Here is a 57671-nt window from a genome sequence, read left to right on the forward strand (position 1 = left end):
TGGAAATTAATTCTAATAAAAAAACCGCCTCAAATTTTAATATTGAGACGGCTTCTTTTTTATACAAAACTGTTATTTTTAAATATGTCTTGATTTATCTGATCAATGTAGTTCAACACCTCATCTTTACCAAATTCACTTTCAGACGATGTTATAAAAAATGGTGGCACTTCTTCCCAACCATTGGCATGTAATGCTTTAGTATAAGCTGCCGTATGTTTTTGAATACTTCCTTTACTTATTTTGTCCACTTTTGTAAAGATAATTCCAAACGGAATGCCGCTTTCGCCTAAATAAGTAATAAACTCCAAATCAATTTTTTGTGCTTCGTGACGAATATCAACCAAAACAAAAGCACTTACCAATTGTTCGCGTTTTTCAAAGTATTCGGTAATGAATTTCTGAAAGATCGCTTTTGTTGATTTTGAAACTTTCGCATAACCGTATCCCGGTAAATCGACCAAAAACCAGTTGCTGTTAATTTTAAAATGATTTATTAACTGCGTCTTTCCTGGACGGCTTGATGTTTTTGCAAGACTTTTATTGTTGGTAAGCATATTAATCAGTGAAGATTTTCCAACGTTAGATCTTCCTATAAAAGCATATTCCGGAATAGGCTCTGTTGGACATTTCTTTACATCGGAATTACTTATGATAAATTCAGCAGTATTAATCTTCATAATTACTTAATATTTCGTTTTTCAAACCACTGGTCTAAAATCTCATTAAACTCGTTTGGTTTTTCCATCATTGCAGCATGCCCGCATTTATCAATCCAAAAAAGATCAGAATCTGGTAATAATTCGTTAAATTCTTCTGCAACATCTGGTGGTGTTACAATATCGTTTCTTCCCCAAATTATACAAGTACGCGTATTCATTTTAGGTAGATCTTTTGCCATATTATGACGAATGGCACTTTTTGCAATTGTAAGTGTCTTTATCAATTTAATACGATCGTTTACTGTTGCGTAAACATCATCGACAATTTCTTTGGTTGCAACCGCCGGATCGTAAAAAACATCTTCGGCTTTCTTTTTTATAAACTCGTAATCGCCACGACGCGGATAAGAGTCGCCCATGGCACTTTCGTACAACCCAGAACTACCAGTTATCACCAATGCTTCAACAAACTCTGGATGCATCTTTGTGTAATATAAGGCTATATGCCCACCTAAAGAATTACCTAGTAAAATTACTTTATCGTATTTTTTATGCTTTATAAATTCGTGTACAAATTTTGCAAAAGCTTTAATATTTGTTTTTAATATATTTAGGGTATAAATAGGTAATTCTGGCAGTACCACTTTATATCCTTTTTTAGGAAAGTAGTTGGCTACTCCATCAAAATTACTTAACCCGCCCATTAAACCGTGTAAAATAACAATTGGTGTTCCTTCACCAATTTCAATATATCTAAATTTTCCTTCTTCTATTATGTTTCGCTCCATATATGCGATTTCAATTCGTACAAATATACGATATTAATAAAAAATCGGGTAAAGTTAACGTACTTTAATTACTAAACAACTATTAAATCGCACAACTTTACACCAGCAGTTATTTAAAACATTAGTAATAATTTATACTAAATGCGTATTTATTTTGAAAGATACTTATATATTATTTAAGGTTGATTAAAATTCGTTAAAAAAAAATTCACTGCTTAAAATCAATAAGTTACCAAAGAATACACTATAAACAAAAACTTATCAACAAAGTGGTAAAAAGTGGTAGGAAGTGGTAAAATTTTACTTACTTTTGTTTTGTAATTAATCTAATGTAAAAATTTAATGCAACCAATAGTAGGTACATACGAATGTAAAATTGACACCAAAGGAAGGGTGTTGATACCTGCTGCATTAAAAAAACAACTGATTTCTGTTGGTGATGGTTTTATTCTAAAACGCTCTGTTTATGAGAAATGCGTTGAACTTTGGCCAATGAACGAATGGAACAAAATGTTAGAAAAATTAAACGAATTAAACCGTTTTAACCGCAAGGCAGACACCTTTATTCGCAAGTTTATGGCGGGCGTAAAGATAGTTGATATTGATGACGCCGGACGTTTGCAAATGAGTAAAGATTTGGTTGAATTCGCAAATATTTCTAAAGACGTGGTGTTTTCATCGAAAATTAACCTGATTGAAATCTGGGATAAAGATTTATACGAACAAATAGTAAACGATGAAGAAATTGACTTTGGCGATTTAGCCGAAGAAGTGATGGGAACAATAAATAATTATGGAGCATAACGAATACGAATATCACAACCCCGTACTTTTAAAAGAAACGGTTAACGGTTTAAACATAAAGCCAGACGGAGTTTATGTTGATGTTACTTTTGGCGGTGGCGGACATTCAAAAGAAATTATGCGCCACTTAGGACCAAACGGAAAATTGTTTGCTTTTGACCAAGATACCGATGCTTTGAAAAATGCGATTGACGATGAACGCTTTATATTGATAAATGAGAATTTCCGTTTCATAAAACGATTTTTACGTGTGTACGGCATTAAACAAGTCGATGGAATTTTGGGCGATTTTGGCGTATCATCTCATCAGTTTGATGTTGCCGAAAGAGGTTTTTCTACTCGTTTTGATGCCGAATTAGATATGCGAATGAATCAAAACAGCAGTCTTTCTGCCTACGAAGTAATCAATGATTATGACGAAGCCGCATTAAGCAAAATGTTTTTCTCTTACGGCGAATTAAACAATGCACGCGGTTTGGCTGCAGCAATTGTAACTGCTAGAAAAGAAGAGCCAATTAAAAATTCAGAACAATTAAAAAAAATATTCTCGCGTTTTTTACCGGCACATAAGAGCAATAAAATTTTAGCGCAGATTTATCAGGCAATTCGTATTGAAGTGAATCAAGAAATGGACGCTTTAAGAGAATTCTTGGAACAATCGTTAGAAATTCTGAAACCGGGCGGGCGTTTAAGCGTAATATCGTATCACTCTTTAGAAGACCGATTAGTAAAACGATTCATAAAAAACGGAATGTTTGAAGGCGAACCGGAACGCGACTTTTTCGGAAGATTTGAAGTTCCTTTTGAAACCATAGGAAAACTGATCGTTCCAACCGATGAAGAAATTAAACAAAATAACAGAGCACGAAGTGCCAAATTAAGAATAGCAGAAAAAAAATAGAATGGGATTAAACAATATAATAAAAGCAAAATTTTTGGTTGAAGGGCAATCGTTGAAAAATTGGCTTTTTATTATATACATTGTTTTCTGGACGTTGGTCTTGATTGCAAATAACCACTTTTACGAGCAAAAAATGATGAAAGTAAAAGATTTAACCGAACAGGTTAAAGAGCTTAGATCAGAATTTGTTGATAAAAGATCAGAATTAATGCAGTTGAGAATGGAATCGAATGTTTCAAAAGAAATGGAATTTTATCAGATTTTACCTTCTTCGGTTCCGCCAAAAAAAATAAAAGTTGTTATTGAAAAAGAAAAAAAGTGGTATGAGATATGGGACTAGCGAAGAAAACCGAAAATAACAGAATTTACTTTGTTTTCTTTGGAATGCTTGCCATTGGTATTGCCATTTTTTTTAAAATGAGCATTATTCAGTTTAAAGAAGGCGAGCAATGGCGCAGTAAAGCCGACAGTTTAACGATTAAAGACGAGATTATTCCTGCAAACCGCGGAAACATCTATTCGGCAGATGGTAGCTTATTGGCAACATCTATTCCAAAATACACGATTTATTTCGATCCTTATTCACCGTCAAACGAAAATTTCGAACAAAATATACGCGGTTTTTCAGATTCTTTAGCCAAGTTCATTCCAAAAAAATCGGCAGGCGAATACGAAGCTTATTTCCGCAAAGCACGTTCTAACAAAAAACGTTACATACATATTGCTACCAAGTTAAGTTATACGCAATATATGAAACTAAAATCGTTTCCGCTGTTTAATCTGGGCAAATTTAAAGGCGGAATGATTGTTAACCAGGTGCATGTACGCGAATATCCAATGGGAATGATCGCTAACAGAACAATAGGCTACGAACGTGTTAACGACGATAAAACCATTACAAGAAAAGGTATCGAGGCTGCTTTTACCGATTATTTAACGGGTAAAGAAGGCAAGCGCAAGGTGCAGAAAATGTCTAAAAACCTTTGGAAACCAATTCACGACGAAAACGAGATTGATCCCAAAGACGGTTACGACATTACCACAACTATAGATGTGTATGTTCAGGATATTGCGCACCATGCCTTATTAAGTTCTTTGGAATACTATGAAGCCGATCACGGAACGGTGATTGTCATGGAAACAAATACGGGACAAATTAAAGCAATATCAAACCTTGGAAAGATTGATGATGGATCGTACCGCGAAACAGTAAATTATGCTGTTTTAGAACGCCATGATCCGGGTTCTACCTTTAAACTGGCATCGTATTTAGCTTTGTTAGATGACGGAAAAGCCGATACTGCTACTATTTATGATACTCATGGTGGAATTGTAACTTTTTCGGGCAGACAGGTTCGCGATTCTAACCGTCGTGGTTACGGAAAAATTTCTTTAGGTCGCGCGTTTGAAGTTTCATCCAACACAGTTGTTACACAAGCGGTTAATCAGGCTTATAAAGACAATCCGAAAGAGTTTACAGATAAAATGAAAGATTTTGGGTTTAATGCCACTTTAGGTATGGATCTTAAAGGCGAACCAAAATCGTACATTCCTGTTCCTGGTGATAGAAATTGGAGTAAAATTGCCTTACCATGGATGGCTTACGGTTACGGAATTCTAGTTACACCAATGCAGACTTTAACCTTATACAACGCTGTTGCAAATAATGGCGAAATGGTAAAACCACAGTTTGTAAAGGAAATTCGCGATGTAAATCAGGTAATCAGAACTTTTGATAAAGAAGTGATCAACCCGCAGATCGTAAAACCAAAAGTGGTAAAAGAAATGCAGGCAATCATGAAAAACGTGGTTTTAAGAGGAACCGGAAAAGGTTTGCTTTCGCACGATTTTTCAATGGCTGGTAAAACAGGAACTGCGCAAATGAATTACGGAAACCGTGGGGGAATGTACTACGCATCGTCTTTTGTAGGATATTTTCCTGCCGATAATCCAAAGTATTCATGCATCGTAGTGATCCATAGACCAACAAAACACAGTTATTATGGTGGTGATGTTGCCGGACCAGTTTTTAAACGTATCGCACAAAAGATTTTTACAGATGTGCCTTCGTTAAAAGAAATCAAAAACATAGAAACTCCGTCACAAGTGGCGGTAAAAAGTTATAAAAATTATTACACAAACGTAAAACACTCGGGTTCTGCAATGCCTAATGTGGTTGGTTTACCTGCGATGGATGCGGTTGCCATATTAGAAAATTTAGGATTGAAAGTACAGGTTGTAGGCTTTGGAAAAGTAACAAAACAATCGGTTGCAAACGGAGAAAAAATTACAAAACAACAAACAATAACATTAGAATTAAGTTGAAAAAATTAAAAGACATACTATATAAAGTATCGATAGATGCTGTTAGAGGTTCTACAAGTATAGACATCTCTGATATTGTCTTTGATTCAAGAAAAATCACTCCGAACTGTGTGTTTATCGCACAAAAAGGAACTATTTCTAACGGACACGATTATATTGAAAAAGCCATAGAAAACGGCGCAACTGCAATTGTTTATGAAGATGATCCTGCAGTTTTTTCAGATCATGTAACTTATATAAAAGTTGCCGATGCCAATAAAGCATTAGCGTTTATCGCAGCTAATTTTTACGATAATCCGTCAGAAAAATTGTCTTTGGTTGGTGTTACCGGTACAAACGGCAAAACAACTATTGCTACCTTATTGCATCAGTTATTTACAAAAGCAGGTTATAAAGTTGGTTTATTATCAACCGTAAAAATAGTAATTGGTAACGATGCTTATACTGCAACGCATACCACACCCGATTCTATTTCAATAAACAACTACTTAAACCAAATGGTTCAGGCTGGTTGCAGTTATTGTTTTATGGAAGTTAGTTCGCATGGAATTGCTCAAAAACGTACTGATGCATTAGTGTTTAAAGGTGGAATTTTCACCAATCTTTCGCACGATCATTTAGATTATCACAAAACATTCGCAGAATATCGCAATGTAAAAAAATCGTTTTTTGATTCACTTCCAAAAACAGCTTTTGCTATTAGCAATGCCGATGATAAAAACGGAGCGTTCATGTTACAAAACTGTGACGCAAAGAAAACAATGTACAGCATACAGAATGTTGCCGATGTAAACGGAAAAATCATTGAAAGTCAGTTTAACGGCATGTTGCTAAACATCAATAATCAAGAAGTTTGGGTACAGCTAATCGGTAAATTCAACGCATCAAACCTATTGGCGATTTACGCAACAGCTCTAGAATTAGGCTTAAGCAAAGAAGAAGTTTTGGTGCATTTAAGCACGTTGCAAAGTGTATCAGGTAGATTTCAGTTCATCGTTTCAAAAACTAAAATCACCGCAATTGTAGATTACGCACATACACCAGACGCGTTGGAAAACGTACTGAAAACCATTGCTGAAATACGAACATTTAACGAGCAATTGTTTACGGTTGTTGGTTGTGGCGGAAATCGCGATAAAGAAAAACGCCCAGTAATGGCACGTATTGCAACAGAAAACAGCGATACGGTTATTCTAACGTCAGACAATCCACGCAACGAAGATCCTTTTGAAATTTTAAAGGAAATGGAAGCCGGTGTTGAAGCACAAAATACCAACAAGTATCTAACAATAGAAGACCGTCACCAAGCCATAAAAACAGCCTGCAAAATGGCGAAAGAAGGTGATATTATTTTAATTGCTGGCAAAGGTCACGAAGATTATCAGGAAATAAAAGGTGTGAAACATCACTTTAACGATTTAGAGGAAGTTATCAATTTTTTAAACGAATTCAATAAGTAAAATGTTATACTACTTATTAAAATATTTAGATGGTATGTTCGATTTTCCGGGATCGGCATTGTACCAGTTCATCACCTTTCGTTCGGGAATGGCGTTTATTTTATCACTTTTGGTATCAACCATTTTTGGTAAAAAAATCATCAGTTATTTGCGCAAACAGCAAATTGGCGAAACCGTACGCGAATTAGGCTTAGAAGGTCAGAACGAAAAAGCAGGAACGCCAACAATGGGTGGTATCATCATTATCATGGCAACGTTAATTCCGGTTTTGCTTTTGGCACGATTAGAAAACATCTATGTTTTGGTTTTGATTTTAACCACAATCTGGATGGGTGTTATTGGTTTTTTAGACGATTATATCAAGGTTTTTAAGAAAGATAAAGAAGGTTTAAAAGGAAAATTTAAAGTTGTAGGACAAATTGGTTTGGGACTTATTGTAGGAGCGATCTTCTACTTTCATCCGAATATTACCGTGCGCGATACTCCGAGTATTTTGTTGGAAACCGGCGTAACCAGTAAGTTCGATATTAAATCAACTACTACAACCATTCCGTTTTTTAAGGATAACGAATTTAATTACGGACAGTTGATTTCGTGGATGGGCGACGGATACGAGAATTACATCTGGTTAATTTTTATACCAATTGTAATTTTTATTGTAACGGCAGTTTCAAACGGAGCCAATTTAACCGATGGGATCGATGGTCTCGCCGCAGGAACATCCGCCATAACCGTTGTGGCTTTGGGGATTTTCGCATTTGTGTCGGGTAACTTTGTTTTTGCAAACTACCTCAACATTATGTACATACCCAATTCCGGTGAAATGACGGTTTTCATAGCCGCCTTTGTAGGCGCACTCGTCGGTTTTCTCTGGTACAACGCATTTCCAGCTCAGGTTTTTATGGGCGATACCGGAAGTTTAACCATTGGTGGTGTTATTGCCGTTTTAGCAATTGCGGTTCGTAAAGAAATGTTGATTCCTGTTTTGTGCGGAATTTTCCTTGCAGAGAACCTTTCGGTAGTTGTACAAGTAGCTTATTTTAAATATACCAAACGAAAATACGGAGAAGGCAGACGCATTTTATTAATGTCGCCATTGCATCATCATTATCAGAAAAAAGGATATCACGAAAGTAAAATTGTAACCCGTTTTTGGATTGTAGGTATCTTTTTAGCAATTTTCTGTGTTGTATCATTAAAATTAAGATAGCATGCGATTGGTAATTTTAGGTGCAGGAGAAAGCGGTGTTGGAACAGCACTTTTAGGAAAGAAAGAAGGTTACGACATATTTGTCTCTGATTTTGGCTCGATCAGTGAAAAATATCAGCAAATATTGAATAATGAAAAGATCGAATGGGAACAGCAGCAACACACCGAAAGCAAAATTTTAAATGCCGATGTTGTTGTAAAAAGTCCGGGAATTCCAGATAAAGCTCCCATCGTAAAAAAATTGCACGAAAAAGGCATCAAGGTAATATCCGAAATTGAATTTGTGTATCAGTTTGCAAAAAACACATCAATCGCAATTACGGGTAGCAACGGCAAAACCACCACCACCATGCTAACCTATCATTTGTTAAAGCAAGAAGGTTTAAATGTTGGTTTAGCAGGAAACATTGGTGAAAGTTATGGAAAGCAAGTTGTGTTGGATCCTGAAAAATTGTTTGTGTTAGAATTAAGCAGTTTTCAGCTAGACGGAAATATCAATTACAACCCGCACATTGCCATTATTACAAACATCAGTCCTGATCATTTAGATCGATACGATTATAAATACGAAAATTACATTGCATCTAAATTTCGTATCACAATGAATCAAACAAGCGAAGATTATTTGATTTACGATGCAGACGACGAAGCCATTAACAACTGGCTGAAAAATAACCAAACAAAAGCACAATTGGTTCCTTTTTCCCTGACAAAGAAATTTGAAAAAGGCGCTTATTTAGAAGATAACAACATTATAGCAATGATAAACAACGAAAAAATGACGGTTCCTGTAGCCGAAATTGCAATAGAAGGTAAACACAACGTAAAAAATGCCATGGCTGCTACATTAGTTGCGCAAATGATGCGCGTACGCAAACAAACAATTCGCGAAAGTTTATCTAATTTTCAAAATGCAGAACATCGTTTGGAAAAAGTTGCTAAAATAAATAAAGTACAATACATAAACGATTCTAAAGCAACAAATGTAAATGCTACGTATTTTGCATTAGAAAGTATGAATACACCGACTGTTTGGATTGTTGGTGGTGTTGACAAAGGAAACGATTACGACGAATTAATGAGCTTTGTAAACGAAAAAGTGAAAGCTATTATTTGTTTGGGTATTGATAACACAAAAATCATCAATGCGTTTTCGCCAATTGTTGATTTAATCGTGGAAGCATCTTCAATGGAAGAAGCTGTAAAACTGGCATCAAAAGCATCAGAAGAAGGTGATACTGTTTTACTTTCGCCAGCTTGTGCAAGTTTCGATCTGTTTACAAGTTACGAAGACCGCGGAACACAATTTAAAAACGAAGTACAAAAATTATAAACAAAATGAGAAAGTTATTATCCCAATTTCAAGGCGATAAAGCTATATGGGCGTATGTAATATTACTTGCCCTATTCTCGTTTATGCCTGTATTTAGCGCTAGTACCAACTTGGTGCACGTTGTTGGAACAGGTTCTATTATAGGTTTATTGTTTAAACACTTCGGTCATATTTTTGTAGGAATCGTGATCATCTTTTTTGTTCACCGCATTCCGTTCGATCGTTTAAAATATCTGGCTCCCGTTGCATGGATACCCGTTTCAGCCTTATTACTTATTACAGCTGCTCAAGGCATGATGATTGGTGGAGCAAATGCTAGTCGTTGGTTAAAAATACCTTTGCTTAACATTTCGTTTCAACCATCATCTTTAGGTTGGATTGCTTTAATTGCTTATATCGCGTGGTTTTTATGGCGTTTTGCCGATGAAAAATACACATTTGGTTGGTCTTTATTATGGTTAGGTGTACCAACTGCATTCATCATTGGTCCAGTATTACCATCGAATTTATCAACTGCAGCCATTATATTATTCACTATTGGTTTACTGTTGTTTGTTGGTAAATATCCAACCAAATACATGACCAAAATTATAACTGGTTGTGCCATTATGGTTGCTTTGGCAATTGGTATGTTTAAAGCATTTCCCGATATGGCTCCTTCGCGATACAAAACTTGGGAAGCTCGTTTTAGTCGATTTGGTTCTCAAGATAAAGATGAAGATCGATATCAGATCGAAAATGCTAAAATTGCCATTGCACAAGGACAAATGTTTGGTGTTGGTCCGGGTAAAAGTGTTCAAAAGAACTTTTTACCGCAATCATCATCCGATTTTATTTATGCGATCATTGTAGAAGAATTCGGTTTTTTAGGTGGAATATCCATATTAATCGTTTACATATTATTGCTCTTCCGGTTTTTAGTAGTGAGTAACAAAGCCCCAAATTTGTTCGGAAAATATCTCGCCTTTGGGTTAGGTTTTTCGATCATATTTCAGGCATTTATCAATATGGGCGTTGCAGTTGAAATTTTCCCGACAACAGGTCAGCCACTTCCGTTAGTTAGTTCTGGTGGAACATCAATATGGATGACATGCGTATCGTTAGGAATCATTTTAAGTATCTCTAGAAAAGAAGAACAGGTAAAAGAACAACTGGCGAATCAGGAAAAAAAACAGGAAGAATTTAAACGGATTTTAGAAGAACAACAAACTGAAAAAGATTTAAAGAATGAAAATGATTCGGACGACAATCCGATCTATGCAGTTTTAAACAAATAAATTATGAAACCAAATCCAAGATTCATTATTAGTGGCGGCGGTACAGGCGGACACATTTATCCGGCAATTGCCATTGCAAACGAAATTAAGGCACAGATTCCTGCTGCCGAAATTTTATTTGTAGGCGCACAAGATAAAATGGAAATGCAGAAAGTTCCTGCTGCGGGTTACGAAATCAAAGGATTGTGGATTGCTGGTATTCAAAGAAAAATTACGATTGATAATGCACTTTTCCCGGTTAAGTTTTTATCAAGCTTAATGAAATCACGTAAAATTATCAAAGAATTTAAGCCCGATGTGGTGATCGGAACCGGTGGTTTTGCAAGTGGTGCGGTTGTAAAAGTAGCACAGCAAATGAATATTCCAACGGTTATACAAGAACAAAATTCATATCCAGGAATTACAAATAAAATGCTGGCATCAAAAGCAAACGCAATTTGTGTGGCTTATGACGGATTATCGACTTATTTTAAATCGAACAAAATAATTAAAACAGGTAATCCCGTTCGTCAGGATTTATTAACAATTGATACCAAACGAAGCGAAGCTCAAGAGTTTTACGGATTAAATCCCAACAAAAAAACAGTCGTTATTTTGGGCGGAAGTTTGGGCGCTCGCAGAATCAATCAGTTGGTAGAAAAAGAATTGCCTTTTTTTAAAGAACAAAACGTTCAGGTAATTTGGCAGTGCGGTAAATTTTACATCAACGATTACAAAAAATACCACAACAACGAAGATGTTTTTGTGTACGATTTTATAGAACGAATGGATTTATTGTTCGCAGCTGCCGATATTATTGTTTCTCGTGCCGGCGCATCATCTGTTTCAGAATTGGCAATTGTAGGCAAACCGGTTATTTTTATTCCATCGCCAAACGTTGCAGAAGATCATCAAACCAAAAACGCCAAAAGCATTACAGATAAAAACGCAGCCGTTTTGTTGAAAGAAGCAGATTTAGATAATCAGTTTCAAGAACAAATGTTACGCTTGCTAACAAACGATCAGGTTGTAGAAGCATTATCAAAAAACATTAAAACATTAGCATTACCAAATGCTACAAAAGATATAGTAAACGAAATTTTTAAGTTGGTTAAGTAAATAAAGTAGAAAGTTAGAAAGTTAGAAAGTTGTAAAGTCAAACGAATTATAAGCTATTTTAAGTCAAGTCAAAAATGAACGAAATCGTATTATACACACCTGACGAACTTACGGAGCGTATCGAAGTAAGAATAAACGAGGAAACGGTTTGGCTTAATCGTCAGCAAATTGCTATGCTTTTTGGTAGAGATGTAAAAACGATTGGAAAGCACATCAATAATGTATTTTCTGAAGGAGAGTTAATAAAAGAAGTGGTTGTCGCAAATTTTGCGACAACCACTCAACACGGTGCTATTAAAGGGAAAACACAAACTTTAAAAGTAGAACACTATAATCTCGATGTAATTATTTCGGTAGGTTATAGAGTAAAATCTAAACAAGGAACGCAATTTCGTATTTGGGCTACAAATGTTTTGAGGGATTATTTATTGAAAGGTTATGCGTTGAATCAACGAATGAACAGAATAGAAAATAATCTGGAGAATCTTTCTGATGAAGTTCAGAAAATTTCTCTGCAAATCAATACACATCTTATTCCTACGCAGGGCGTATTTTTTGACGGACAAGTTTTTGATGCTTACGAATTGACATCAAAAATTATAAAAACAGCAAAGAAAAATATTGTGCTTATTGATAATTATATTGATGAAAACACTTTTATTCATTTATCAATGAAAAATAAAAATGTAAAAGTAGCTTTGTTTACCAAGCCTGCAACCAAACAACTGCTTTTAGATTTACAAAAAGCAAACGAACAATACGGAGGTTTTGAAGTAAAAAATTTCACACAAAGCCACGACAGGTTTTTGATAATTGACAGTAAAGAAGTTTATCATCTTGGAGCCTCGCTCAAAGATTTAGGCAAAAAATGGTTTGCTTTTTCCAAATTAGAAAAAACATCAGTACAAAGCATTTTAGAGAAAATTAATATTTAAGAAGAGAAATAATAGTAAACAGATTTTAAATTACAAAGTTGTAGGCAAAACGTCACTTCGAGTAGTAAAATATGAACATAAAAAAATACATATTATCATTTTTTATTCTTCTGTCAACAATGGTTTTCGGACAAGATATGATTGCCGATTCTTTAGAAATAAACAGATTTGATCATTTAGTAAATGAAATTAAAAATGATAGTTCATTGAAGATGATAAGCCTTGATGATGTTAAATTGTTAAACAGATTCAACAAAAAAACTTACCATTCATTATCTGTTCAATTAAAAAATGATAAAATAGTTTGTATTGACTTGTTCGACTATTCTGAAATTACAAGTACTAACGACCTTATTACTAAATTGATAAGAACAAAATATTTTATCAATAATGAAAATGTTTTAATTTATACTGAAGAATATTACGGTCACACAAGAAATAAATTATATTATAAAAATGCCGATATAATTAAAGCAGTTAATAATGATTTTGTAATTAATAGTGAAGATGAACTTAATTACGCTATTAAAAACAAAGAACAGATATATAAAAATTTTAAAAAAATATACAAAGTATCAAAAAGAAAAATCAAGAAATTACAAAATGAGCAACTATAAAAACATATTTTTTCTTGGAATCGGCGGTATTGGCATGAGTGCCATTGCTCGATACTTTAAGCGTATTGGTAAAAATGTTGCCGGTTACGACAAAACGCCTACGCAGTTAACACACGAGTTAGAAGCCGAAGATATTGCCATTCATTACACCGACGATTTAGAAAATATTACAGTAGATTATCAAAATGCCGAAGATACTTTGGTGGTTTACACACCGGCTGTTCCAAAACATCATGCCGAACTTAATTATTTTCAGAATAATGGTTTTGCAGTAAAAAAACGTGCCGAAGTTTTAGGTATTATTACTCAAAACAGTTTTTCGTTAGCTGTTGCAGGTACACACGGAAAAACAACCACATCGAGCATGTTGGCGCATATTTTAGTGGCTGCAAACGCGCCGGTTACTGCGTTTTTAGGCGGAGTTGTTGAAGGATACGATACGAATTTAATTGGTAACGGAACGGATGCTACGGTTGTAGAAGCCGATGAGTTTGATCGATCTTTCTTGCACCTGCATCCAAATATTGCCTGTGTAATTTCAGACGATGCCGATCATTTGGATATTTACGGAACCAACGATGCCATTAAATCATCGTTTGCTGAATTTGCAGCAAAAATAAGCGATAAAGACCATTTGTTTATCGCTCAAGGAATTGAAAACATCAACGGCACAGAAGTTTCAGTAAACGGAACGGCTGTTATCAATGCTTATAATTTACGATTCGAAAACGGCAAACGTGTTTTTGATTTAGATTTTAAAGGCGAAAAAATTACCGATATAAAATTACTAATGCCTGGCGAACACAATGTATTGAACGCTTCACTGGCATTTGCAATGGCGAAAACCTATGGTTTAAGCAACGAAGAAATAAAATCGGGATTAGACAGTTTTAAAGGAATCCGCAGACGTTTTTCTTATAAGATCAATACCGAAAAATTAGTGATGATTGACGATTACGCACATCACCCAACAGAAATAAATGCCGTGAGCCAGGCAGTACACGAAATGTACCCAAATAAGAAGATTACAGCCGTGTTTCAACCCCATTTATTCTCTAGAACAAGAGATTTTATGGACGGTTTTGCCGAAAGCTTATCAACATTTAACAATGTAGTTTTGCTTGAAATCTACCCAGCACGCGAGTTTCCAATAGAAAACATCAATTCTACAATGTTAATAAATAAGATAAAATCGGCGTCGAAAATTTTGTTGCCTAAAGAAGAATTAGTATCTTTTTTAACCAAAAATACCCCCGAAGTTCTTTTAATTATCGGCGCTGGCGATGTAGGCGAAATGGTAGATGAAATTAAAACAGAATTAGAAAAAAATAATTGATAAAATGATTAAAAAAATCAATTGGTTCGATGTATTTTTGGCGTTTGTAATTGCCGCCCTGTTTGCTTTGGTAGCCTTTGCTAACCAACGAAACAATGCACGCTACATTGAACAGATTGATGTAAAGCTTTTAAGTTCTAACAATCACTTTATTACGCAGGAAATGGTAGAAAAATCGATCATTCAAACATTCCCCCGTGATTCAAAAATAGTGAACAGTGAATTGAACCTAAAAAAGATCGAAGACAAGCTGAACAAGCATCCAATGATTGCAAAATCGGAAGTATTTGTTGATGTAGACGGAAAATTACACGCCCAAGTAACACAGAAAAAGGCAATGGCAAGGGTAATGAACGGCACCGGATCGTTTTATATCGATGAAATTGGTGATAAAATGCCATTATCTAACCAGTTTAGCGCACACGTGCCGGTGGTTTATGGCGAATTGAAACCAAAAAATAAAGAAGTTTTTTCTGAATTACTGAATACCATAAGTAACGACGAATTTTTAAAAACAACGATAACGGGTATAAAGATAAATCCCGATCAGTCATTGATATTTACCGTTCGCGATTACAATTATATGGTTGAATTTGGGCATTTAAAAGAAATAGAAAAAAAGTTTGACAATTACAAAGCTTTTGTACATTACTCAAAAAACGATACCCTTATAGGTTATTACAAAAACGTTAATTTAAGATTTACAGAGCAAGTAGTTTGCACGAAATAAAAGAATATGAATAAAGAAAACATTGCTGTAGGATTAGATATTGGAACAACAAAAATTGTTGCAATGGTAGGTAAAAGAAACGAGTATGGCAAACTCGAGATTCTTGGTATTGGTAACGCAAAAAGTTTAGGCGTAAAACGTGGTGTTGTTAACAATATAACGCAAACCATACAATCTATTCAACATGCGGTGGCACAAGCATCGGCAGAATCGGGGTGTAAAATTAACGACGTAGTTTTAGGAATTGCAGGGCAGCACATTCGCAGTATTCATCATCAAGAATACATTACACGCGACAAAGCCGAAACCGTAATTTCTGAAATTGATATTGACAAGTTAATTGCCCAAGTGCAAAAATTAAACATGTTACCGGGCGAAGAAATTATACATGTATTACCACAAGAATTTAAGGTTGATGAAGAAGGTGGTATTAAAGAACCAATAGGTATGTATGGTCGCCGTTTAGAAGCTAGTTTTCACGTTGTTGTGGGGCAATCGGCTTCTATTCGTAATGCAGGTCGTTGTGTAAAAGATTCTGGTTTAGAACTTTCGGGTTTAACATTAGAACCTTTAGCATCTGCAGACGCCGTTTTAAGTCAAGAAGAAAAAGAAGCAGGTGTAGCATTGATTGATATTGGTGGCGGAACAACAGATTTAGCCATTTTTAAAGACGGAATTATTCGTCATACAGCCGTAATTCCTTTCGGTGGAAATGTAATTACAGAAGATATTAAAGAAGGTTGTTCTATCATTGAAAAACAGGCAGAACAATTAAAGATACGTTTCGGATCGGCTTGGCCTGGCGAAAACAAGGATAACGAAATTGTTTCAATCCCAGGTTTACGCGGTCAGGAAGCAAAAGAGATCTCGTTAAAAAATCTATCAAAGATCATTCATGCACGCGTTGTAGAAATCATTGATATGGTTTTTTCGGAAATTAAAGCCTACGGATACGACAATCCTCGCAAAAAATTAATTGCAGGAATTGTATTAACCGGTGGCGGATCAGAACTAAAACACATTAAACAGTTAGTAGAATACATTACAGGGATTGATACTCGTATTGGCTATCCTAACGAACATATTTCTGGCGAATCGGCAAAATTAGTTTCACGTCCGTTATATGCCACAGCAGTTGGTTTAATGATGGAAAGTGATATTAACAATTCGCGCAGCCGCTTATATGTTCAAGAACATCCTGGAACAGTAAAAATTCAGGCTAAAACAGAACCTGTAGGCATATCGGTTGAAACAAAAGGCATTCAAATGAATACCATTACCGATAAACCACAACAAAAGAACCCGGAAGACGAAAATCAGGAAATACAGGTTGATGTAGAACAAGGAACATCGGCATATATAGAAAACCGTTTCCTAGGGAAATTTATAAAGAAGTTTAAAGATTTTATTGATAAAGCAGAATAAAAAGATAACACCGCAGCATATGGATCAGGTATTTGAAAATTTAGCATTCTCTCCAGATTTGCCAAAAAACAAATCGAATGTAATTAAAGTAATTGGAGTTGGTGGTGGTGGTAGTAATGCCATTAATCACATGTACAATCAGGGTATTAAAGGCGTTGACTTTGTGGTTTGTAACACCGATGCGCAAGCATTAAGTAACAGCCCCGTGCCTATTAAAATTCAGTTGGGTTTAACTTTAACTGAAGGATTAGGTGCAGGTGCAAACCCAGAAGTTGGTCAGCAATCGGCTTTAGAAAGTATCGAAGAAATTGAACAATTTTTAGATTCTAACACTAAAATGGTTTTTATAACTGCCGGTATGGGTGGTGGTACCGGTACAGGTGCTGCGCCAGTAATTGCACAATTAGCTAAAGACCGTGACATTTTAACTGTTGGTATTGTTACGATTCCTTTTCAGTTTGAAGGAAAAGTGCGTCAGGAACAAGCATTGCGCGGAGTTGAAAACCTACGTAAAAATGTAGATTCGTTAATTGTAATCAACAATAATAAATTACGCGAAGTTTACGGAAATCTTGGTTTTAAAGCAGGATTCTCTAAAGCTGATGAAGTTTTAGCAACAGCATCTCGCGGAATTGCAGAAGTAATTACGCACCACTACACGCAAAACATCGATTTAAAAGATGCTAAAACCGTATTATCTAATTCGGGAACAGCAATCATGGGATCGGCAGAAGCAACTGGTGAAAACCGCGCAAAAGAAGCAATTGTAAGCGCTTTAGATTCACCTTTATTGAACGACAATAAAATTACCGGAGCTAAAAACGTATTGTTATTAATTGTTTCTGGTGAAAACGAAATCACGATTGATGAAATAGGTGAAATCAACGATCACATTCAAATGGAAGCAGGTCACAATGCAAACATTATCATGGGTGTTGGTGAAGATCCGGCTTTAGGCGATGCTATTTCGGTTACAATTATTGCAACAGGTTTCGATGTTGAACAACAAAAATTAATTGTTAACGCAAACGATGAGAATAAAAGTAAAATTATTCATCATTTAGGCGAAGAGCAAAAAGCAACTGCAGATTTATTGGCAAACAATGCGCCTGCTTTTACTAATGCACCAACGCCAGAGCAACCGTTACAAAGTAATTCGGGATTTCAGGCGGCTCCAAAAATCGTTTATAATTTAGACGATGATTCAGGAAACCAGCTAAATAACGAGGTTGAAAAAAAAACAATAGTTCAAACTCAACCTACTAATATCGTTCAAAATGTGGCTCAACCTGTGCAAAACACAAATAATGTAACAGAAAACCAGCCACAAAACGTTCAGCATATCGAAGTACCACAAACGATCGTTAAAACGGTTGATATTCGCAATATTGTTGTAAACGAGCCAACGTTTGTAATTGTTAAGCCAAAACAAGTTATTGCAGAAACGCAAAATGTTATGGCAGAACAATTTACGTTTGATCTACAACAACAAGAAAATCAATTTGAATCGTTTGAAAATGAATTTTCGTTTGAAATTCAACAAAGCAACGTTCAAGAAAATCAAGTTCAGCAAAATCAAGCTATTGAAAAAGCAGATGAGATTGTTCGATACGATTTAAGCGATTATATGGAAGTGGAAGATCAGTTGATGAATTCAAAACAAAATGTTGAAGAGCCTGTTAAAGAAGACGAATCTTTTTCGTTTACTGTTAGAACAGAAGAGCCAACATTTGTTCCACAAACACAACGTGTAATTGTGGATGAAAATTCGCCAATGGAAACTTCTATAAACGATATTTTACGTGAAAGAGCTGAAGAGCGCAAACGCAAAATGAAGGAGTTTAACCATAAGTTTAACACCGCTACAAACCAGATCAACGATTTGGAAAAAGAGCCGGCTTATAAGCGAATGGGTGTTGATTTAACACAAAATAACGCTAGCAATGTATCGCGTACATCGGTTTCATCAGACCGGAACAACGATGTTCAACTGCGTTCTAACAACTCGTTTTTACACGACAATGTAGACTAATTAAATTAGATTTATATTTACCTTAACCTCAAAAAGAGCATTTCTTTTTGAGGTTTTTTAATTATATTTGTTGCTCTTAAAATTTAGCAAAATGAGTTTACAAACAAATATAATGGTTGCTTTAAAAGAAGCAATGAAAGCGAAAGACCAAGTAGCATTGGAGTCTTTAAGAGCCATAAAATCAGAACTTTTATTAGCACAAACGTCTGGATCAACCACAGAGTTAGCAGAAGCAGACGAAGTTAAATTGTTACAAAAATTAGTAAAACAACGTAAAGATGCAGCCGCAATTTTCACAGAACAAAACCGCGCCGATTTAGCCGAACCAGAATTGGCACAAGCAGCAGTAATAGAACAGTTTTTACCTGCACAATTATCTGAGGCTGAAGTAGAAGAAGTAGTTAAAGCAATTATAACAGAAGGTAATTTTTCGGGAATGGCAGCAATGGGTCAGGTTATGGGCTTAGCAAACACAAAATTAGCAGGTTCTGCCGATGGCAAAACAATATCTACTGTTGTTAAAAAGCTTTTAACAGCGTAATTACGTCTTCGTAGTTCAATTGGATAGAATGTTAGATTCCGGTTCTGATGATGCAGGTTCGAATCCTGTCGAGGATACTTAAAAAAGTAACCGTCTCAAACTAAAAATTTGAGACGGTTTTTTTTGGTGTTAAAACACAACCAAAAACTATTTAGCTTGTTTGTCTATTTCTTGTTGAATGATAATCCAATCGTAATAGTGAAAAACCATGCCGTTGCTCATTGCTACAAACATTCCGTTGGCAAACGATCCTCCAAAATTGAAATTAACAGCATCTGCCCCATCGCATTCAATAGTAGAAAAAGGAATTTTAGCAATCATTTTATGATTGTTTGCATTACCGCTTTCGCCTTCGCGCTTGTAAACAACAAAGTTATTTGCCTGCTGATCTGATATTAAAATATAACCCTTATTAGCGTTGGTTTTATAAAGTGCAATACCTTCATGATCGCGCTTAAAATCTTTTTGTCCAAAGAAAGCCAATTCTTCATTTCCTTTAGCAGGATCGGCATAATACTTTCTTATTCCTTGGGTTTCATCGGCATAATAAATATAGCCCAACTCATTATCAACCATAATGGCTTCAATTTCTTTCTCGCCCGAATAGTTTCCGAATTTACGAACCAAATTAGCCGTAACTGTTCCTTTATTATCCGTTAATTCGTATTGATACAAATATTCGCCTGAAACACCTTCTTTTCTGCCTACAATTGCATAAATTTTTCCGTTTGAAGGATTGGTGTAAAGCGAAATTCCCATTGGATCTTTTTGTTCAGAATCGGCAAAAACTGTAATTCCACCATTATCAACAGGTTTTAAATCAGGTAACGAAAATATTCGGATCTGATCTTTTTTACGTTCGGTAACTACTGCGATGTCAACCTTTTTTTCGTTTAAGGTTAATCCGTATGCGATGTCCACATTGTTTGGTCGATCCATAGGATACACTTTACTTACAATTTTCCCCTGCAAATCGTACGCATATAAACCACCAGTTTCTTTTTCTTTATCTGTCCCGATGATTAACGATTGTGACGGATTTGCTTTGTTGATCCAAATAGCAGGATCGTCAGTATCATGCGGAGTTGCCTGTGTAACAACAATTGGTTTTAGTGCATTTTTTGCTACCGGAGCCAGTTTTGAAGAATTACAAGATGTTACTAAAGCGGTTACCGCCAAAAGATATATTACTTTTTTCATTTTTTAATTTCGGTTTGATAAATTACTTTGAAATCTTTTTCGTTTGATTGAATTACGTAAGCTTTCAAAATGTTGTTGGTTAAAGTGAATGCCATAAAACCCGGAACAGCTTCTGCAAAAAGCGATCCTTCTATTTTTCCGCTTTCACGCAATTCGCTGCCTGCACCAGACAAAAACTGCATTACTTTTTTGTTGCTTTTTTTAATGATCTGCAAATCGTGTTCGTGTCCGCAAATGTAAGCGTCAACCTTATACTTTTCTAAAATTGGTTCAAAAATCAATTCTGTATTTTTAGTTTCCGAATCGTTTTTGCGTTTTCCACCGGTATAAAGCGGATGATGTCCCACTACGATTTTCCATACAATTTTAGGATCATTATTCGCCAGTTTGGTTTCAATCCACTTTAATTGCTCGTTTGTATCCTGATCATTTATTCCTAAATATTTTTCAGGATTTGCTTTGTATTTTGTTACAAACGGATTGGTATCAATAACCAAAAGTTGCAGGTATTTGCCTTTATCAATTTCTATTAATCTTTCAAAATAACGGTCGGGCATTTCCCATCTTCTGGAAATTTTGCTGTAATCGATCTGTGCCTGAACACTTCCTTCATAATCATGATTTCCTAAGGCAACAAACCAAGGTTCGTGCAGTAAATGGTGCGTATAGATGTTTTCGAACGATGAAAACCACTGATAATCCTGCGTACTTTGAACTCCCGTAGGATAAAAATTATCGCCAACAGAAATGGTGAAATTCATATCTAAAATTTCGGCAATTGTTCCCATATCGCGGGCAACTTCTTTCTGTGTGAAAGCGCCGTGACGACCAAAATCGCCGATAGCCAAAAACGAAATTCCGTTTTTTACCGCCTGAATTTCCGAATGTTGATGAACTGTTTTATTAAGCGTATGGTCAGGACGCTCCTGACCATACGAATAAAAACTAATGACTAATAAAAATAATATGTAGAATGGATGTCTATTTTTCATTAAAAATCATATTTAACTCCCAATGTAAATCGAGATTGATAATATTCCATTTGTTTCATACGGTTGCTTTGACCTTGATAATAACGCAACGGTTGGTTGGTTAAGTTGTTTGCTTCTAAGAACACTCGCCAGTTTGGAGTAAACTTGTAAGAAGCATTGAAATCTAAAAAGAATTGCTTGTCGTAATAACTGTCTTCAAAATCATTTCCTCCGATTTCATCTAAATAAGCCGATGTGAAGTTAGCCGATAAACGTGCAGATAATTTGTTGTTTTCCCAAGCAAGCGATCCGTTAACCATGTGCGGTGCGGTGCGTGGTAAACCTAAACCTGTACGTGCTGTACCGTCTTCGTTTGTGATTCCTTTAGCTTCAGATTTTGTGAAGGTATAGTTGGCATACAAACCAAAGTTTTTAAAGAATTTCCCTGGTAAGAAGTCTAACTGACGTTGAAAAGCAATTTCGAAACCGTAAACGCTCACTTTATCTCCGTTTCTTGCTTGTGTAAAATCCCAGTTTTCGCCTGCAGGAATCGGGTTTGATACATTAGGAAACTGTGCAGCAAAATCGCTCTGTGTAAAAATAGTATTGTTATACGTATAGATGAAGTTATCTAAATTTTTATAGAACGCACCAGCAGATACGATACCAATGTTTTCAAAGTAATTTTCTGCCATTAAATCGAAATTGGTTGCATACGTTGCCTTTAAGTTTGGGTTACCCGCAGCAATTTCTGTATCGGCAGGAATTACGTTTACATAAGGCGCCAAATTATAGTAGTTAGGGCGCGCAATACTAGTTGTTACTGCCGCACGCAATATAAAATTATCGGTAACTTTATGCTTTAAAGTAACACTTGGAAGTACGTTTAAGTAATCGTTTTCGTTTTTGATTTCGCCTACCAAATCTTCCTCATCCATAATATAGTTTCCGGTATATTCAATAGCTGTATGTTCTAAACGAACACCTGCTATTAACGATGTTTTCTCGTTAAAATCCTGATCCCAACGTAAATATCCTGCGGTGATACGCTCTTTTGCCGTGTAGTTTGATGATAAGAATTCTGCCGGCTGTAAAGATGATTCAAACAAGTTAGGATTTCCTAAATCTAACGATCCCAATAAAGCACGGTCAGGGAAAAATCCTGGTGCGTAGTGCGATCCCGGATTGTATCCGCTACCACTCCAGTTTACATTTGGAGTTTCAGCTAAGCTTCCAAACGGAGTTAATGGTTCATATTCGTAGAAAATATTGTCACGCTTTTTATCTTTCAAACGTAAACGTGCACCAAAACGCAAACGTCCTTTTTGATCTTGAATAATTGACATTGGTACACGGAAGTTTAATTTCGCTCCGATTTCTTCTTCCTGCGTATAATCATGATTTTCTGTGATTTTTCTTAATTCGAAATTATTAGGATCTTCGCCCCCAACAGCGTATACCAACGGATGGTTTCCATCGCCGATATTTTGTCCCATTACAACATCTTGCTGACGGAAATCGATGTATCTTTCATTTGGTCGGTCCTCACTTGCTTTAGAATAAGAAACCGCCCAATCCATATCTAACTTTGGCGACAATAAATGTTCTCCTCGTAACGAAACATTCATTACACGCTGATCTTCTAAACGCGTATTTTTGTTACGATCGTTATCAATTCCACCTTTTGTTTCTCTGCGGATTTCACCAATATAGGTTCCATCATCCTGTAATTCCAAATCTCTGTAACGCGTTCTGTAACGGTTTTCACGATCATCGCGCCAATTGTACATTGCAGTGAAATCAATACGGTTATTTTCGTTAAAAACATAATCTGCACTTAACGATGCACTTCTACGAACACGCTGAACATCGTACTTACGAATATCCATTTCGGTTAAATAAGCATTGCCGTTATCGTCTTTATCCCACACAGCTTCAACGTTATCAGATCCAAAATTTTGTGACTGCCATGTTCCTGATGCTATAATTCCTAATTTATTATCGGCAAAACGATTTCCGTAAACAAAAGCGCCGTTGTACAAACCTTTATCGCGAATTGGCGCATAACCACCCGATAATGTTGCAGAAATACGCTCGCGGTTTGGTACGGCACGGGTTACAAGATTTACCGATCCACCAATTGCATCGGCATCCATATCAGGAGTTAATGTTTTATTTACTTCGATAGATGAAATCATATCCGACGGAATTAAATCCATCTGAACATTTCGGTTATCTCCTTCGGCAGACGGAATACGGTCGCCATTCAACGTTACCGAGTTTAGTTCTGGCGATAATCCACGAACGATAATGTTACGCGCTTCACCCTGATCGTTCTGCATGGTGATTCCCGGAACACGTTTTAATGCGTCACCTACATTTGCATCTGGGAAACGCCCAACCTGATCAGACGAAATAATGTTGGTAATATTGGCATTGTTACGTTGTTGATTTAACGCTTTTGCCTGTCCGCGAAGAAAATCTCCCATAATTACAAGCTCCTCTAATTCTTCGGAACCTGTAAAAAGCTGAAAGTTTGCGGTTGTTGTTACATTTGTTGTAACTACTACTTCTTGCGCTGCAGTTACATAGCCAATATATTCTACATATACGGTGTAGGTTCCTTCTGGGAGGCTTAAAAATTCGTAACCTCCGTTTTGATCGGATACGGTGTAGCGGTTAGAATTTTCGATTTTAATTGTTGCTCCGGGTAAAGAAAACTTGTTGTCTCCATCGGTAATTTTTCCGGCAATTACCCCATTTTGAGCAAATGTCAATGCACTTACTAAAGATGCGGCTAAAATGTAAAAATTTTTCATTTTTATAGTTTTGGCTTCAAAAATTATTTGCACAAAACTACCTATCAAACAAAATTAGAACGTTAGCTGTAGATTATTGAACCGTTAAGGAAGACCATAACGATGTGACTGAATTGTTAAGAGATGTATAAAAAGCAACGTTGCTTTAATATGCTACACTGCATTATTTCTGACTTTCTTCAATATTTAAAAGCAATCGATATTCTTCAAAACGATGTTCCCTAACCGGTTTTATAAAAGGTTCGGTACTAAAATACAGTAACAAACACGGACTTATGTTTTTATATTTCTCAACAAATTCAAAGTTTGTTAATTCGCCATTTTTAATTCGTTGCTTTATTTTATTGTGATACGGATACATTTAGTTGCGTTTAAACTTTACGTAAAATTATTAAATAAAGAAATATAGCCCAACATATTTATATTGATTATATTTACATAGCACTTAATACTTATAAAAAGTTAGAAAATATAGTTTAAATGACAAGTAGAATTATTGGTGTAGGCAATTACATTCCCACACAAACCATAACAAATTTATTTTTTGACAAGCACCATTTTTTAGATGAAAGTGGAAAATCATTAAAACAAGATAATGCCACAATAGCCGATAAATTAAAAGAAATTACGGGTATTGAAGAAAGACGTTATGCCCAAAATGACCAAGTAACATCAGACTTGGGTTTTATAGCAGCACAAAATGCAATTGAAAATTCAGGCATTGATCCCGAAACATTAGATTATATTATTTTTGCACATAACTTTGGCGATGTTCGGTTTGGAACGATTCAGTCTGATATGGTTCCTAGTTTGGCATCGCGTGTAAAACATCTTCTTAAAATAGAAAACAACCTGTGTGTTGCGTACGATGTGTTGTTTGGTTGCCCTGGTTGGATAGAAGCAATGATACATGCAAATGCTTTTATTAAAGCTAATATAGCAACACGCTGCTTGGTTATTGGCGCCGAAACACTTTCGCGCGTGGTTGACATTCACGATCGCGACAGTATGATTTATGCCGATGGTGCCGGAGCGGCTATTATAGAACTTAGCGATGATGATTCTGGTATAAAATCACACCTTTCGGCTTCTTTTACCTTAAAAGAAAAAGATTACCTGTATTTTGGAAAATCATATAACAACCAAAACTGCCCCGATATCAAGTTTATTAAAATGAACGGTAGAAAAATTTACGAATTTGCGTTATTAAACGTTCCGGGAGCAATGAAAAAATGTTTTGATGATAGTGGTTATGCAATTAATCAGCTAAAAAAGATTATTATTCATCAGGCAAACGAAAAAATGGATGAGGCAATCGTTAACCGTTTTTATCAGCTTTATAACGAAACGGTGCCAGAAAACATTATGCCAATGGTTATTCACAAATTAGGAAACAGCAGTGTGGCTACCATTCCGTCACTTCTTACCATGATTTTGAATAACGAATTGCCAGAACACACTATTAATAAAGGCGATGTGTTATTATTTGCATCGGTTGGTGCAGGTATGAATGTCAATGCCTTTGTGTATAAATATTAGCATGAACAAAAGCTAAAAAAAGGGTATGTAATTGCTTACATACCCTTTTTCTTTTAACAAGCAGTTGTTATTATTTTCTTTTAACGTTAACTGCCATTAATCCTTTTTGTCCACGCTCAATATCAAACGTTACTTCGTCGTTCTCACGTACGTTTTCTAATAATCCTGAATTATGAACAAAAACATCTTCATTTCCGTTTGCTTGTGAAATAAAACCAAAACCTTTAGTTTCATTAAAAAATTTTACTGTGCCTTCTTGCATCTTTTTTTATTTAATTGTTTGTGTTATTTTCTAATATCTATTGCTCTGTATCCTTTAGGTGTCATTTCTTTTTTGTAGGTCACTTTGTTATGTTTATCTACATTTATGCTCACTTGTCCTAAATGGAAAAATATATTTTCGCCTGTTTTGTCTTCTGTAATAAAACCATAACCTTTTTCGCTTAAATAGGTTACAATTCCGGTATAATCTGCATCTGGATCAATAGCTGCCGATTCTTGTGCTTTTTTAGCTTTTGCTAAATCTGCATCTCTGTTTTGAAGATGTGGCGGTACTTCAGTAAAATGCCCGTTCACATCAACATAAACAATCATGTCGTCAAGAGTTTTACCTTTATTGTTATTATCCTTACGATCTTCTCTTCTTAACTGTTTATCTTGTAATTTCTTTATTTTTTTCTTATTATTTTCTTTTTTAGAAAAAGAATCTGCCATAATTAATATTTTAATATTGTGTTATATACTTTGTTGAACTATAGGCATATTAAAACCTATAAGTTTTTGAATGTTTTTAAGATCTTTCTTCTCGTCTGTATCACAAAAAGAAACAGCGACTCCTTCATACCCTGCCCTACCAGTTCTTCCTATTCTATGAACATACGTTTCGGGTACATTTGGCAATTCATAATTAATTACATGTGGTAATTCATCAATATCAATACCTCTTGCAGCAATATCGGTAGCTATTAATACGCGAATTTTAGAACTTTTAAAATCATCTAATGCTTTTTGGCGGGCATTTTGTGATTTGTTCCCGTGTATTGCAGCGGCGTGAATTCCCGATTTCAAGAGCTTTTTCACTAATTTATCGGCACCATGCTTGGTTCTTGCAAAAACCAATGAACGGTTTATTGTTTGATCTTTTAAAATATGTATCAATAAATCTAATTTTTCTGCTTTTTCAACAAAATAAACCGATTGTTTGATAGTTTGCGCGGTTGACGAAACTGGTGTAACGTTTATTTCTTTTGGGTTACTTAAAATGGTTTGCGAAAACTTTCGTATTTCTGCTGGCATTGTAGCCGAGAAGAATAAAGTTTGTCTTTTTACTGGAACTTTTGTCAGTATTTTTTTTACATCATTAACGAAACCCATATCCAACATGCGGTCTGCTTCATCAAGTACTAATATTTCAATTTGCGTCAGTTTTATTACGCCTTGTGCCATAAGGTCTAAAAGTCTTCCCGGAGTTGCAATTAATATATCAACACCTTTATTTAAAGCCGCTATTTGCTTTCCCTGTGGTACGCCACCAAAAATTGCCAAATGCTTTAAAGTTAAGTACGTTCCGTAAATTTCAAAGTTTTCGCTTATCTGTATTGCCAACTCTCTTGTTGGTGTTAATATCAGGGTACGAATAGCTTTTTTTTCTACTGGTTTTTTATCTAACAATTGCAAAATAGGTATTGCAAAAGATGCTGTTTTACCTGTACCTGTTTGTGCACAACCTATTACATCACTGCCGTTAAGTATGTGCGGTATTGTTTGGTACTGTATTTCTGTTGCTTTGGTATATCCTGCGTTATTTACAGCCTTTAATATGGGGGTAATTATATTTAAATCTTTAAAATTCATAGTTTTCACTGCCTATACTAGGCATTTTAAATATCTTGGTAAATTACTTAAGATACTTTCTAAAAAGTTTAACCGGATTACAGTTTACTTTATTAAAATTATTATTATTTTTTATTTTGCTTTATTTACATTGCATTAAAATTTAACGTTTACGTTTAGTAATTTTAGATTACAAAAAAATAAATTCCACAAAATGGGGTGCAGTATTCAACACTGCTAGTACTACCGATAAGGAAAAAATGATTCTATAACTGTAATTTCATTAATTTGAAAAACTCAAACTTGCCAACTAAATGTACATAAAATTAAAATGTGGCAACTGAAAAAAGCAAAACTGAGAGAGAAAAAAATAATGTTTAAACTGTTTCAGAAGAGGCAGATACAAAAGCCCGTCAATAAATTCTTTACAAAGATACAACTTTATTTTTATAAACGACCTTGTTATGATATAAATTAAAAAAATTAAAGTTTTTATTTAATATTTCATACATCTTACCCAAATAAATTTATTTTTAAACAAACTGCTAAATAACCTATTTATAAAAATAAAATATTGTTAATAAAAAAAGCGAGACATATATCTCGCTTTAATTATAACCGCCCTCATATGTTAAGTTAAAACCTAATATTTAATTAATAAGAAAATCTTTAAAGACTTTAAAGACTGCGGTTTTCTTACAGATTATATATCAAATTTTATGCCATAGCACTAACTACTTTCACACTAAAGTTTTATAAGAAAACAACCATTTATTAATCTAGATTAAGTTTTTTTATTTTTCATGTTGATATATTTGATGGCTTCATAAGTGTTTTTTTTGGTTAATAAAAGAGATTGTTGGTTTTTACTGCAACCTCTTTTTTTTATACAAAAAAAGCAAATTTTAAGAACGACATATTTTAACTTTATTGCGTTTTATAAATTGATAATTTTGTAAAATGTATGCTTTAGTTGATAGTAATAACTTTTACGTAAGTTGCGAGCGTATTTTTAATCCCACCTTACGCCACGCCCCCATTGTTGTTTTAAGTAATAACGACGGCTGTGTTATTTCGCGGTCTAACGAAGCTAAAAAACTTGGAATTCCCATGGGTGCACCCGCTTTTGAATTCAAAAATAAGTTTAGCGAATTAGGTATTCACGTGTTTTCATCAAATTATGCTTTGTATGGCGATATGAGTAACAGGGTGTATCGTATCCTACAAAATTACACGCCCAACGTTGAAATATATTCTATTGATGAATGTTTTTTACATTTTAATAATTTTTCTGCCCAGCCATTGGATCAATACTGCAAAAAAATTCGTCAGGAAATTCTACAGAAAACCTTACTGCCAACCTGCATAGGCATCGCTTCTACCAAGGCGTTGGCAAAAGCAGCCAATCATATAGCAAAGAAATTTCCGCAGTTACAGGGTGTTTATTTGATCGATACCGACGAAAAACGTATTAAAGCATTACAATGGCTAAATATTGAAGATGTGTGGGGAATTGGCAGACGCATGTCTAAAAAACTAAAAAGCAAAGGTGTTCACAAAGCTATTCAGTTTACCAAACTTCCCGATGAATATGTAAGAAAACAATTTTCGGTAGTAGGTCTTCGTTTAAAAAAAGAATTAGAAGGCATTTCGGTTTTAGAATTGGAAGAGGTTCAATCTAAAAAACATATTGCTACTACCCGATCTTTTGATACCACTTACACCAATAAGGAATATTTGGCAGAACGCATTACCACTTTTGCGGTAACATGTGCTGCTAAATTACGCAAACAAAAAGCAACATGCCAGTTGGTTACCGTTTTTGTACAAACCAATAGATTTAACGAAGCGCACGAACAATATTCAAGGTCTATTAATGTAAGTATTCCCTACCCGACTAATTCTGATATTGAAATTGCCAAATATGCTAAAAAAGGGTTAGATTTATTATTTAAAGCTGGGTTGCATTATAAAAAAGCTGGTGTTATTGTAGGCGGGATTGCTCTGGAAAACGAGAAGCAGTTCAATTTATTTGAAGATGAGCCTTTTAAACATCGTAAAATAATGCAAACTATAGATAAATTGAACACCAAATACGGAACGCAAAAATTAAAATTAGCTTCACAAGCATTAGACAAAACATGGAAAATGCGTCAAGAACATTTAAGCCCGAACTATACCACTAAATGGAGCGATATTTTAGAAGTAAGATGATACAGTTTATAAAATTTGGCAGTGAATTAGAATATTTACCTATTAAATCTCAAGGTAAAAAGTATTACGTGCAGTTGCGTGAAGGGGTAAATGCGGGATTCCCTTCGCCTGCCGAAGATTTTTTGAATGATAGAATAAGTTTAGATGAGCTGTATCTTTCTAAAGTTGAATCTACGTTTGTAAACCGCGTAAAAGGTTTGTCTATGTATCCGGATTATTTAGAAAACGACATTTTAATTTTACGATCAGATTACGAACCTCAGCACGGCGATGATGTAGTGGTATCTATCAATTCAACTGAATACACTTTAAAACGGTACGATAAAATTAATTCTAAATTAGTGGCATTGAATCCAAAATACGCTAATTCTGTAACAATTAATGAAAATGACGAAGTGGTTATTTTAGGTGTGGTTGATGCCTTGGTAAGAAATATTAAAAACAGAAAGTAATTTTTTTAGGATTACACATTTATCGATTTAAAAAAAGACAGAAATGGTTACTTTTGAAGAAAAATTAACCTTATTAACATGCTAAAAGCCTTCTTAAAAACACTTATTCCTTTATTTTCATTGATTGCAGGGGGGTTGTATCTTGATAGCGTGTTTTTTTTAGATCAATTTAATCACGGTCAAGAAGTAGCTACTTTTTTGCTATGGGCGATCTTTTTTACGCTCTTTTATTTTTTACCAAGCCGATACAAAGAACAAATGTTTTATGCCGTTTTAATAGGTGTTGCAGGCGAATACTTATTCTCGTTAGGTTTAAAAATGTATCAGTATCGCTTGGAAAATATTCCACATTATATCCCACCAGGTCATGCCATTATATATATTGCGGCGGTATATTTTAACAAAAACACAGCGATAAAACTACACCAAAAGCTTATCGAAAAAATTTTTCTAGCGATTATTATTGTTTTTTGGACCTATTTTCTACTTTTTAAAAATGATGTTTTTGGATTTTTACTAACCGCAGTGGTTCTTTATATCTTGCACAACAAACCCAGAGAACGTTTGTTTTACTACACTATGTATTTAGTAGTAGCTTATTTAGAATTAGTGGGCACTTTTTACAAATGTTGGGAATGGCCACCGTATGCTTTTAGATTTATAGAGTTTTTACCTAGTGCAAATCCGCCTTCGGGTATTAGTTTGTTTTATTTTGGATTAGACTTAGGATGCTTATGGCTTTACAAAAAAAGACATACCGTAGCATGGAATCGCATGAAAAATGTGCGCTACATAAAATTAACTAAACCACTATGACCTTAAAGTATGTAGGTTTTATTCGGGTTTAGGCATTTCCATCTTATTAAAAAGACCTTGTATAACTTTATTATAGTACATTTTACCAAATTCTTCCTCTCCATATAATTTACTAAAATAATCTTCCTTTCTTTCAATATCTTCTTTTTGATCTTTGATTAATTTAAAAGTCGATACAAAATTTTGGTGTAATGTGATCGCTTCTTCTTCCGAGGCAAATAACGTACTCTTCAAATTCTCCTTAATCCAAAGCTGGAAAGGCTCATGCACATTATAATTATATTCAACTTTTAACTTATCATAAAATACCTTTCTTGCTTTTCTATGAGCATCAAAATTTTTAGATGTATAAAAATCAATAGCTTGTTTTTCAAAAACTTCATACGTAGGTATCTTTTTGTCAATTGCAGTTTCGTTTGATTTTTTAGTAGGTAGTTTCGTTGCCGTATAATCAAAAGGTAACATATCGGCAACTTTTAAATCGGCGAAAAAACCACTAAAATACATATCGTTTGGATTTACTAAATGTCCGTTTTTTTGAATAAGAATACATTCTTTTTGAAAGTAAAGTTGTGATTGCTCTTTAATTTCTTTATTAAAAACTATAAAAGGCACTTCTATTTCTGTAGTATCTTTAGATGAACTAGCTTTTAATTTTCCATGTTTCATTATTAAACCAGATAAATCGGGTCTTTTGCGCGTAGGCATTTTTATGATACAGAGTTTATAACCGTCATTTTCAGGTTCAATTTTTAAATATTCTCTTACCTCTACCCCTAAACCATTTACTGCTAAAACGTAATCAGAATTTTCAAGATTATCAGTAATTAAATCACGAAAAAAAGCAACGCTTGAATTGTTATAAGTTTCTGCTCTATTTGCTGCTATTTTTTTGGTAGATGCTGTATGTTCACGGAATAACGAATATCCAAAATAATTGGTATTCATGTAATTTTTAGGATTTAATGTTTGATAATTAAACTGTACCTGAAAAGATTCTAAATGAAAATCTATGGTATATCCCAAACGTTCATTTTGTATAATAATTGGTTTATTAGAATGTGCGGTAAACTGCTTGGTATTTGTATCAAAATAAAAAACCAAATCTTTTTCGTTTAAAATTTTTGTGTGTTTGGCGTTTTTGGTATTTCCGATGAAAAAGTATCGAAAAGCTTTAAGAAATTCCTTACGTGTGAAAAGATTTTTATCGATTACCAGTTCATCTAAAGTAGTTTCTTCTGTTTTTAACCGAATTTTTAAATTAGATGTTGGTGTTGGATTTGAAACAAGAAAATAGTCGTATCCAAAAGCACTTACAACCAATTGATTTTTATTGTTTGCCGGAATATTTATCTGGAAATTTCCGTTTAAATCTGTTTGGGTTGAAATAGTTGTATTATCAAAAAAAAACCGATGCAGCTTCAATAGGTTTACCGGTATCAGCACTTAAAACAATACCGTTAATTGTTTGTGCGTTGACAAATAAGGTTAAAAAACTAAAAATGACGATACAAAAGTGTTTCATATTAAATTATTGTAAAGCTAAACGAATGGGAATACGATAACGTACACGTTCTGCTTTTCCACCAATTAAAACGGGATTTAAACGCAATTTTTTAACCACACGAACAGCTTCTTCATCACAAACTTTACACAATCCTTTTTCAATGGTTACATTACTAACAGTACCGTCTTTTTCTACTATAAAATGAACATAAATGGTTCCGCTAATTTCGTTTTCAAAAGCTTCACGAGGAAAACTATAGTTCTCGGCTAAAAACCTTGTTACCAATTTGCCTGATTTTGTTTTAATGTTTGCTGCATCGGCATAAGCAGATGGATTACTAATATCAGTAATAAGTGTATCGTTAGTTGAATTTTTTACAGGAGTGTCAACAACGTCTTTTTCTAAAGAATTAGGAATATTTTGAGAAAATCCTGCCCAAGAAAATCCTATAATAAAAAGTGTAACAATTAATTTCATAAAATAAATATACAAAAAAAGATGTCTAATTAGACATCTTTGATAATTATTCTACGATAAACTCCACATTTTCAATAAGTGAAGTAGATGGTGCTTTAAAAGTCAGTTTAACTTTCGTGTGCTTGTCTGACTGGTCTATTTTTAAAGTACCTTGAGTTATTTTGTAGTAACCTGCCTCGCCTTTACAATAACAATGCTTGCCATAAACCAGTTTTACTTGTTCTAATTCGGCATCTTTATATTCTTTTTTAAATGCTTTTTTGGGAATTTCCAAGAACAATTCTTCTTTGTAAAAATCGTCGGCATAATTTTCTTTGGCTTTGTTTCTGTCAAAACTATACTGTACCAAAACGGTTTCAGGGTTGTAAATGGTTTGCGGATACAATTGTTCAAAACCGTTTAAGTTTAAAGCCTTTTCATACTCGCGGGTAGCGGTTACCTTGCCGTTTTCAGGAGCAACAGAAACCATTGTTACTTTCTTGCCCAACCAATTGGTAGATTCAACTCCTTTTGTAGTAGCACAACTAACTGCTACGGCTGCAATAGCCAATAGTGCAATCATTTTTTTCATATATTTATTTTCCGTTATAATTGTTCATTGCATTGTTTAAACCCGCCAAAGCAAATTCTTTCACAGCTTTAGAAACAGTATCCAAACGTTCTTTTAAAGCTGTTGTTTCTTCATCACTCCAATCGCCCAAAACATAATCAACTTGCTGTCCTTTTTTAAATTGATCCGAAATTCCAAAACGCAAGCGCGGATACTCTGAAGTGTTTAAAATCAGCTGGATATTCTTCAATCCATTATGTCCGCCGTCTGATCCTTTTGCTTTAATTCGAATAGATCCGAAAGGTAAATTTAAATCATCTGTAATAATTAAAATATTTTCTTTGGCAATTTTTTCTTTATCCATCCAATATTGTACGGCTTTACCCGATAAATTCATATACGTATTGGGTTTTAAAAGCAACAATATTTTGTTTTTCACCTTGATTTCGGTCAAAGCTCCCAATTTCACCGTTTCAAAAGTTGCTCCGGCTTCATTTGCCATAAAATCAACCGCTTTAAAACCAATATTGTGACGTGTATTTACATATTCGGCACCAATGTTGCCCAAGCCAACTATTAAATATTTTTTCATTCTTTCTGTTTGATCTTGATTGTGTGATTTAGCTTTAAACCACTTTGTAAAAAAATTCATTGCAAATGTATTAACAATTAGGTAATTTAGAAACAGAAACGCAAGGTATGGAAAACTTATACATTATTTGGGATTTCATTAAAGAATGGTATTGGATTCCTTTGTTGTTGATAAACACCACGGCTTTTATTACTATTTTGGTGGAAAACGGCAAACCTGAAAAAACCATTGCGTGGTTAATGGTTATAGTATTTCTACCGTTTATCGGCGTTATTTTGTATTACTTTTTTGGTCAGAAATTTCAAAAAGAAAAATATTTTAAGAAGCTAGACAACCGCTATAAGGTAAAATTAGAAGAACGGTGGATTGATCTACAACCGTTTATTTCCAAAGAAATTAGACTTACCGAAACGTATGATGCTCATTTAAACGATGTTTTTGAATATTTGGTGCATACGCAAACATCAATTCCTACATCAAACAACAGTGCAAAGCTTTTGATTAACGGTGAACAAAAATTCGATCTTTTATTAGCTGATCTTAAAAATGCAAAACACCACATTCATATTGAATATTACATTTTTGATGAAGACGAACTTGGATCGCAACTTTTAGCTATTTTGATTGATAAGGCAAAACAAGGCGTTGAAGTACGTTTGATTATTGATGATTTTGGGTCATCGCCTTTTGCAAAACGCAAAGCACATTATGAAAATTTAGGCATTCAGTTTGAAATTTTTCTGCCCGTGCGTTTTTCATCACTCGCAAACAGCAATTACCGCAACCACAGAAAAATCATCGTTATTGATGGTTTAATAGGTTACGTTGGCGGCATCAATGTATCAGACAAATATATTAATCCTAACAAGTTTCACCTTTATTGGCGCGATACGGCGATAAGAATTCATGGCGATGCTACTAAAATGTTGCAAGCACAATTTTGGCTGCATTGGGAAAGTATTTCGGGAAAATCGTTTGGTTTAAATTATAAATATCTGCCCGAAATGAAAACGGTTTTCGAAAAGAAATTACCAATGACGTTTGCTTTTTCATCGCCCGGAAATACACCGCCGTACGTTATGGAATCGATGATTTTAAGTATTTCAGCAGCCCAAAAAAGCATACAATTATGTACGCCTTATTTTATTCCGACCGATTCGTTTAAAACTGCTTTGCTAATTGCGGTTTCAAAAGGGGTTGATGTTTCACTTATGCTTCCATCAAGAGGCGATTCATTGGTTGTTCAAGCAGCATCGTTATCGTTTTTAAAACCTTTTATGCAGCGCGGAATGAAGGTTTATTTGTACGAAAAAGGTTTTATGCACGCAAAAACTATTTGTATTGATGGGTTATTAAGCTATGTAGGAACAACCAATTTAGATTCGCGCAGTTTTTTAATAAATTTTGAATTATCGGCGGTGGTATTAGATACAGAAATTGCGCAGCAATTAACCAATCAATTTAAAAAAGATATTTTAGTAAGTAAGCTTTTTACTGCCGATTTGTGGAAAAACGAAAAGTGGTACTATAAAGCATTTGCATCAATCTGCAGGTTGTTGGCGCCTTTGTTATAATAGTTTTTCAATCCGCATGCCGGCAATCTGTTGCATTCCGGTTGGTTTGGTTACGTGATCGTATTTCGGGTTTTTATTGATATCGATATTCGATGTAGGCAGAATTTTAACCCAAAGTGAGATTTCATCGTTTTTTTGTAGCTGAACTTCGGTTGGTGCAATTAAAAGTCCGGCGGCAACATCAAAATTCCCATAACTAAATTTAAAAATGGTTTTAGCAAGGATATTTTCTATTTGTTCAGGATTATTCTTCACAAGATACAATTCTACATGAATACTGTCTTTTATAGTGCTACCCATAACACCCGGATTAATGTTTGCAAAGGCAGAAACATCAAACGTGCCTGATGATGAAATGGTAATTTTATCGTTTAAGAATTGTGTGATTTTATTATAAACGACATCAACCGGCTGAAACTTTAACTGCTGCATAACCGATGGAGTATTTTCTAAATGAATGCTTCGGATGCTTCTGATATAAAACGATTTTTCTTGAGCAAAGCCGCTAAAACCAACCAAAAGAACTAATATTTTAATAATATCTTTGAAATGAATCTTCATCGCTAATTAATTTTATATTCATTGAAAACGAAACGCAATTTTTGTCTTTTCTGGGACAACCTAGCACACAACTTAAAAGCGGATTTCCCAACAAGCCTGAACTTATAGCTGGCGCTATAACGGCGTCTTTGGTTAAATACACTATGGTTGGATACACCTCTATACGCGAAAATAAATCCTGATTATCCTGATCAAATGATTTTCGAGTGGCTGCCACATACTGCTCTACCCCTTCTGCAATTTGAACAACACCAAAATTCACGCCTCCACGGTTAAATTTAATAACGCTTGTACTGGGATTGAAATGAAATGAGGCTGTTATTTCATAAAATCCGTTTTCGGGTATTACCAATTTCTGTGTGTTTTCATCGATAACAAATAAGCTGTTAGATACAATATCCTGCTTATCCATTTTAATGTAATGAAAAACTTTATCTGCTCCCGGACGAATATTAAATACTTGTTGCTTATGGGTTTTGTAACTAAATGATTCTTGCGAAAAGCCTAAAATTGGAAAAAATATCAAAAACAAAAAAAATCTCATGTTGCTTTTTTTTCAAATATACAAAAATTTAAAAACTACTTTATTTATGTCAAGACCTCACAGGTTTTAAAAACCTGTGAGGTCTGATAATTTAAAAAATTAATGCAGCTAAAATTAGCTGCATTAATCACTTTATATAAATAGAAAAATTACTCTACACCACCACCCATAGCTTTGTAAAGCTGTATGTTGGCATTCCATAAATTATATTGTGTGGTAATAATATTCAGTTGGGCGTTTAACTCGCTTTCGGTAGCTGTTAACACTTCTAAATAACTTGCCATACCGTTGTTTAACAATTCTTCCGAATACTCCACAGCGTTTGTATAAGCTTCAGCCTCTTGTTGCTTTAAAACCAATTTCTTTTTGTTGATATCAATAGCATATAACGCATCAGAAACTTCTTTGCTTGCGCTTAATACGGTTTGTTTGTAGTTTAAAAAAGCCTTTTCTTGATTTGATAAACTGATTTCATACTGTGTACGAATTTGACGTCCGTTTAAAATGGGCTGAGCAATTCCGGCTACAATACTTGCAAAAAACGAAGTTGGATCGAACAATTTTTCAAAATCAACCGATTGCAATCCACCACTTGCTGTTAATCGTAAAGTAGGATAAAAACTTGCCTTGGCAACATTCGTCAGCTCAAACGCATTTCTAAAACCTAATTCTGCTGCCAAAACATCGGGGCGGTTGTTTAACACCTCAATAGCAATACCTTCTTCGGCATTCACATTCAATTGCATATCTTTAAAAGAAGATCTTTCAATAGCTTGTGGAAACCTTCCCATCAAAATACTCAACGTATTTTCTTGCACTTTGATATTGTTATCAATATCCAATAGCAACGCTTGAGCGCTTAACAATTGTGCTTCGGTTTGTTTTATAGCTACTTCGGTTACCCTTCCCGCATCTTTTAATGCTTTGTTGGTTTCCAAACTTTTGGTTCTGTTTTCTATGGTTCGCAAGGCAACTTCTTTTTGCGCATCTAAAGCCAATAAGTTGTAATAACCAGAAGCCACCATAGCAACCAACTGCGTACGTACTGCCTGATGCGCTGCAAGTGTTTGCAAATAAGTAGCTTCGGCAGCTGCTTTTCGACTGCTTATTTTGCCCCAAATATCAGCTTCCCAACCTAAACTTCCGGTAATATCAAACTGATCTAAACGCTGACGTTGCCCCAAAATACGTCCAAATTGCGTATTAATAGAATTTACGGAATGCGTATAGTTGGCACCCACGCTGAAAGTAGGCAAAAACCCCGCCCTACCTTGTGATAAATAGGATTGTGCTTGATTCATATTCTCTAAAGCCGCACGAATATCTAAATTGCCATCTAAAGCTGTTTGAATGTGCTGTTGTAAAGCGGCATCGGTAAAAACCTGTTGCCAAGGCATAACGCTTTGAGAAGCACTGTCTTTAACAACATGCGCGCTATTAAACGCGGCTTTGTTCCAAATTTCTGGCTGCTGATAATCTTTTGTAGCAATACACGATTGAAGCGAAACAGCTGTTAAGGCAATAAAAGTTGTTTTATATATCGATTTCATAATTATTCTTCTATTGTTTTTTGATCAAATTTAACTGGTTTGATTTTCTCTTGAATGTTTTGGAAAATCACAAACAATACCGGAATAATAAATACTCCTAAAATAGTTCCTATCAACAAACCAAAAGCCGCTCCGGTACCAATTGATCGGTTTCCAATATATCCCACACCGCCAGCAAATACCAACGGCATCAAACCTAAAATAAAGGCAAAAGATGTCATTAAAATAGGTCGTAAACGAGCTTTAGCTCCATCAATTGCTGCTTTTACAATACTATCGCCGTGTTTACGACGCTGCAAGGCAAATTCTACAATCAAAATGGCGTTTTTCGCTAATAGCCCCACGAGCATGACGAGGGCAATTTGGAAATAAATATTGTTTTCTAATCCGGCTATTTTTTGAGAGATAAATGCTCCCATAACTCCAGCAGGAAGTGAGAATAATACCGCAAAAGGCAACATATAACTTTCGTACTGAGCAGCTAAAATAAAGTAAACGAACAAAATACATAGACCAAAAATCAAGATCGTTTGTGAACCCGCATTGATTTCTTCACGCGTTAATCCGGTAAAGTCGATACTGTAATTGGTTGATAAGTTTTGCTGCGCTACCTCTTGAACGGCACGAATGGCATCTCCCGATGAATAGCCCGGTTTTGGTGCACCTGAAATGTTTGATGACGTAAATAAGTTAAAACGGTTTACAGATTGTGGTCCGTATACGCGGTTTAAAGTTACAAACTGACTTAAAGGCGCCATACTACCCGATGCGGTGCGTACAAACATATTGTTTAAACTACTGGCATCGGTACGATCTTCAGGGAAAGACTGTAACATTACGCGGTATTGTTTACCAAATCGGGTAAAATCACTTACGTAATTACCACCAACGTAACCTTGCAATGCCGAAAAGATATTACTTACAGAAACGCCTGATTGTTTAGCACGCACAATATCTAATTCAATTTCGTACTGTGCATAGTTGGTATTTAAAGAGGTTTGGGCATATAAAATTTCTGGCCGTTCCATTAAAGCAGTTAAATAATCTTGTGTTACCTTGTCAAAATCTTTAATATCGCCACCTGAACGATCTAACAGTTTCATTTCAAATCCACCCGACATACCAAATCCTGGGATACTTGGTGGCTGGAAGAAAATCATTTTTGCTTCAGGGAATCCTTGACCTGCCAAACCGAATAACTTACCAATAACTACATCGGTAGCTTTATCATCGGTGGTACGTTCTTTAAATCCTTCCATTTTAATCATCATAAAACCATAGTTTGATCCAGCACCCGAAATAATGCTTCGTCCTGAAATAATGGTTACCGATTCAATTCCTGGAATTTGCTGTGCTTTTTCTGAAAACTCTCTACCTAATTGATTCACACGGTCTACCGAAGCACCTGCTGGCAACTCGATATTCCCCATGATAAATCCACGGTCTTCACTCGGTACAAACCCTGCCGGCATGTTGTTGTTGGCAAAATAAGTTAACCCTAAACAAGCAATCAATATTAAGAACGTAACCCATTTATGTTTAAATAAAAATTTAAAAGAATTACCATATTTGTTAGTCATGGCATTAAACGAATTGTTAAATGCCGCAAAAAAGCGTTGCATAAAATTGCGTTTTACTCCTGCTTTTTCATCGTGTTGTTTAAGTAACATGGCACATAATGCCGGACTCAACGTTAAAGCGTTCACTGCAGAAATAGCAATAGCAACAATTAAGGTAACTCCAAACTGTTTGTAAAATACTCCTGTTGGTCCACTAATAAAAGTAACCGGAATAAACACCGCACACATTACCAACGTAATTGAAATAATAGCGCCGGTAATTTCACTCATCGCACCGGTAGTTGCAGTAAAAGCATCTTCACCGGTTTCTTCCATTTTAGCATGCACGGCTTCAACTACCACAATGGCATCATCTACCACAATACCAATGGCGAGCACTAATGCAAAAAGTGTTAACAGGTTTAAAGAGAAACCAAATAAGTTTAAGAAAAAGAACGTACCTATAATAGATACCGGTACGGCAATTAAAGGAATTAAAGTCGATCTAAAATCTTGTAAGAAGATATATACCACCAAGAACACCAAAATAAATGCTTCAATAAGGGTGGTTACCACTTTACTGATAGACGCATCTAAGAATTCGTTGGTATCTTGATTGATTTTGTATTTAATACCTTCAGGTAAATTTTGACCAATTTTATCTAATTCAAGCTTGATTTCATTGATAATTTCCTGAGCATTAGATCCTGGTGTTTGGTAAATAGCCATTGCTGCAGCTGGCATTCCGTTTAACTCAGAATAACCACCGTAACTTTGAGAACCTAACTCAACTGTAGCAACATCTTTTAATCGTAGTACCTGTCCATTATTTAATGATTTTATGACGATATCTTCGTATTGCGTTTCGGTTTTAAATTTACCACTGTAACGAATGATGTATTGAAAAGATTCTCCGGCATTTTCACCTAATTGTCCTGCTGCCGCTTCTAACGATTGTTCGTTAATTGCTGCGGTAACATCATTAGGAACCAATCCGTAATTTGCCATTTTAGCAGGATCCAACCAAATACGCATCGAGTAATTTTTAGCTCCAAAAACCGATGCATCACCTACTCCGTTTACCCTTTTAATTTCAGGAATTACGTTGATGTTCATGTAGTTTTGGATATACACCGCATCGTAATCTTCATTTTCAGAATAAAAAGATAAGAACATCAGCGAAGATGTTTGTTGCTTTTGCGTAGTTACCCCCGAACGCGTTACTTCATTTGGCAACAAAGGCGTTGCACGGGCTACACGATTTTGTACGTTAACTGATGCAATATCAGGATCAATTCCTTGCTTAAACACTACTTGTATGGAAGCAGAACCGTCGTTACTGGCAGTAGAGGTGATATAATCCATTCCTTCTACCCCATTAATTTGCTCTTCAATAGGCACCACCACACTTTCTAATACTGTTTGAGCGTTGGCACCTGGATAAGAGGCAGCCACCTGAACGGTAGGCGGTGCAATATCAGGATATTGGGTTACAGGTAATACCGTAAGCCCTAATATTCCTAAGATGACTATAATAATTGAAACAACCGTAGATAATACGGGTCTTTCTATAAACGTTTTTAACATAATATCTTAACTTAAAAAACCGGTTTAACAGCGTTAACAATAGAATCGAAATTAGATGGAACTGGCTTAATTGCTGCCTTGTTTCGTAACGAACCAATACCACTTACAATAACCACATCGCCTTCTTTGATACCATTATTTACAATAATCATATTATCTACACGATCAATTACATCAACAACTGTAGTTACCGCTGTATCATTAACCACCTTATATACGTTTATTTTACCTTGTTGTTCATACGAAGCTACTTCTGGAACAACTAATACCTGATCGTATTCTTTAGGAAAACGAATCGTTCCGCTGTTTCCATTGCTCAACATTTTATTTGAATTTGGAAAAGCCACGCGGAATTGTACGGTTCCTGTTGCGGCATCAATTTGACCCGATACCGTTTCAATTTTTCCTTTTTCGGTATAAATATTTCCATCAGCTAATTGCAATTCTACTTCAGGAAGGTTTTTAATTTTTTCTGTTGGTGTTTTTCCTTCAGCTCCACTTAAAAATTTAAAATATTCTTTTTCATTCATTGAAAAATAAGCATATACCGAGCTGATGTCAGCAATAGTAGTTAAAGGTGTAGGATCTGACGGCCCTACTAAACTTCCTTTTTTCAATGGCAATTGTCCTACAATTCCACTGATAGGCGCACGTACCACCGAATAGTCTACATTAGCACTTGCCGAACCATAATTTGCCTTTGCTTGCGCCAAACCACTTTTTGCCGATGCTAAATTTGCCTTTGCTGTTTCTAACTGTATACTTCCAATAATCCCCTTTTCAACTAAAGGAATTAATTTATCAACTTCGACCTGAGCTACGCTTACATTCGCTTGCGCCACCGAAATTCCCGAACGAGCAGCATTTGCAGTTTCTGCCAATGTATTCGCTTCTAATTTAAATAACGGCTGCCCTTTGGTAACTACCTGCCCCTCGTGCACATACACCTCTTGTATGTAGCCTTGAATTTTAGCGCGTACATCGTTGTTAATTTTTCCTTGAATAGAAGCAGGAAAAGTGGTATATCCTACAACATCTTTAGTTGTTGCTGAAACAACGTTTAAAGCAGGAATTGCAGCCTGAGGTGCTTCTTGTTTTTTTGCACATCCGGTAAGCGATGCCACAAAAGCGGTCATTAAGAGCGTTTTAATCGTATTTTTCATTTGATTTGATATGGAGTTTTAAGTTTTGTATTGTTTTATCTATTGATTGAGTGACTTCTTCTAAATGGAAATTATAAATATCGAACGCTTCTTGTTTAAATAATTCATTGCAATTAGATTTTCGATATTCTCTTAGTTTATTATTGATCTCTTTTTCGCTTTTTAGTCGTTTGGAAACCATTTCAAGACGCATTAAGAATAAGTTTTTATTAATTCTGAAATGCCGTTTCCGTTCGCTACCTTTTTTAAACTGTTCAATAAAATTGAGCTCAATCAAGGTATTGATACTATTAGATATGGAACTTTTACTTGATTGAAATGTTTCTAATAGCTCTTCAAACGTCAATCCATCCTGGCAATTATTAAAGACCAATAAAGCGTATATGCGCGCTGTTAAAGGCGGTAATTTATAGAAAAGCTCGTAGTGAGTGGCTGTTTCTTTAAATAAATCCAATTCTAAAATTGTTTGCATATATGATATTTTCCACAAAATTACCGTTAGTTCGGCAATCACCGAACTAAAACTTGTTAATTTTTTATTAAATCTAAATTAAGAAGTTATAGTAAACACTTAATTATTTGATTGTTTTAGCATTATGACTAAATCATCATTCATTCGATAAAAAACATTAAAAAAAATTTGCATGTACTATTTTTTTATGGCTATATTTGCAAAACCAAAATCAAACGAAGATTTAAAAAACGTATATGCGAAAGTAGCTCAGTTGGTAGAGCGTCAGCCTTCCAAGCTGAATGTCGCGAGTTCGACCCTCGTCTTTCGCTCTTGAAAAATCAAACGAAGATTTAAAAATCGTAGAATGCGAAAGTAGCTCAGTTGGTAGAGCGTCAGCCTTCCAAGCTGAATGTCGCGAGTTCGACCCTCGTCTTTCGCTCTTGAAAAATCAAACGAAGATTTAAAAATCGTAGAATGCGAAAGTAGCTCAGTTGGTAGAGCGTCAGCCTTCCAAGCTGAATGTCGCGAGTTCGACCCTCGTCTTTCGCTCTTGAAAAATCAAACGAAGATTTAAAAATCGTAGAATGCGAAAGTAGCTCAGTTGGTAGAGCGTCAGCCTTCCAAGCTGAATGTCGCGAGTTCGACCCTCGTCTTTCGCTCTTGAAAAATCAAACGAAGATTTAAAAATCGTAAAATGCGGAAGTAGCTCAGTTGGTAGAGCGTCAGCCTTCCAAGCTGAATGTCGCGAGTTCGACCCTCGTCTTCCGCTCAAAAGAGCAAAATCCTTATCGGTTACGGTAAGGATTTTTTTTATTGATGAGTTTTTCTGTATAAAAATACCCTTTCAAAATAAATCTGAAAGGGTATTGTATTTAAAAAAGGTTGATTTATTGTTGTTTTTTCAACAAATCACGAATTTCTGCAAGCAGTTGTTCTTGTGTTGGACCTGCTGGTGCTTCTGGTGCAGGCTCTTCGGCTTTTTTCAATTTATTAATTCCTTTAATCATTACGAATAAGGCAAATGCAACGATAGCAAAAGATATAGCTGCTGACACAAAATTACCATACTTTATTGCCGTACCCGGAATTACTAATTCTGATAAATTTTGAAGATTTGCAGCTTCTAATGCCGGCGTTAAAATTGCAGGTGTAATAATATCTTCTACTAACGATGTTACAATTTTACCAAATGCACCACCAATTACAACCCCCACAGCAAGGTCGATTACGTTGCCTTTTACAGCAAACTCTTTAAATTCTTTAAAAAATCCCATAACAATTTTGTTTTATTTTACTTGATACGAAAATACAATTTTATGTTAATATAATTTACTCTTTATAAAAAATTCGTTTAACACGTTGCGAAATCGACGTCATAACTTCATAAGGAATGGTTTCCCAGATCTTTGCAATTTGGGTAATTCGCAAATCGTTTCCAAAAACAATTACCTCATCACCAATCTTCACATCCATATCTGTAACATCAATCATTAACATATCCATACAAATTGTTCCGGCAATAAACGCTTTTTGGTTGTTTACTAAAACATAGCCTTTTCCGTTGCTATAACTTCTACGGATACCATCGGCATAACCAATGGCAATCGTTGCAATTCTGCTCTTTTTTTCAGCTTTAAATCTGCGTGCATAACCAACCGTTGTATCTTTTTCAACATCGTTAATCTGTAGAACAACTGTTTTTAATGTGGCTACATTCTGTAGTTGCGCATCTTCGTTGGTATCGTTCCCAACACCATACAAACCAATTCCCACGCGAACCATATCCATTTGATATTCGCCAAAATTATAAATACCCGAGGTGTTTAAAATATGCAAAACCGGATTAATGTTTAACTGTTTTTTTATATAAGCCGACCATTTTTGAAATGTTTGAATCTGCTGCAAAGTAAAATCTCGTTCTTCAGGCATATCACTTGTTGCCAAATGCGAAAATATACTTGCAACTTCCACCAGATTTGTTTGTTTTAAAAGATCAATCAAACCATCGAAATCTTTTTCTACAAAACCTAAACGGTTCATACCTGTGTTCAGTTTTAAATGGATAGGATAATTGTATAAATTCTGATTTTCTGCGATCTGCAAAAAAGTATTTAATTCTTCGATATTATAAATTTCGGGTTCTAAATTATAGGCAATCATGGTAGAAAACGCCGAATTTTCGGGATTCATTACCACAATAGGAATTTTAATCCCTGCTTTTCTTAACTCAACACCTTCATCTGCAAACGCGACACCTAAATACGATACCTGATGATGCGCCAGCAATTTTGCAATTTCGTAACTGCCGTTGCCGTAACCAAAAGCCTTAACCATAACCATAACTTTGGTGGTTGATTTTAGTTTCGATTTATAGAAATTGAGATTATGACTGATTGCATCTAAATTAATTTCCAGAACCGTTTCGTGCGTTTTTTCTTCTAATTCGGCAACGATTTTTTCAAATTGAAAACTGCGTGATCCTTTAATTAAAATGGTTTCATTGCGGAAAGATCTTAAATTAAAATCGTTCAAAAAAGTTTCGGTATCCGGATAACTTTGAAACTGCGGAACATTTGTTAGATGCGTTCCTATTTTATTGCCGATACCAATTACGCGCGTTACATGATTCTGATTTAAAAGTTGCGCTACTTTTTGATACAAAACATCAGGTGTAAATCCGCTTTGAAAAATGTCTGATAAAATAACGGTTTTCTGCTGATGTGTTTTTTGTTGCTCCAGAAAATCTAGGGCAATTTTTAACGACTGATAATCGCTGCTGTAACTATCGTCAATCAACAAACAATCGTTCATTCCTTTTTTAACCTGTAAACGCATTTGTACGGTTTGCAGTTGCGGAATTGCCTCTATTATATAATTGGTATCTATTTTTAAAAACAACAACGCGGTAATACAAGTTGCAATGTTTTCTACCGAAGCTAAATCGGTAAAAGGCAGATCGACAGAAAATTCGGTTTTTTCAAAATTCACCTTTAAAACAGTATCAATCTTTTTAAACTGAACATTGGCAGCTTCGGTAAAACTCCAAGTGAACCATTGTGCTTTTTCGGACTTGCTTGCTGCAATTAAATCGGTTTTTTCGCTAATTAAAACATCGGCATTTTTAAAAAGCTTTATCTTTTCTTGTAATTTTTCTTCTTTGGTAGAAAATCCTTCGTTATGTGCCGGACCAATGTTAGTTAAAATCCCAATGGTTGGCTGAATTATTTCTTCCAGAAAATCCATTTCTTTGGGTTTGGAAATTCCTGCTTCAAAAATCCCCAAATTATGTTCGTCATTTATCGCAATAACCGAAAGTGGCACACCAACCTGTGAATTGTAACTTTTTGGACTTTTAATAATGTTGTAAAAAGGCAAAAGCAACTGGTTTAACCACTCTTTTACAATGGTTTTTCCGTTACTGCCAGTGATTCCAACAACCGGAAACGTATATTTTTTTCTGTAAAAAGCCACAAAACGCTGCAAAGCCCGCAACGTATCATCAACCTTAAAAACAATGGCATCGGCAGGTAAAGAAACATCTTGCGAAACCACAAAATAACGCACGCCTTTTGCATATAAATCGTTTAAAAAATCATGTGCATTGTGATTGTTCCCTTTTAAAGTAAAAAACAGCGTGTTTTCGGTATTTCGTAATGAACGAGAATCTATCGAAATATCTAAAACATTCAGTTCCTTTTTCGTTACGGGAGCAAAAGTCTGTAAAACTTCGCTTAATGTACTTGTTGCAATTTTCATAATCGGCAAAAAAATATACCCAAAGGTAACAAGATATTTTATGAAAAATCACTGAAAATTTAGCTTTGTTAAGCAATGATATTATCGTAATTTGCAGGGTCTTAAATAATTTATGCACGACATACATTTTTATATCGGGTTAATACTTGCCCTATTCATCGGGGTAACATTGGGGTTGGTTGGCAGTGGCGGATCAATCTTAACGGTACCTATTTTGGTGTATGTTGTAGGTATTGATCCTTTAATTGCTACGGCTTATTCGCTTTTTATAGTAGGTAGCACCTCGGCTGTAGGCAGTATTCGCAACACGTTTGATAAAAATGTAAATTTTAAAATTGTACTTCTTTTTGGAATTCCGTCTTTATTGGCGGTGTTTTTCACGCGGTCACAATTATTACCTTTATTACCAGATGCCATTACGTTGAGCAACAATGTAAGTATTTCAAAATCGAAATTGATCATGATTGTGTTTTCAATCGTAATGTTTGCTGCATCTTCTAAAATGATTAAAAAACCCAGACAAAAAAACTTGGCATCTAATCAAATCGTTACATCGGCAACACCTTTAATCACGCAAGGATTACTTATTGGAACCGTTTCTGGATTGGTAGGTGCTGGCGGCGGTTTTTTAATTATCCCGGTTTTGGTATTTTTTGCCAATTTACCCATGAAACAAGCAATAGGTACGTCGTTAACCATAATTGCTATTCAATGTTTGATAGGTTTTACGGGCGATTTAAGTCAGCATACCATTGACTGGACATTGGTTTTATCTTTTTCGGCAGTATCAATTGGCGGATTATTTATAGGAAACCGATTATCAAAACGAATTATCGACGGAAATTTACGCAAGATTTTTGGCTGGTTTATTCTAGTAATGTCATTGTATATTATGTTTAAAGAACTGTTTTAGCCCTTGTAACTGATGTTACATTTTTATAAGATTATTAATTAGTACTTTTGTATTAGAAAAGAAGTTTTAACCATGAAGATAGAACAAATTTATACAGGCTGTTTGGCTCAAGGCGCATATTATATTGAAAGTGAAGGGGAAGTAGCTATTATTGACCCTTTAAGAGAAGTTCAACAATATATTGATAAAGCTCAGGCAAGTAATGCTACCATAAAATATATTTTTGAAACGCATTTTCATGCCGATTTTGTAAGTGGGCATGTAACGCTTTCACAAAAAACAGGCGCTCCGATTATTTACGGACCAACAGCAGAACCGACTTTTAAAGCGCATATTGCAACCGATGGCGAAGTATTTAAAATTGGCAAGCTAACAATTATTGCGTTGCACACTCCGGGACACACCATGGAAAGCACCACGTATTTATTACGTGATGAAAACGGTAAAGACCATGCTATTTTTAGTGGTGACACCCTGTTTTTAGGCGATGTGGGCAGACCAGATTTGGCTCAGAAAGCAACTGATATGACGCAAGAACAATTGGCCGCAACCTTATTTCACAGCTTACGTACCAAGATTATGCCTTTGGCTGATGAGGTGATTGTATATCCGGCGCATGGCGCAGGATCGGCTTGTGGTAAAAATTTAAGCAAGGAAACGGTTGGAACTTTAGGTGAACAAAAACGTACCAATTATGCGTTGCGTGCCGATATGACTGTGGAAGAATTTGTAAAAGAAGTAACCGACGGTTTATTACCGCCACCTATTTATTTCCCTGAAAATGTTCGATTAAACAAAAACGGATACGAAGCTATTGATACCATTATAGAAAAAAACAAAGCATTTACTCCAGCCGAATTTAAACAGGCTGCCGATGATGCCCTGATTTTAGATGTTCGCGATGCCGACAGTTTTGGGAAGGTTCATATTCCCGGAGCTATTTTTATTGGGATCGATGGTGGATTTGCTCCTTGGGTTGGATCGTTGATTACCGATATTAACCAACCGATTATTCTGGTAACTCCAGAAGGTCGCGAACAGGAAACCATTACGCGTTTGGCTCGTGTTGGTTATGATAACACCTTGGGATATTTGGCAGACGGAATGCAAACCTGGATTGATGCAGGTTTAGAAACCGCTTCTATCGGCAGAATTACTGCTAATGAACTGGAAACATTGATGAATAATGGAGAAGAATCGGTTATTGATGTTCGCAAACCAGGTGAATATAGTTCGGCACATATTGCTAATGTTCCTAATTTACCATTAGATTTTATTAACGACCATGTTAGTGATTTTCCATCGCAGAAAACAACCTACTTACATTGTGCAGGCGGTTACCGCTCTATGATCGCAGCTTCTATTTTAAAAGCACGCGGTTTCCATAATATGATTGATGTAATTGGCGGTTTCGGCAAAATTAAAGAAACCAACTTACCTATTGTAACACAAGAATGCGAAAGCAGTTGTAGTACTAAATAAAACAAAAACGCCTCGAAATTTTCGAGGCGTTTTTACTTTACTTAACAATAATTTTCTCTGTTTTATTACCTTTATCGGTTTGTATTACAAACAAATACATTCCCTTGCTTAAATTAGAAACATCTATCTGATTAAAGTTATCTTTTACCGATTTGATCCATTTACCCGAACTATCTAAAATTTGTACCGATTGTAAGGTTACATCTTTAGTTTCTTTTTGTTCAATGGAAACATACTCTGTTGCAGGGTTAGGGTAAATTTTAAAATTATCGTTTACAAATTTTTCAATACTTAAGGCACAGTTTTGATCATAATAATGATTTCCTAATACTGTCCAAGTATCGTATGGTGCAGTTCCATTTGTTGCTGCTACAGGATCATCTACTTCTATACAAACATTGTAAGGGTAAAATGTTTCATTTTCATTACCTAAAATTATTTTTAGTTGACTACTTTTATTATTTTTCAAATTAATTCGCTCTAAAGTAAATAAATTATAAAGATCGAGATGCCTAAGTTCTACATTACTGCTTAAATCTAATTGTCTAATTAAATTATATTGGGCAAACTCTAACTCATAATTTCCAATATGTAAATATTCTAAACTTACATTATTTGACAAATTAATAGTCTTTAAAGAATTACTGGGAAGTATTAAAGTATCTAATTTTGTTAACGTTGATAAGTTAATATTGTTGAATTCATGAAAGCTTCCTAGTAATAACTCTAAATTTGTAAAAGCTTCAATTCCAGTCATATTTAGTATCCGAAAACTTCCTGCTCCTGTATATAGATTTAATTGAGTGATATTCTGTGCATCGCTCGTTAACATTTGCCCGTTTAGTATGCCATCGCTGTCAATATTCAAATTAATGAGTAGTTGTTCAAAAGTTGAATCAGGTATCAACGTAACTTGTGCCTTGGTTAAAAAAGGCACAAGTGTTAGTAGTATTATAATTAGCTTTTTCATCACTTAATAATAATTTTTTCTGTTTTATTTCCTTTATCGGTTTGTATTACAAACAAATACATTCCCTTGCTTAAATTAGAAACATCTATTTTATTAAAATTATCTTTTACAGATTTAATCCATTTACCCGAACTATCTAAAATTTGTACCGATTGTAAGGTTACATCTTTAGTTTCTTTTTGTTCTATAGCAACATACTCTGTTGCAGGATTAGGATAAATTTTAAAGTTTTCGGTTACAAATTTTTCTACGCTTAAGGCACAATTCACAGAAAAAAAGTGACTACCATTTTGGGTATCTATCACATTCCATGTATCATAAGGTGCAGTACCATTAGTTGCTGCAACTGCATCATCTACTTCAATACATATATTGTAAGAAAAATCTTGTTCATTTCCTAAAGTAATATTAAGAGAATGGGCATTGTGATTCTTTAAATTTATTTGCCGCAATCCATATAAACTATATAAATTTATATGCTTTAAATTATTATTATTACTTAGGTCTAGAAATTCTATGTCGTTAGGATTCCAAAATTTTACATAAAGACCATTCCCTATATAAAGTGACTCCAAGTTGATATTACCTGATAAATCAATTGATCGAAGCATGCTGTTTGTAAGGTGTAGCTTTTTTAGTTTTGTTAATGGAATAAGATTAATTGTTTGAATATCGTTAAAGTAAGATTCTATTTCTTCACAATTAATAAAAGCTTCTAAACCAGTAAAATCGGTTAAAGTACCGTGTCCACTTTCTAAACTTAATTGTGTAGTGTTTTGTGCATCAGCAGTTAAAATTTGACCATTAACAACTCCGTCACTATCTATACCTAAACTAACCAACCTCTGCTCAAGCACAGGGTCAGGGATTAAAGTAACTTGTGCTTTGGTTAAAAAAGGCATAAATGTTAGTAGTATTAAAATTAGCTTTTTCATCACTTAACAATAATTTTTTCTGTTTTATTTCCTTTATCGGTTTGTATTACAAACAAATACATTCCTTTGCTTAAATTAGAAACATCTATTTTATTAAAATTATCTTTAATTGATTTGATCCATTTACCCGAACTATCTAAAATTTGTACCGATTGTAAGGTTACACCTTTAGTTTCTTTTTGTTCTACAGAAACATAATCTGTTGCTGGATTAGGATAAATTTTAAAGTTTTCGGTTACAAATTTTTCAATACTTAAAGCGCAAATATTACTAAAATAGTAATTATTATAGTCATTCACTCCATCCCACGTAATTGACCAATTATTATATGGTGGTAAATTGTTTGTTGCGTCTGAAGGATTATCAACTTCAATACAAATGTTTTGATCTGAACCGCCATATAGAATAATAGATACAGAACTAGCTTGGTTATTTCGTAAACTAATTCGTTCTAAATCTCTTAATTCACGAACAAAAAGGTAATTAAAATTAGAGCTATTACTAAAATCTAATTCGCGTATTTCTCTAGGAGGAACATCTAAACTCGTGTTTTCAAGTTCTAATTCTTCTAAAAAACTAAATGAAGTTGCATCAAAAGAACTTAAAGCAGCATTATCTAAATAAATTTTTTTTAGTTTAGTTAAATTGTTAAAACTCATAGTTGTAGCATCACTTCGAACTTTAAATATTTCTAGATTTGTAAAATCATTAAGCCCTGTTAAAGAAATAGGCATAGTATTATTAGGACTCTTGTTTACAAAGTCTAATTCAGTAACTGTTAAAGCATCACTGGTTAAAATCTGCCCATTAATTAATCCGTCGCTATCATATCCCCAATGTACTAAATAGTTTTCAAAATTTTGATCAGGAACAAGGGTAACCTGTGCTTTTGTTATAAAAGGCACAAGTGTTAATATTGTTAATACTATCTTTTTCATTGCTATTGTATTATCAGGTTATGACTTTCTATAACGTTATTATCGCATACCAATACTACACGGTACAATCCAGAGGTAAACTGTGACGTATTTAAGTTTATAGAATTGGTGTTTAAGTTTAATTGTGTTAACTGATAGTCTATTGGCGTAATGAACTTAACACCTAAAGAATTAGATATATTATTTAATTTATTTCCTTGAAAGACTTGCTCATTAATACCAAGATTTTGCCGTTCAGTCAATGTTAAATCATCATATACCACACACCAATTTTGCTGTGAATACCCCCCCCCAGCAAATTAACAAGACAAATAAAAAAAAATGTGCGCTTTTCTTAATTTTTTTCATAATTAATAATTTTTAAAGTTTTGTTAAAAATAATAAAAAAAAAAATTAAACCAAATTTAAACACAAAAAAAACATCTTTATTCTTTTCTCTTTCATCTTTACGCAAATCTTTATATTTGCAGTATGATTAAAAAAGAAACTATAGACGCAATTTTTGAGGCGGCCCGTGTGGAAGAAATCATTGGCGACTTTGTGCAGCTTAAAAAAGCGGGCAGTAATTACAAAGGATTAAGTCCGTTTGTGAACGAAAAATCGCCTTCGTTTATGGTTTCGCCTGCCAAACAAATCTGGAAAGACTTCTCGTCGGGCAAAGGCGGTAATGCCATTAGTTTTATTATGGAACACGAACATTTTTCGTATCCCGAAGCGTTGCGTTACCTTGCCAATAAGTATCAGATCGAAATTGAAGAAACCGAACAAACCGATTTAGAAAAACAAGCCTTAAACGAACGTGAAAGCTTATTTGTAGTTTCAGAATTCGCTAAAAAATATTTTCACGATGTATTGCTAAAAACCGATGAAGGCTTGGCAATTGGTCATTCGTACTTTAAAGAACGTGGCTTTACCGAAGAAACTATTAAAAAGTTTCAACTGGGTTATTCTCCCGATCAGTGGGATGCTTTTACAAACGAAGCCTTGGCGAAAGGTTATAAATTGGAATTCCTTGAAAAAACCGGACTCACGATTGTAAAAGACGATAAAAAATTCGATCGTTTTAAAGGGCGCGTTATGTTTCCTATCGAAAGTATGAGTGGTCGCGTGTTGGGTTTTGGTGGTCGTATATTAACCAACGATAAAAAAGCGGCTAAATATTTGAATTCGCCCGAAAGCGACATTTACCATAAAAGCAAGGTTTTGTACGGAATTTTCCATGCAAAACAAGAAATCGCATCAAAAGACAATTGTTATTTGGTGGAAGGATACACCGATGTCATTCAAATGTATCAGGCTGGAATTAAAAACGTGGTGGCTTCATCGGGAACGGCTTTAACGCCCGATCAAATCCGTTTGATTAACAGATTAACCAAAAATATTACCGTTTTGTTTGATGGTGATGCTGCCGGAATGCGTGCATCGTTACGTGGTATTGATCTTATTTTGGAAGCCGGAATGAATGTGCGTGTTTGTACATTTCCCGATGGCGATGATCCCGACAGTTTTGCCCGAAAAACGCCGATTGATGAATTGCAACATTATTTAAAAGAAAACGCTACCGATTTTATTCGATTTAAAGCGAATCTGTTGATGAAGGATGCCGGAAACGATCCTATTAAAAAAGCCGATGTTATTCGTGATATCGTCGTTTCTATTTCTAAAGTGCCCGATTACATTCAACGCGAAGTTTATGTGCAGGAATGCGCATCGATCATGGATATTTCAGAAGATGTTTTGTTTAGTACGTTGGCGCAAATCGGAAAAAAAGAACTGCAAGAAGCCAACAAAAAGTTTGTTCAGGATAAAAAAATGGAGGTTGTAAAATCAACTCCCGAAGAAAATAAAGAAAAAGTAGACATTATTTATCTTTTAGAACGAAAAATCATTGAAATTTTGTTGATTTACGGAAATTACGAAGAACTTTTTGACGAACATGAGCTTACCGTTGAAGATGATAAGGTAGTTACACAAAAAAAACGTGTAAAACGAAAAGTGTTTGACAAGGTTTTCCTTAGTTTACAAGAAGATGAAGTTGAGATGAGTAATGCTAAATTTCAATCGATTTTTAAAGACATTCTTACATTTTATCATGTAAATGAAACCTGGAATTTAGAAAATTATTTAACACAAGTGAAACCCGAGCTTGCAGATGAAATTACATCGATTATTATGGATGAAGAAAAACATAATCTGCATAATTGGGAAAAACAAAACATTTTTGTTAGAAGCAAAGATTCTAGCGTGCAGCAATATGTTACCGAAACTATTTTAACACTTAGATCTTATTTAATTTTTGGAGTGATTGAGGGTTTAAAGAAGCAGATACAGGAAAATCCTGAAAAAGCTCGAGATTTATTAACAGATGTTGTTGATTACAACAATTTAAAACATACTTTTTCAAGTGAATTAGGAAGGGTAATGTCGAGATTTAGTTAGTTTTAACCTCCAATGTCACTCTGAACTTGTTTCAGAGTCGCGTCAAATAGTTTACTAAAATCAACTCTGCCAAAGTTTAAAACTTTTACAGAGTTTTATTTTATATAATTTTTTTTACAAGTGTAACAATTTATTTCGTTCATTTACAGCAAAATATATAGACAAAATTTATGAAAAAAATTAATTGTACTTTTCTAATAACAATGTTTGTTATGTTATTTTTTGTAGGATGTGGCTGCAAGCAAGAAACTGTAAGGTATTCTCTTAATTCGTTTGAGAAAAGTATAATTCCTTATAACGAAACTAAATTGTTAGAATACAAGGACGAAAATGGTGAAATAATTGTTGCTACTGCTTCTAAAAAAGAAGTTTTAACACAGAGTTTAAATGAGGATGAAGGATGCGTTTCGACTATTATTGAATCAGAATTTTTTGATTTTAGTTTTAATAATCTTAATATAAATTTATTCGTTAAAATTGAAAAAACTTATAATAATAAAACCACTTTTGAAATCCGCGACAACAATATTGAAGGACAAGTTCCATCTTACTTATATACTTTTGATAACTTTGATGTCCAAGTTTCTGAGCAGGATTTGACTAATATATCAATTGACGGTTTTGAATATACTGGTGTATTTATCTTTAAATTAAGTCCAAACAGTACCAGCACTGACAGTAAATTTGAAACAATAGTATTTTCACCACAACAAGGTATTGTACATCTGAAAATGAGATCTGGCGGTTATTTGAAGCTAAATTAATTCTACAAAAATTTCCTCCATTAATTTTCATCATTAAGAAACTTATGAATACGATCTGTTTTCTTAATTCAATAAAAATCATAATAATTCGATAGTAAATAACAAATAAATATATTGCAATAAATCAATTATTTACCATGTTTAAGTATTTTACAATTTTAAGCTTATTGTTTTTTGTGTCTTCATGTGATCCTGATGACAGAATGAACACGGAACAATATATTTATAACGTTTCTTTAGAAAACACCTCTCAAGAGTCTTTAACTATAATAGGTTACAAAACCAAAGATCATTTAGGAAATACACTAGTAAGTCCTGAATTGATAAACACAATAATAGTTCAAGCTAACTCAATTAGTAAAATAGAAACAATCAAAGTTCCAAAACCTTTAGGAGATTCAGCTTTTGGTTTCACTTATCCAAATTTTGTTAATATGGTTGATTCAATCACTTTAAAATTTACTAACGGTAGGGGTTATTATAGTAGTCTTAATAATAATAATTTTTGGTTAGAAAACAGATCTGATCTTCTCAATATAAAAGAGAAAGATGTAATACAGAAAAATGGTGTTTTACTTTACACAATCACCCAAGACGATTACGAAAACGCACATGTGTTGCCTTAAAAACAAAAACTATCCTTCAAAAATGAGAAATAATTACAATATTTTTGATTTATAAGTAAAATTTAAATTTTTTATCTTTGCTAACTATAATAAAAATATATAATTATGAGAATCCGCGCAGTAAGCTACATGTTGTTTTTATTTTCGGTTACACTTTTAACTGCTTGTGACAAGGAGGATGAAAACATTGATACTTCAACAACAAAGATTTTAGGAAAATGGAATTTAGATAAAAAAAGCATTAATGGTTCTGAAATAGTGTTGTCTGAATGTGATAAAAAAGAAATCTATGAATTTAAGTCAAGCGTTCATTTGACAACTATTAGTTATGCTGGTGATCTTTGTGATATTGTCACATCTTCAAATTGGGTCTACGATCTAACTAACAATAGGCTTTCATATTCCAATCAAACTGCTGGTCAAAACGGAGGTGAATTAACAAGAAGATATAATGTGGTTAATTTAACGGACGATAATATGCAGTTGGAACTTATTTCTGAAGTTGGTGGTATTGGTGAAGATGGTGATGTGGAAGATAAAATTGTTACAACATGGGTTAAAAATAAATGATTAATTTAAAATTAAAAGTTTGCAACATCATCAAAGCGCCCGTCACGCACTTTGTGGGTTTTCCCTATTTTTGGATCTTTAACGGTAAACCAGAATTATAAAACAACTCTGCCAAAGTTTTAAACTTTGGCAGAGCTATAAAAACATCAACCCTAAAACTTTACCTCATCAGAAATTTCACAAACCGGAATCGGGTTCATTTTATGTTGATTGATCGTATGTAAACGCTTGTAAATTTTAAAAACTTCTAATTCACGACCGTTAAAATCAGTTTCGTTTTTACCAGCTTCAAAAGCTTTCATAGCAAACTCTAACTCATCATAATTAGCACCCAATTGATCTTCGTCTGATCGATCATCACCAAACAAACCATCAGTAGGTTTTGCCTTGATAATATTTTGGGTAATTCCTAAATAAGTTGCCAACGTTCGCACTTCAGACTTCATTAAATCGGCAATCGGGCTTAAATCAACACCGCCATCTCCGTATTTCGTAAAAAATCCAACTCCAAAATCTTCCACCTTATTTCCTGTTCCGGCTACCAAAAAATTGTTGATTCCTGCAAAATAATACAAAGTGGTCATGCGTAAACGTGCCCGTGTATTTGCCAACGTTAAGTTTAAAACCGGCAAATCATCAACTTTTGGCAAGGCAGCACTCATTAAGTCAAACGCATCGGTTAAATCGGCAATGGCATTTGTTACGTTTTTGTAAGTGTTTTTTAAAAACTGAATGTGTTCCAGCCCACGCGAAACCTGACTTGCTGCCTGATGTATCGGCATTTCTACACACAACGTAGGCAAACCGGTTTTAGCACATAAAGTAGAAACCAAAGCCGAATC

Annotated in this window: 54 protein-coding genes and 6 tRNA genes (1 of these 60 running past the window's edge); 33 read left to right on the forward strand and 27 right to left on the reverse strand. The window is 34.6% G+C overall.

Features of this window, described 5'->3' with window-relative positions; all coding sequences use genetic code 11:
• Positions 1-59: 59 nt before the first annotated feature.
• A complete protein-coding gene (gene yihA, locus EG242_RS07115; protein WP_124899211.1) occupies positions 60-680 on the reverse strand; it encodes a ribosome biogenesis GTP-binding protein YihA/YsxC in 621 nt (206 codons plus the stop codon).
• A gap of 2 nt (positions 681-682) precedes the next feature.
• Positions 683-1450, reverse strand: coding sequence for an alpha/beta fold hydrolase (locus EG242_RS07120; protein WP_124899212.1), 768 nt, complete (start codon positions 1448-1450; stop codon positions 683-685).
• A gap of 342 nt (positions 1451-1792) precedes the next feature.
• Here EG242_RS07120 and mraZ point away from each other — a divergent pair, with 342 nt between their 5' ends.
• The 17 genes from mraZ (at position 1793) to EG242_RS07205 (ending at position 19551) form a co-directional block, all read left to right on the forward strand.
• Positions 1793-2254, forward strand: a complete 462-nt coding sequence (mraZ, locus tag EG242_RS07125) for a division/cell wall cluster transcriptional repressor MraZ (protein WP_124899213.1) — start codon at positions 1793-1795, stop codon at positions 2252-2254.
• Positions 2244-3155: a 16S rRNA (cytosine(1402)-N(4))-methyltransferase RsmH gene (gene rsmH, locus EG242_RS07130; protein ID WP_124899214.1), complete on the forward strand. Its 912-nt coding sequence runs from the start codon at positions 2244-2246 to the stop codon at positions 3153-3155. Before mraZ ends, rsmH begins: the two co-directional genes overlap by 11 nt.
• 1 nt (position 3156) lies before the next feature.
• Positions 3157-3495 carry an FtsL-like putative cell division protein gene (locus tag EG242_RS07135; protein WP_124899215.1) on the forward strand — a complete coding sequence of 113 codons (339 nt, stop codon included), beginning with the start codon at positions 3157-3159 and terminating at the stop codon, positions 3493-3495.
• Entirely contained in the window at positions 3486-5480 is a 1995-nt protein-coding gene (locus tag EG242_RS07140; RefSeq protein WP_124899216.1) for a penicillin-binding protein, read from the forward strand. The genes EG242_RS07135 and EG242_RS07140 overlap by 10 nt, the downstream gene beginning before the upstream one ends.
• The gene (locus EG242_RS07145; RefSeq protein ID WP_124899217.1) at positions 5477-6940 is read left to right on the forward strand and encodes a UDP-N-acetylmuramoyl-L-alanyl-D-glutamate--2,6-diaminopimelate ligase; all 1464 of its coding nucleotides are present in this window, start codon (positions 5477-5479) and stop codon (positions 6938-6940) included. The genes EG242_RS07140 and EG242_RS07145 overlap by 4 nt, the downstream gene beginning before the upstream one ends.
• 1 nt (position 6941) lies before the next feature.
• Positions 6942-8150, forward strand: a complete 1209-nt coding sequence (mraY, locus tag EG242_RS07150) for a phospho-N-acetylmuramoyl-pentapeptide-transferase (protein WP_124899218.1) — start codon at positions 6942-6944, stop codon at positions 8148-8150.
• Between the two features lies 1 nt (position 8151).
• Positions 8152-9483 (forward strand): UDP-N-acetylmuramoyl-L-alanine--D-glutamate ligase, encoded by a 1332-nt coding sequence (murD, locus tag EG242_RS07155; protein WP_124899219.1) that lies wholly within the window; start codon positions 8152-8154, stop codon positions 9481-9483.
• A gap of 5 nt (positions 9484-9488) precedes the next feature.
• Entirely contained in the window at positions 9489-10760 is a 1272-nt protein-coding gene (locus EG242_RS07160) for an FtsW/RodA/SpoVE family cell cycle protein (RefSeq protein WP_124899220.1), read from the forward strand.
• Positions 10761-10763: 3 nt separating this feature from the next.
• The gene (murG, locus tag EG242_RS07165; RefSeq protein WP_124899221.1) at positions 10764-11858 is read left to right on the forward strand and encodes an undecaprenyldiphospho-muramoylpentapeptide beta-N-acetylglucosaminyltransferase; all 1095 of its coding nucleotides are present in this window, start codon (positions 10764-10766) and stop codon (positions 11856-11858) included.
• Positions 11859-11932: 74 nt separating this feature from the next.
• On the forward strand, positions 11933-12793 hold the full coding sequence (locus EG242_RS07170; RefSeq protein ID WP_124899222.1) for a virulence RhuM family protein: 861 nt from the start codon (positions 11933-11935) through the stop codon (positions 12791-12793).
• Between the two features lie 71 nt (positions 12794-12864).
• A complete protein-coding gene (locus tag EG242_RS07175; protein ID WP_124899223.1) occupies positions 12865-13410 on the forward strand; it encodes a hypothetical protein in 546 nt (181 codons plus the stop codon).
• Positions 13397-14746 (forward strand): UDP-N-acetylmuramate--L-alanine ligase, encoded by a 1350-nt coding sequence (gene murC, locus EG242_RS07180; RefSeq protein ID WP_124899224.1) that lies wholly within the window; start codon positions 13397-13399, stop codon positions 14744-14746. Before EG242_RS07175 ends, murC begins: the two co-directional genes overlap by 14 nt.
• Positions 14747-14750: 4 nt before the next feature.
• A complete protein-coding gene (locus tag EG242_RS07185; RefSeq protein WP_124899225.1) occupies positions 14751-15476 on the forward strand; it encodes a cell division protein FtsQ/DivIB in 726 nt (241 codons plus the stop codon).
• Positions 15477-15482: 6 nt separating this feature from the next.
• Positions 15483-16901, forward strand: a complete 1419-nt coding sequence (gene ftsA, locus EG242_RS07190; protein WP_124899226.1) for a cell division protein FtsA — start codon at positions 15483-15485, stop codon at positions 16899-16901.
• A gap of 19 nt (positions 16902-16920) precedes the next feature.
• Positions 16921-18933, forward strand: a complete 2013-nt coding sequence (ftsZ, locus tag EG242_RS07195; RefSeq protein WP_124899227.1) for a cell division protein FtsZ — start codon at positions 16921-16923, stop codon at positions 18931-18933.
• A gap of 91 nt (positions 18934-19024) precedes the next feature.
• Positions 19025-19474 (forward strand): GatB/YqeY domain-containing protein, encoded by a 450-nt coding sequence (locus tag EG242_RS07200; protein WP_124899228.1) that lies wholly within the window; start codon positions 19025-19027, stop codon positions 19472-19474.
• A 4-nt stretch (positions 19475-19478) separates the two neighbouring features.
• Positions 19479-19551, forward strand: a tRNA-Arg gene (locus EG242_RS07205).
• A 70-nt stretch (positions 19552-19621) separates the two neighbouring features.
• Here the strand turns inward: EG242_RS07205 and EG242_RS07210 are convergent.
• The 4 genes from EG242_RS07210 to EG242_RS07225 form a co-directional block, all read right to left on the reverse strand.
• Positions 19622-20674: a phytase gene (locus EG242_RS07210; RefSeq protein ID WP_124899229.1), complete on the reverse strand. Its 1053-nt coding sequence runs from the start codon at positions 20672-20674 to the stop codon at positions 19622-19624.
• Positions 20671-21666: a metallophosphoesterase gene (locus EG242_RS07215; RefSeq protein ID WP_124899230.1), complete on the reverse strand. Its 996-nt coding sequence runs from the start codon at positions 21664-21666 to the stop codon at positions 20671-20673. The genes EG242_RS07210 and EG242_RS07215 overlap by 4 nt, the downstream gene beginning before the upstream one ends.
• Positions 21666-24464, reverse strand: a complete 2799-nt coding sequence (locus EG242_RS07220; protein WP_124899231.1) for a TonB-dependent receptor — start codon at positions 24462-24464, stop codon at positions 21666-21668. The genes EG242_RS07215 and EG242_RS07220 overlap by 1 nt, the downstream gene beginning before the upstream one ends.
• A 163-nt stretch (positions 24465-24627) precedes the next feature.
• Positions 24628-24825 (reverse strand): hypothetical protein, encoded by a 198-nt coding sequence (locus tag EG242_RS07225; RefSeq protein WP_124899232.1) that lies wholly within the window; start codon positions 24823-24825, stop codon positions 24628-24630.
• A gap of 119 nt (positions 24826-24944) precedes the next feature.
• Between EG242_RS07225 and EG242_RS07230 the strand changes: the two genes are divergently transcribed.
• The gene (locus EG242_RS07230) at positions 24945-26003 is read left to right on the forward strand and encodes a 3-oxoacyl-ACP synthase III family protein (RefSeq protein ID WP_124899233.1); all 1059 of its coding nucleotides are present in this window, start codon (positions 24945-24947) and stop codon (positions 26001-26003) included.
• Between the two features lie 70 nt (positions 26004-26073).
• On the opposite strand, the gene EG242_RS07235 is transcribed toward EG242_RS07230, so the two are convergent.
• Genes EG242_RS07235 through EG242_RS07245 form a run of 3 tightly spaced genes read right to left on the reverse strand, consistent with a single transcriptional unit; the run spans position 26074 to position 27857 of the window.
• The gene (locus tag EG242_RS07235) at positions 26074-26265 is read right to left on the reverse strand and encodes a cold-shock protein (RefSeq protein ID WP_124899234.1); all 192 of its coding nucleotides are present in this window, start codon (positions 26263-26265) and stop codon (positions 26074-26076) included.
• Between the two features lie 23 nt (positions 26266-26288).
• Complete coding sequence (locus tag EG242_RS07240; protein WP_124899235.1) at positions 26289-26717, reverse strand: cold shock domain-containing protein; 429 nt, start codon at positions 26715-26717, stop codon at positions 26289-26291.
• 21 nt (positions 26718-26738) lie between these two features.
• The gene (locus tag EG242_RS07245) at positions 26739-27857 is read right to left on the reverse strand and encodes a DEAD/DEAH box helicase (protein ID WP_124899236.1); all 1119 of its coding nucleotides are present in this window, start codon (positions 27855-27857) and stop codon (positions 26739-26741) included.
• Positions 27858-28796: 939 nt separating this feature from the next.
• Here EG242_RS07245 and EG242_RS07250 point away from each other — a divergent pair.
• The 3 genes from EG242_RS07250 to EG242_RS07260 all read left to right on the forward strand — a co-directional run bounded on the left by EG242_RS07250 (position 28797) and on the right by EG242_RS07260 (position 31318).
• Complete coding sequence (locus EG242_RS07250; RefSeq protein WP_124899237.1) at positions 28797-30050, forward strand: Y-family DNA polymerase; 1254 nt, start codon at positions 28797-28799, stop codon at positions 30048-30050.
• A complete protein-coding gene (locus EG242_RS07255) occupies positions 30047-30502 on the forward strand; it encodes a LexA family protein (protein ID WP_124899238.1) in 456 nt (151 codons plus the stop codon). Before EG242_RS07250 ends, EG242_RS07255 begins: the two co-directional genes overlap by 4 nt.
• A 78-nt stretch (positions 30503-30580) precedes the next feature.
• The gene (locus EG242_RS07260; RefSeq protein ID WP_235831886.1) at positions 30581-31318 is read left to right on the forward strand and encodes a hypothetical protein; all 738 of its coding nucleotides are present in this window, start codon (positions 30581-30583) and stop codon (positions 31316-31318) included.
• 18 nt (positions 31319-31336) lie between these two features.
• Here EG242_RS07260 and EG242_RS07265 read toward each other — a convergent pair whose 3' ends face one another.
• Genes EG242_RS07265 through pth form a run of 5 tightly spaced genes read right to left on the reverse strand, consistent with a single transcriptional unit; the run spans position 31337 to position 34444 of the window.
• Positions 31337-32743, reverse strand: a complete 1407-nt coding sequence (locus tag EG242_RS07265) for a carboxypeptidase-like regulatory domain-containing protein (RefSeq protein WP_158608853.1) — start codon at positions 32741-32743, stop codon at positions 31337-31339.
• Entirely contained in the window at positions 32718-32843 is a 126-nt protein-coding gene (locus EG242_RS15135; protein ID WP_262673575.1) for a hypothetical protein, read from the reverse strand. Before EG242_RS15135 ends, EG242_RS07265 begins: the two co-directional genes overlap by 26 nt.
• Before the next feature lie 6 nt (positions 32844-32849).
• Complete coding sequence (locus EG242_RS07270) at positions 32850-33302, reverse strand: energy transducer TonB (protein ID WP_124899241.1); 453 nt, start codon at positions 33300-33302, stop codon at positions 32850-32852.
• Between the two features lie 46 nt (positions 33303-33348).
• A complete protein-coding gene (locus EG242_RS07275; protein WP_124899242.1) occupies positions 33349-33873 on the reverse strand; it encodes a hypothetical protein in 525 nt (174 codons plus the stop codon).
• Between the two features lie 4 nt (positions 33874-33877).
• Positions 33878-34444, reverse strand: a complete 567-nt coding sequence (gene pth / locus EG242_RS07280; RefSeq protein WP_124899243.1) for an aminoacyl-tRNA hydrolase — start codon at positions 34442-34444, stop codon at positions 33878-33880.
• Between the two features lie 107 nt (positions 34445-34551).
• Between pth and cls the strand changes: the two genes are divergently transcribed.
• Positions 34552-36018: a cardiolipin synthase gene (cls, locus tag EG242_RS07285; RefSeq protein ID WP_124899244.1), complete on the forward strand. Its 1467-nt coding sequence runs from the start codon at positions 34552-34554 to the stop codon at positions 36016-36018.
• Here cls and EG242_RS07290 read toward each other — a convergent pair.
• From EG242_RS07290 to EG242_RS07315, 6 genes are all read right to left on the reverse strand, one after another.
• Positions 36013-36579, reverse strand: a complete 567-nt coding sequence (locus EG242_RS07290; protein WP_124899245.1) for a hypothetical protein — start codon at positions 36577-36579, stop codon at positions 36013-36015. The two genes, cls and EG242_RS07290, sit on opposite strands and share 6 nt — an antisense overlap.
• Entirely contained in the window at positions 36551-37123 is a 573-nt protein-coding gene (locus tag EG242_RS07295) for a hypothetical protein (protein WP_124899246.1), read from the reverse strand. Before EG242_RS07295 ends, EG242_RS07290 begins: the two co-directional genes overlap by 29 nt.
• A 149-nt stretch (positions 37124-37272) precedes the next feature.
• Positions 37273-38673 (reverse strand): TolC family protein, encoded by a 1401-nt coding sequence (locus EG242_RS07300; protein WP_124899247.1) that lies wholly within the window; start codon positions 38671-38673, stop codon positions 37273-37275.
• 2 nt (positions 38674-38675) lie between these two features.
• The gene (locus EG242_RS07305) at positions 38676-41819 is read right to left on the reverse strand and encodes an efflux RND transporter permease subunit (protein ID WP_124899248.1); all 3144 of its coding nucleotides are present in this window, start codon (positions 41817-41819) and stop codon (positions 38676-38678) included.
• 11 nt (positions 41820-41830) lie between these two features.
• Entirely contained in the window at positions 41831-42982 is a 1152-nt protein-coding gene (locus EG242_RS07310) for an efflux RND transporter periplasmic adaptor subunit (protein ID WP_124899249.1), read from the reverse strand.
• Entirely contained in the window at positions 42966-43454 is a 489-nt protein-coding gene (locus EG242_RS07315) for a transcriptional regulator (protein WP_124899250.1), read from the reverse strand. Before EG242_RS07315 ends, EG242_RS07310 begins: the two co-directional genes overlap by 17 nt.
• Positions 43455-43692: 238 nt before the next feature.
• Here EG242_RS07315 and EG242_RS07320 point away from each other — a divergent pair.
• The 5 genes from EG242_RS07320 (at position 43693) to EG242_RS07340 (ending at position 44205) form a co-directional block, all read left to right on the forward strand.
• Positions 43693-43765 (forward strand) — tRNA-Gly (locus tag EG242_RS07320).
• 37 nt (positions 43766-43802) lie between these two features.
• Positions 43803-43875, forward strand: a tRNA-Gly gene (locus EG242_RS07325).
• 37 nt (positions 43876-43912) lie between these two features.
• A tRNA-Gly gene (locus EG242_RS07330) sits at positions 43913-43985 on the forward strand.
• A 37-nt stretch (positions 43986-44022) separates the two neighbouring features.
• A tRNA-Gly gene (locus EG242_RS07335) sits at positions 44023-44095 on the forward strand.
• A gap of 37 nt (positions 44096-44132) precedes the next feature.
• Positions 44133-44205 (forward strand) — tRNA-Gly (locus EG242_RS07340).
• A 118-nt stretch (positions 44206-44323) separates the two neighbouring features.
• Here the strand turns inward: EG242_RS07340 and mscL are convergent.
• Together mscL and EG242_RS07350 are read right to left on the reverse strand one after the other, a co-directional pair.
• Entirely contained in the window at positions 44324-44710 is a 387-nt protein-coding gene (mscL, locus tag EG242_RS07345; RefSeq protein WP_124899251.1) for a large-conductance mechanosensitive channel protein MscL, read from the reverse strand.
• 55 nt (positions 44711-44765) lie between these two features.
• On the reverse strand, positions 44766-47192 hold the full coding sequence (locus EG242_RS07350) for a bifunctional UDP-N-acetylmuramoyl-tripeptide:D-alanyl-D-alanine ligase/alanine racemase (protein WP_124899252.1): 2427 nt from the start codon (positions 47190-47192) through the stop codon (positions 44766-44768).
• 112 nt (positions 47193-47304) lie between these two features.
• Here EG242_RS07350 and EG242_RS07355 point away from each other — a divergent pair, with 112 nt between their 5' ends.
• Positions 47305-48105 carry a sulfite exporter TauE/SafE family protein gene (locus tag EG242_RS07355; RefSeq protein ID WP_124899253.1) on the forward strand — a complete coding sequence of 267 codons (801 nt, stop codon included), beginning with the start codon at positions 47305-47307 and terminating at the stop codon, positions 48103-48105.
• Positions 48106-48177: 72 nt separating this feature from the next.
• Positions 48178-49587, forward strand: coding sequence for an MBL fold metallo-hydrolase (locus tag EG242_RS07360; protein ID WP_124899254.1), 1410 nt, complete (start codon positions 48178-48180; stop codon positions 49585-49587).
• A 37-nt stretch (positions 49588-49624) separates the two neighbouring features.
• Here EG242_RS07360 and EG242_RS07365 read toward each other — a convergent pair whose 3' ends face one another.
• From EG242_RS07365 to EG242_RS07380, 4 genes are read right to left on the reverse strand one after another with little or no spacing between them, the layout of a single operon-like run.
• Positions 49625-50557, reverse strand: coding sequence for a T9SS type A sorting domain-containing protein (locus EG242_RS07365; RefSeq protein ID WP_124899255.1), 933 nt, complete (start codon positions 50555-50557; stop codon positions 49625-49627).
• Entirely contained in the window at positions 50557-51492 is a 936-nt protein-coding gene (locus EG242_RS07370; RefSeq protein WP_124899256.1) for a T9SS type A sorting domain-containing protein, read from the reverse strand. The genes EG242_RS07365 and EG242_RS07370 overlap by 1 nt, the downstream gene beginning before the upstream one ends.
• Positions 51492-52430 carry a T9SS type A sorting domain-containing protein gene (locus tag EG242_RS07375; protein WP_124899257.1) on the reverse strand — a complete coding sequence of 313 codons (939 nt, stop codon included), beginning with the start codon at positions 52428-52430 and terminating at the stop codon, positions 51492-51494. Before EG242_RS07375 ends, EG242_RS07370 begins: the two co-directional genes overlap by 1 nt.
• A gap of 2 nt (positions 52431-52432) precedes the next feature.
• Positions 52433-52672, reverse strand: a complete 240-nt coding sequence (locus EG242_RS07380) for a hypothetical protein (protein WP_124899258.1) — start codon at positions 52670-52672, stop codon at positions 52433-52435.
• Between the two features lie 229 nt (positions 52673-52901).
• Between EG242_RS07380 and dnaG the strand changes: the two genes are divergently transcribed.
• The 4 genes from dnaG (at position 52902) to EG242_RS07400 (ending at position 56829) form a co-directional block, all read left to right on the forward strand.
• Positions 52902-54869 (forward strand): DNA primase, encoded by a 1968-nt coding sequence (gene dnaG, locus EG242_RS07385; protein WP_124899259.1) that lies wholly within the window; start codon positions 52902-52904, stop codon positions 54867-54869.
• A 170-nt stretch (positions 54870-55039) separates the two neighbouring features.
• On the forward strand, positions 55040-55633 hold the full coding sequence (locus EG242_RS07390; protein ID WP_124899260.1) for a hypothetical protein: 594 nt from the start codon (positions 55040-55042) through the stop codon (positions 55631-55633).
• Positions 55634-55836: 203 nt separating this feature from the next.
• Entirely contained in the window at positions 55837-56259 is a 423-nt protein-coding gene (locus EG242_RS07395) for a hypothetical protein (protein WP_124899261.1), read from the forward strand.
• A gap of 105 nt (positions 56260-56364) precedes the next feature.
• Positions 56365-56829: a lipocalin-like domain-containing protein gene (locus EG242_RS07400; RefSeq protein ID WP_124899262.1), complete on the forward strand. Its 465-nt coding sequence runs from the start codon at positions 56365-56367 to the stop codon at positions 56827-56829.
• A gap of 152 nt (positions 56830-56981) precedes the next feature.
• Here EG242_RS07400 and nadE read toward each other — a convergent pair whose 3' ends face one another.
• A protein-coding gene (nadE, locus tag EG242_RS07405; RefSeq protein ID WP_124899263.1) for an NAD(+) synthase crosses the window boundary here: on the reverse strand, positions 56982-57671 show its 3' portion. The gene runs 117 nt beyond the window's last position; 690 of the gene's 807 nt are visible here — the last part of the coding sequence; its start codon lies beyond the right edge, outside the window; it ends in the stop codon at positions 56982-56984.

Origin of the sequence: Paenimyroides viscosum (genome assembly GCF_003858535.1) — a bacterium.
GTDB lineage: Bacteria > Bacteroidota > Bacteroidia > Flavobacteriales > Flavobacteriaceae > Flavobacterium > Flavobacterium viscosum.

Excerpts from the sequence above, each read along its gene's own strand:
- EG242_RS07360 (WP_124899254.1), top strand. The coding sequence starts at position 48,178 with ATGAAGATAGAACAAATTTATACAGGCTGTTTGGCTCAAGGCGCATAT.
- EG242_RS07315 (WP_124899250.1), bottom strand. The coding sequence starts at position 43,454 with ATGCAAACAATTTTAGAATTGGATTTATTTAAAGAAACAGCCACTCAC.
- rsmH (WP_124899214.1), top strand. The coding sequence starts at position 2,244 with ATGGAGCATAACGAATACGAATATCACAACCCCGTACTTTTAAAAGAA.
- EG242_RS07255 (WP_124899238.1), top strand. The coding sequence starts at position 30,047 with ATGATACAGTTTATAAAATTTGGCAGTGAATTAGAATATTTACCTATT.
- EG242_RS07135 (WP_124899215.1), top strand. The coding sequence starts at position 3,157 with ATGGGATTAAACAATATAATAAAAGCAAAATTTTTGGTTGAAGGGCAA.
- mscL (WP_124899251.1), bottom strand. The coding sequence starts at position 44,710 with ATGGGATTTTTTAAAGAATTTAAAGAGTTTGCTGTAAAAGGCAACGTA.
- EG242_RS07310 (WP_124899249.1), bottom strand. The coding sequence starts at position 42,982 with ATGAAAAATACGATTAAAACGCTCTTAATGACCGCTTTTGTGGCATCG.
- EG242_RS07200 (WP_124899228.1), top strand. The coding sequence starts at position 19,025 with ATGAGTTTACAAACAAATATAATGGTTGCTTTAAAAGAAGCAATGAAA.
- EG242_RS07220 (WP_124899231.1), bottom strand. The coding sequence starts at position 24,464 with ATGAAAAATTTTTACATTTTAGCCGCATCTTTAGTAAGTGCATTGACA.
- EG242_RS07275 (WP_124899242.1), bottom strand. The coding sequence starts at position 33,873 with ATGAAAAAAATGATTGCACTATTGGCTATTGCAGCCGTAGCAGTTAGT.
- murC (WP_124899224.1), top strand. The coding sequence starts at position 13,397 with ATGAGCAACTATAAAAACATATTTTTTCTTGGAATCGGCGGTATTGGC.
- EG242_RS07390 (WP_124899260.1), top strand. The coding sequence starts at position 55,040 with ATGAAAAAAATTAATTGTACTTTTCTAATAACAATGTTTGTTATGTTA.
- EG242_RS07355 (WP_124899253.1), top strand. The coding sequence starts at position 47,305 with ATGCACGACATACATTTTTATATCGGGTTAATACTTGCCCTATTCATC.
- EG242_RS07175 (WP_124899223.1), top strand. The coding sequence starts at position 12,865 with ATGAACATAAAAAAATACATATTATCATTTTTTATTCTTCTGTCAACA.
- EG242_RS07160 (WP_124899220.1), top strand. The coding sequence starts at position 9,489 with ATGAGAAAGTTATTATCCCAATTTCAAGGCGATAAAGCTATATGGGCG.
- pth (WP_124899243.1), bottom strand. The coding sequence starts at position 34,444 with ATGAAAAAATATTTAATAGTTGGCTTGGGCAACATTGGTGCCGAATAT.
- EG242_RS07290 (WP_124899245.1), bottom strand. The coding sequence starts at position 36,579 with ATGAAGATTCATTTCAAAGATATTATTAAAATATTAGTTCTTTTGGTT.
- murG (WP_124899221.1), top strand. The coding sequence starts at position 10,764 with ATGAAACCAAATCCAAGATTCATTATTAGTGGCGGCGGTACAGGCGGA.
- EG242_RS07395 (WP_124899261.1), top strand. The coding sequence starts at position 55,837 with ATGAACACGGAACAATATATTTATAACGTTTCTTTAGAAAACACCTCT.
- mraY (WP_124899218.1), top strand. The coding sequence starts at position 6,942 with ATGTTATACTACTTATTAAAATATTTAGATGGTATGTTCGATTTTCCG.
- mraZ (WP_124899213.1), top strand. The coding sequence starts at position 1,793 with ATGCAACCAATAGTAGGTACATACGAATGTAAAATTGACACCAAAGGA.
- EG242_RS07215 (WP_124899230.1), bottom strand. The coding sequence starts at position 21,666 with ATGAAAAATAGACATCCATTCTACATATTATTTTTATTAGTCATTAGT.
- EG242_RS07350 (WP_124899252.1), bottom strand. The coding sequence starts at position 47,192 with ATGAAAATTGCAACAAGTACATTAAGCGAAGTTTTACAGACTTTTGCT.
- EG242_RS07210 (WP_124899229.1), bottom strand. The coding sequence starts at position 20,674 with ATGAAAAAAGTAATATATCTTTTGGCGGTAACCGCTTTAGTAACATCT.
- EG242_RS07230 (WP_124899233.1), top strand. The coding sequence starts at position 24,945 with ATGACAAGTAGAATTATTGGTGTAGGCAATTACATTCCCACACAAACC.
- EG242_RS07240 (WP_124899235.1), bottom strand. The coding sequence starts at position 26,717 with ATGGCAGATTCTTTTTCTAAAAAAGAAAATAATAAGAAAAAAATAAAG.
- EG242_RS07270 (WP_124899241.1), bottom strand. The coding sequence starts at position 33,302 with ATGAAATTAATTGTTACACTTTTTATTATAGGATTTTCTTGGGCAGGA.
- EG242_RS07250 (WP_124899237.1), top strand. The coding sequence starts at position 28,797 with ATGTATGCTTTAGTTGATAGTAATAACTTTTACGTAAGTTGCGAGCGT.
- murD (WP_124899219.1), top strand. The coding sequence starts at position 8,152 with ATGCGATTGGTAATTTTAGGTGCAGGAGAAAGCGGTGTTGGAACAGCA.
- EG242_RS07170 (WP_124899222.1), top strand. The coding sequence starts at position 11,933 with ATGAACGAAATCGTATTATACACACCTGACGAACTTACGGAGCGTATC.
- ftsZ (WP_124899227.1), top strand. The coding sequence starts at position 16,921 with ATGGATCAGGTATTTGAAAATTTAGCATTCTCTCCAGATTTGCCAAAA.
- EG242_RS07365 (WP_124899255.1), bottom strand. The coding sequence starts at position 50,557 with ATGAAAAAGCTAATTATAATACTACTAACACTTGTGCCTTTTTTAACC.
- EG242_RS07370 (WP_124899256.1), bottom strand. The coding sequence starts at position 51,492 with ATGAAAAAGCTAATTTTAATACTACTAACATTTATGCCTTTTTTAACC.
- EG242_RS07300 (WP_124899247.1), bottom strand. The coding sequence starts at position 38,673 with ATGAAATCGATATATAAAACAACTTTTATTGCCTTAACAGCTGTTTCG.
- EG242_RS07235 (WP_124899234.1), bottom strand. The coding sequence starts at position 26,265 with ATGCAAGAAGGCACAGTAAAATTTTTTAATGAAACTAAAGGTTTTGGT.
- ftsA (WP_124899226.1), top strand. The coding sequence starts at position 15,483 with ATGAATAAAGAAAACATTGCTGTAGGATTAGATATTGGAACAACAAAA.
- EG242_RS07305 (WP_124899248.1), bottom strand. The coding sequence starts at position 41,819 with ATGTTAAAAACGTTTATAGAAAGACCCGTATTATCTACGGTTGTTTCA.
- dnaG (WP_124899259.1), top strand. The coding sequence starts at position 52,902 with ATGATTAAAAAAGAAACTATAGACGCAATTTTTGAGGCGGCCCGTGTG.
- EG242_RS07140 (WP_124899216.1), top strand. The coding sequence starts at position 3,486 with ATGGGACTAGCGAAGAAAACCGAAAATAACAGAATTTACTTTGTTTTC.
- EG242_RS07400 (WP_124899262.1), top strand. The coding sequence starts at position 56,365 with ATGAGAATCCGCGCAGTAAGCTACATGTTGTTTTTATTTTCGGTTACA.
- EG242_RS07120 (WP_124899212.1), bottom strand. The coding sequence starts at position 1,450 with ATGGAGCGAAACATAATAGAAGAAGGAAAATTTAGATATATTGAAATT.
- EG242_RS07295 (WP_124899246.1), bottom strand. The coding sequence starts at position 37,123 with ATGAGATTTTTTTTGTTTTTGATATTTTTTCCAATTTTAGGCTTTTCG.
- EG242_RS15135 (WP_262673575.1), bottom strand. The coding sequence starts at position 32,843 with ATGAAACACTTTTGTATCGTCATTTTTAGTTTTTTAACCTTATTTGTC.
- cls (WP_124899244.1), top strand. The coding sequence starts at position 34,552 with ATGGAAAACTTATACATTATTTGGGATTTCATTAAAGAATGGTATTGG.
- EG242_RS07260 (WP_235831886.1), top strand. The coding sequence starts at position 30,581 with ATGCTAAAAGCCTTCTTAAAAACACTTATTCCTTTATTTTCATTGATT.
- EG242_RS07225 (WP_124899232.1), bottom strand. The coding sequence starts at position 24,825 with ATGTATCCGTATCACAATAAAATAAAGCAACGAATTAAAAATGGCGAA.
- EG242_RS07185 (WP_124899225.1), top strand. The coding sequence starts at position 14,751 with ATGATTAAAAAAATCAATTGGTTCGATGTATTTTTGGCGTTTGTAATT.
- EG242_RS07375 (WP_124899257.1), bottom strand. The coding sequence starts at position 52,430 with ATGAAAAAGATAGTATTAACAATATTAACACTTGTGCCTTTTATAACA.
- EG242_RS07245 (WP_124899236.1), bottom strand. The coding sequence starts at position 27,857 with ATGAATTTTAAAGATTTAAATATAATTACCCCCATATTAAAGGCTGTA.
- yihA (WP_124899211.1), bottom strand. The coding sequence starts at position 680 with ATGAAGATTAATACTGCTGAATTTATCATAAGTAATTCCGATGTAAAG.